This is a genomic window from Dysgonomonas sp. HGC4 (assembly GCF_001261715.1).
Classification (GTDB): domain Bacteria; phylum Bacteroidota; class Bacteroidia; order Bacteroidales; family Dysgonomonadaceae; genus Dysgonomonas_A.
On the sequence record NZ_CVRU01000020.1, the window covers coordinates 57,672 to 109,971 of the forward strand.

The following is a 52,300-nucleotide window of genomic DNA, read 5'->3' on the forward strand; positions in this document are numbered from 1 at the left end:
AATATAAGTAAACAAGTATTTTCAGGCACTATCCTCATTGTATTGTTCTGCCTATTTTTCTGGTTCTTTATTGCAAATCAATCCAAACTTATCCAAATATATAAATTCCCTCCTCATATAATTTATTTGCTCATATCTGCTGTAGGTTTATCTACCATCATTTTTTTAAGAAGAAAAGTAAAAATAAGTCCAAAGAACATATTTATCTACCCCGGTAGAAACTCATTATTCTTTTATTTTGCTCAAGGCATAGGAGGAAGCCTCACTCTTGGAGTAGTCATAATAGGCATGCAACATTCACTAAAATGGTATCTAATATTTTTGTTAGCTCTAATTCTGAACTTAACTGTTACCTGCATTTTAGCTCCATTCTTAAAATACTGTGATTCATTAATGTGGAAAACAATTCATATCGTTATGAATAAAACGAGAAAAAGCGTTCAATAACGTAAAAAATTCCAACACTAAAGAACACTTCTCATAAAGAATAAATACTCCAAACTTACAAGATGAATAATATTCACACTTTGCTATAAGCCGAACTTGACATTTAGTGATCTTATCTATTTTTCATCTACACTTATAAAAAAAATCACAGATCAATCCTTTCCTGAAAATTCACACTTCATTTTCACCTCTGATTCTTTAATGCAAAGAGCCTTCAAAACATTTTCACTATAAATAATTAGTATACAAATCTAGAATAGATAAACTAAAGGAAATATAATTAACCTATGCAACAATGCAAAAACAGACAAAAAAGTCTCATTTTACTTTCTTTACTAGGTTATTTACTCTATTTTTGCACTACGAATCATTGATAAAAAAGATGCACTATTACTTTTATTTATAAGAGTCTAATCAATAACCATTAAATAACTAAAAAACTATTAAATCTTATGAGTTGGTTACTTAATTCTTCTATTGGCCGCAAATTCATCATGGCTTTGTCCGGCTGTGCGTTGATTTTGTTCCTACTATTCCACATGAGCATGAACTTAGTTTTGATCTTTTCGGTCGAAGCTTATGACATGATTTGTGACTTTCTTGGAACAAACTGGTATGCGATTGTAGCTTCTATGGGTTTAGCTGCATTGTTTATCGTACATATTTTGTATGCTGTGGTATTAACATTGCAGAACAGAAAAGCACGTGGTAGCGACGTGTACGCATCATCTAACCTTTCTCCTGTAGAATGGTCATCTAAAAACATGCTGGTATTAGGACTAGTAATTGTTGCTTTCCTTGTATTGCACCTTTACGATTTCTGGTACAAAATGCAGTTCTCTGAACTTTTCCATTTAGAAGGTGCTGAACCACACGGATCGGTAATCGCAATTGATTTATTCAGTAATCCTGTGCATGTGCTTCTTTATCTTATAGGTATCACAGCACTTTGGTTTCACCTTGCACACGGTTTCTGGAGTATGTTCCAGTCAGTAGGTATCAATAACAGAATATGGTTACCTCGTTTCAAAGTTATCGGATATGCAGTAGCAACTATCATTTGTGTAGGCTTTGCTATAGTACCGATTTTCTTCCTAGCGAAGCATTTCCTTTGTTCTTCTTGTATTTAATTAACCGCTAAAAGAAAAAAACAGATATGGCTACTATATTAGATCCAAAAAAAGATTCTAAAATTCCTGATGGGCCTTTGGCTGACAAATGGAAAAACTATAAAGACCATCAAAAGCTTGTAAATCCTGCGAACAAACGTCGTCTTGATGTTATTGTTGTAGGTACAGGTTTAGCAGGAGGTTCGGCTGCTGCATCTCTTGGAGAAATGGGATTCAATGTCCTTAACTTCTGTATTCAGGATTCTCCACGTCGTGCACACTCTATTGCTGCTCAAGGTGGTATTAATGGGGCTAAAAATTATCAAAATGACGGTGACTCTGTTTACCGTTTATTCTACGATACAATCAAAGGTGGTGACTATCGTGCACGTGAAGCAAACGTATATCGTATGGCTGAAGTGTCGAATAACATCATCGACCAATGTGTAGCTCAAGGTGTACCTTTTGCTCGCGAATACGGAGGTCTGTTAGATAACCGCTCATTCGGAGGATCTCAGGTATCACGTACTTTTTACGCAAAAGGACAAACAGGACAACAACTTTTACTTGGTGCATACTCTTCATTGAGCCGTCAAGTACAAAAAGGTTCTGTTAAACTATATACACGTTACGAAATGCTTGATCTTGTTATCATTGATGGCAAAGCTCGTGGTATTATCGCACGTAACTTAGTTACTGGTAAGATCGAACGTTTCTCGGCTCACGCAGTAGTTGTAGGAACAGGTGGATACGGAAACGCATTCTTCCTTTCTACAAATGCAATGGGTTCTAATGGTTCGGCTGCTATCCAATGTTACAAAAAAGGAGCTTATTTTGCTAATCCTTGTTTCGCACAGATTCACCCAACTTGTATTCCTGTTCACGGAGAATTCCAATCAAAATTAACTTTGATGTCAGAATCTCTTCGTAATGACGGACGCATCTGGGTACCTAAGAAAAAGGAAGATGCTGAAGCTATCAGAGCAGGTAAACTTAAACCTACTCAATTGAAAGAAGAGGATCGTGACTACTACTTGGAAAGACGTTATCCTGCGTTTGGTAACCTTGTACCTCGTGACGTTGCATCTCGTGCTGCTAAAGAAAGATGTGATGCAGGTTTCGGTGTAGGTGGTACTGGTTTAGCCGTATATCTTGACTTCTCTGACGCTATCAAGCGTTTAGGTAAAGATACTGTAGAAGCTAAATATGGTAACCTTTTCCAAATGTATGACAAGATTGTGGATGACAATCCATACGAAACACCTATGATGATTTATCCTGCTATTCACTATACTATGGGTGGTGTTTGGGTTGATTATGAATTGATGACTTCAATTCCTGGATGTTTCTTCATCGGAGAAGCTAACTTCTCGGATCACGGAGCTAACCGCCTTGGAGCATCGGCTCTTATGCAAGGTCTTGCTGATGGATATTTCGTATTACCATATACTATTCAGAACTATTTGTCGGACCAAATTACTGTACCTCGTTTCAGCACTGAACTTCCTGAATTCCAACAAGCAGAAGACGATGTAAATAAAAAGATCGCTAAGCTTATGAGTATCAAAGGAAATCGTTCTGTAGATTCTATACATAAGGAGCTTGGGCTTATTATGTGGGATTTTGTAGGAATGGGACGTACTAAAGAATCTTTGGAAAAAGCTATTGAGGATATCAAGAAAGTGAAAAAAGAATTCTGGAGCAATGTACGCATACCGGGTGAAGCTAGTACGTTAAATGTTGAACTTGAAAAAGCACTTCGTGTAGCTGACTTCCTTGAAATTGGCTATTTAATGGCAATTGACGGATTGAACAGAAACGAATCGTGTGGTGGACACTTCCGTGAAGAGTATCAAACACCAGAAGGTGAAGCTCTTCGTCGTGATGATGAATACGCTTACGTTTCTTGTTGGAAGTTTACAGGTGAAGATCAAGAACCTGAATTAATTAAAGAACCTCTTGACTACGAATTTGTAGTTAGACAACAACGTAACTATAAAGCATAACCCAATTAGTAAAAGAGTAACAAAAATGGATAAGACAATAAATATAACATTAAAGGTTTGGCGTCAAAGAGGTCCTAAAGAAAGAGGAGCTTTTGAATCATACAAATTGGACGGAATATCGGTAGACACTTCTTTTCTTGAAATGTTAGACATTCAAAACGAAATACTTATCAATCAAGGACAAGAGCCAATCGTATTTGACCACGATTGTCGCGAAGGTATCTGCGGTATGTGTAGCTTGTATATTAACGGACACCCTCACGGACCAGACGAAGATATCACCACATGTCAATTACACATGCGTAAATTTAAAGATGGCGAAACTATTACAATCGAGCCTTGGCGTTCAGCAGGATTTCCTGTTATCCGTGACTTGATGGTAGACCGTACAGCTTTCGATAAAATTATTCAAGCAGGTGGATACACTTCAATAAATGCAGGTGGAGCACAAGATGCTAATGCAATTCCAATTTCGAAAGAAGCTGCAGACGAGGCTATGGACTCAGCATCATGTATCGGTTGTGGAGCTTGTGTGGCTGCTTGTAAAAACGGATCGGCAATGCTATTCCTTTCGGCAAAAGTAAGTCAACTTGCTTTATTACCTCAAGGACGTGTAGAGGCTGCGAAACGTGCAAAATCGATGGTTGCAAAAATGGATGAATTAGGCTTCGGTAACTGTACCAATACTGGTGCTTGTGAAGTTGAATGTCCTAAAAACATTTCAATCAGCAATATCGCTCGTTTGAATCGCGAATTTATCACTGCTAAATTCAAGGATTAAGATCATAAGACTTAAATACCTTAAGATATACTTCTACAAAAGCGACTACTTTATAAGTAGTCGCTTTTATTTTAATTACATTCGCTATAAATATATCTCAGCATAAAGAGAAACAAGTTCATACTTTGGAGAAAGCAATCAACATACAAGAACATATTAGTTCAATTATCTCGCTGGAAGACAATCAATGGGAACTAATATTAAATGCACTCGAAAGCAAAGTAATAGATAAGGATGACCACTTACTAAGAGAAGGAGAAGTCTCAGATTCTATTGCTTTCATAAGTAGTGGAACTCTTATTTATTATAAAGATCTTGAAAACGGAGATCAAATGACTACCGATTTTGGTTTTGAAGGAGATTGGGTAACCGATAACTACAGTCGATTAAACAATTGTCCCTCCCTCATAAATATAAAAGCAATAGAAAAATCTAAACTATATATTCTAAAGAATAATGAACTAATAGCACTTTACAATAAAATCCCCTCATTAGAAAGATTGGGACGTGTAGTTACCGAACGTTTCTTTCTAAAAATGGTAGAGCATAATATCGATTTACAAACACTCTCAGCAAAAGAGCGATACCTGAAGTTACTAAAAAATCATCCTGAAATATTTCAACGAATACCTCAATACCATATTGCCAATTATTTAGGCATAGCTCCTAAGTCATTGAGCAGAATTCGTAGTGAAATTTTCAACAAAGATTAATTTGGTAACAAATGTGGATCAATTGAGTACTATTCTATTCTGACCTTTACACCAAATAATAACTGTAAACGTCAAATAAAATGAAAACTAATTGGTTATTTCTACTCCTATTTTTCGCACTAACTACAACTCTCTTTTCTCAAGACCAACAATCAAGCACAAAGCCTCGAAGCTATGAAGTAAAACAAGCTTTTGAAGTAGAAAGCCTCGTTCCTATGTTCTTAACAGGTGGTTATCATTTTGCTATAAGCTATCGATACGATAAGTTCAGAGTGAGGGCTAGTGTTATAAACGGCGGAAGTTACAATGCAGAAACTGCTGGCATAAATAACACCTCTTCCGAGTTCAAACGTTTTTACAAAACATCACCGGGAATTTTCTTAGGATATAACGTCTGGAAGAATCTTGAACTTTATGGATTTGCCGAATTTCACACATTCAGCATACAACAGAAAAGCACAAAAATAGAAAAGGATATTCATAGTATTGATCTTGGAGGAGGCGTAGGCTATCAATTCTTTATCGGACGCTATTTTTATATACAACCTGCCGTGCATATCTATTGTCGAAAAGATCATAGTTTAGGCTTTGAGGGTACTAAATACAATATTTCTAATATTGATTTTTCTCCCGTGCTTCGTTTAGGTGTAAGACTTTGGAGTAAATAGAAATTCGTATTTTTAAAAGCTCTGAATAAAATATACGGGCAAAAGGCTTGTAAATAAAAAAACATTTATATCTTTGTGAAATACACAGTATCATTATTTATGTCAAATTGTATTTTACATGTCCTCATTCTTGATATTCTGCTCGTCGGACAGAGTAAATGAGGAAGGTATGTATAACGATAATCGTGTACTAAAATAGCTAAATGTAATCACTAGATATAAACCTTTCTCATCACTGAGAAAGGTTTTTTTTATCAAAAAACTATCAAGATGGCAATAGAATTAAGAAGTTCTACCAGCACACAAGGCAGAAGAATGGCAGGAGCCAGAGCTCTTTGGAGAGCAAACGGTATGAAAGAGGAACAGTTGGGCAAACCAATCATTGCGGTGGTGAACTCGTTTACTCAGTTCGTACCTGGGCATATGCATCTACATAATATAGGTCAGCAAGTAAAAGCAGAAATCGAAGCATTGGGTTGTTTTGCAGCCGAATTCAATACAATAGCCATTGACGATGGTATTGCAATGGGACATGACGGTATGCTTTACTCGCTACCCTCTCGTGATTTGATTGCAGACAGTATCGAATACATGGTAAATGCTCACAAAGCTGATGCAATGGTATGTATAAGTAACTGCGACAAAATCACTCCCGGAATGCTTATGGCAGCCATGCGATTGAATATCCCGACAATATTTGTATCGGGAGGTCCAATGGAAGCCGGAGAGTTAGACAACAAACATCTCGACTTGATAGATGCCATGATAAAAGCCGCAGACAGCAATGTTTCGGATAAAGAGGTATCAGCTATCGAACGTGCTGCTTGTCCAACTTGCGGATCATGCTCAGGAATGTTTACTGCCAACTCGATGAACTGTTTAAACGAAGCTATAGGTTTGGCATTACCCGGAAACGGAACTATCCTTGCTACTCATGCAAACAGATTGAAACTGTTTCAGGATGCAGCTAAAATGATTGTTGCAAGCACTTACAAATATTATCGAGATGGTGATGATACTGTACTTCCTCGTACAATAGCTACAAAACAAGCCTTCCTTAATTCAATGACATTGGATATAGCCATGGGAGGTTCTACCAATACGATACTTCACTTACTGGCAATAGCTCACGAAGCTGAAGTAGACTTCACAATGACCGATATAGACCAACTTTCGAGAAAGACGCCATGTCTTTGTAAAGTAGCCCCCAATACCGATAAATACCACATACAGGACGTAAACCGAGCAGGTGGTATATTAGGTATTATGGGAGAATTGGCAAAAGCAGGTTTAATAGATACTTCTCTACCTCGTGTAGATGGCCTTACTCTTCAACAAGCAATCGACAAATACGATATAACTTCTGCAAATCCTTCGGCTGAAGCTCTTGAGCTTTACAAATCGGCTCCGGGAAATAAACCCAATTTAGTAATGGGGTCACAAACCAACATGTATAAAGACGTTGATAGTGACAGAGCAAACGGATGTATCCGTGATTACGAGCATGCATATACTAAAGATGGTGGCTTAGCTATCCTGAAAGGAAATATTGCTATTGACGGCTGTGTTGTTAAGACTGCAGGTGTTGACGAAAGCATTTTCAAATTTTCGGGTACAGCAAAAGTATTCCATTCTCAGGATGATGCTTGTGATGGTATTTTAAGAGATAAAGTAAAGGCTGGGGATGTAGTTGTCATCAAATACGAAGGTCCGAAAGGAGGTCCCGGTATGCAGGAGATGCTCTACCCTACCTCGTATATAAAATCAAAACATTTAGGAAAAGAATGTGCCTTGATTACCGACGGTCGTTTTTCAGGAGGAACTTCAGGACTTTCGATAGGTCACGTATCACCCGAAGCTGCAGCAGGCGGAGCAATTGGTCTGATAAAAGACGGTGATATTATAGAAATAGATATCCCCAACCGATCTATCAATGTAAAAGTATCAGATGCCGAATTAGAAAAACGCCGTCAAGAAGAACTTGCCAAGGGTAATGAAGCATTCAAACCCAACCGTGTAAGAAACATATCTAAAGCCTTAAAAGCATACGCAAGTATGGTAAGTTCGGCTGATTTAGGTGCGGTTAGATTGATAGATTAAAACATCCGAAAGATGGAGATAAAAGCTAAATCTTGGTGTTGGCAAAAGAAAGGTGAACCAACTGATCTTATTCTCAAAGAAAAGGAAATAAGAGAAATTGGGGATAACGAAGTCCTTATTCAAAATAATGTAATAGGACTAAATCCTGTCGACTGGAAATTAATCGAACGGGGACATCCTGCATGGAAGTCCGATTCAGTTCCCGGTGTTGACGGAATGGGGGTTATTCTCAAAGTTGGACGAAATATGACTCATTTGCGTATAGGCAGCAGAGTATGTTATCATACCGATCTTTCGAAAGACGGCAGTTTCAGTACACACACAATTGTTTCAGGGCATGCACTTATGCATGTTCCCGACAAATTGAGTGATACGGCAGCAGCATCTTTTCCCTGTCCATCACTTACGGCTTGGCAAGCTCTCCAAAAGATACCCAATATAGCAGGTAAAAAAGTTTTAGTAAGCGGTGCAGGTGGATCAGTGGGATATTTCCTCACTCAATTATTACTCGAAGCCAATGCACGGGTCTATGTTACGGCTAGTAAAAAACACCAGACTGAATTCCTCAAAATGGGTGTTATACAAGCTATAGATTATAAAGACAATAACTGGAAAGAAACTATAAAGAATCATTTGAATGGAAATTCATTTGATGCCATAATCGATACTGTAAGTGGAGAGCATGCAACAGGAATGGCATCACTACTCGGATATTATGGATATCTGGTAGCTATTCAGGATCGAGTCGAGCAGTCTCCTTTACCTGCATTTACAACCTGTATTTCTGTACACGAAGTAGCTTTGGGAGCTTTTCATAAATATGGATCGCCACAACAAATAGTAGAGTTGATGCAGCAAGGAGAATTACTCCTCAATAAAATAGCGAGCGGAACCCTCAGAATAAGGGATAACAAAATCGAAACATTCGATAACCTCGCCAAGCATTTAGCTGAAATGAAAGCTAATAATATTCAAACAAAGTACTTAATTAAAGTTTCATAAGCATTTATTAATCATGAGTGAAAAAATAACAGGAAGTGAAGCTCTTATACGGTCATTGATAAATGAAGGCGTAGACACTATCTTCGGATATCCCGGAGGAGCTATTATGCCCGTATTTGATGCTATATACGATTATAAAGACAAAGTAAACCATATATTAGTTCGTCACGAGCAAGGAGCAACACATGCAGCACAAGGTTATGCACGTACATCGGGAAAAGTTGGAGTAGCATTTGTTACCTCAGGACCAGGTGCTACAAATGCCATAACAGGTATAACTGATGCAATGATGGATAGCACACCTATGGTGGTTATTGCCGGACAGGTAGCTTCTACCCTACTGGGTAGCGATGCTTTTCAGGAAGCCGATGTTGTAGGTATTTCTCAACCTGTGACCAAATGGGCTCATCAGGTAAGATGTGCAGAAGACATACCTTCTGCCGTAGCACGAGCTTTTTATATTGCATCATCAGGTCGTCCGGGTCCCGTATTGTTGGATATCACTAAAGACGCTCAATTCGGAAAAATAGAATATGAGTACAAAAAGGCTACTTTCATCAGAAGCTATATTCCTAAACCAGAAGTAAATCCTGAAGAGATAAAAGCCGCTACCGAACTTATCAGCAAAGCGAAAAAACCATTGGCTTTAGTTGGACAAGGTGTGTTACTTGGAACTGCTGAAGAAGAGCTTAAAGCTTTTCTAGAAAAATCGGGTATTCCTACAGCTTTTACGGTATTAGGCTTATCAGCTATTCCAACAGATCATCCTCTTAATGTGGGAATGTTGGGTATGCACGGAAATATTGGTCCTAATCTAAAGACAAACGAATGTGATGTACTTATAGCTATCGGTATGCGTTTTGACGACCGTGTAACGGGTGATCTGAAAACATATGCTAAGCAAGCAAAAGTAATTCATTTCGATATAGATCCTGCTGAGATAGACAAGAATGTAAAAACAACAGTTCGCGTATTGGGTGATGTAAAAGACACTCTTGCTGAAGTGACCAAATTGATGGACACCACAACTCATACTGAATGGTTAGCTGAATTTAAACCTTGCTCAGACAGAGAATATAATGTAGTTATCCAAGAAGAACTATTCCCTACTTCGGGTAGTTTGAAGATGGGTGAAGTAATCCATAAAGTATCAGAAGCTACTAACAACGATGCCGTATTGGTAACAGATGTAGGTCAACACCAAATGATGGCTGTTCGTTACTTTAAGTACAAACAATCACGCAGTGTTGTAACATCAGGAGGTCTTGGTACTATGGGGTTTGGTTTACCCGCAGCCATTGGAGCCAAGATGGGAGCTCCTAACCGTACAGTATGTTTATTTGCAGGTGATGGAGGTATCCAAATGACTATACAGGAACTGGGTACAATTATGCAATATGACGTGGATGTAAAGATTATCATCTTGAACAACCATTTCCTTGGCATGGTGCGACAATGGCAGGAATTATTCTTTAGCGAAAGATATTCCGAAACCACAATGAAGAATCCTAACTTCTGTATGATTGCTAATGCCTATAATATTAAATCAAAAATTGTAGACAAACGTGAGGAATTAGATGATGCTATTGCCGAAATGATAAATCATAAAGGTTCTTACCTTTTAGATGTACAGGTAGAAGCAAAAGGAATGGTTTACCCTATGATTCCTTCAGGAACTTGTGTGACAAACATATTATTAGGAAACGAATAATAGAATGACTGTAGAATCACAATTCAATTCCATTGCCCAGCTTTATGACAGACAGAGACCTTCTCTGATCCCATGCTTTTCCGATTTTTATGGAGTAGCCATTGATAATCTCAATTTATCGATACTTTCACCACACATTTTGGATTTAGGAGCCGGCACCGGATTGTTTTCTGAATTTGTTCTACAAAAGTTTCCTGATGCAAAGATCACTCTCGTCGATATATCTGAGAAGATGCTGGATATTGCTCGTAAAAGATTTTTGTCAAATAAAAATATAAGTATAATCCAATCAGATTTTACTACTTTTAAGGACGAAAAACAATACGATGCTGTAATCTCCTCATTGGCTATACATCATCTGGAGGATAAAGCAAAAGTTGAATTATACAATACTATTTTCACTCTTTTGAAACCAAACGGTATATTTATCAATGCGGAACAGATTGCAGGTGAAAGTGACTATTTCAGTCGTTTATATGATCAGAAGTGGCGACAAAAAGTAGAAGCCAGCGATTTAAGTAAGGATGAAATAGCGGCATCTTATGAGAGAATAAAGCTAGATAAAAGAACTCCTGTCTCAACGCAGATAAAATGGTTAAGAGATTCAGGGTTTAAAGAAGTCGATTGCTTATATAAATACTATGACTTTGCAGTTCTTTATTGCAAAAAATAAAGATTCTAAATTACTTATAAACTGGTATGTGGAAGTAAATTTTAATTAGTTTGAAATTATGGAAGATAAAACATTATATACCGTTACAATATTCTCGGAAAACACAGTAGGTCTGCTAAGTCAAGTGACTAGTGTATTTACCCGCCGTCAACTAAATATTGAGACACTTTCGGTATCTCCATCGGCAATAAAAGGGATTCATAAATTTACAATTACAGTATATTCAGATAGAGAATCTATCGTGAAAGTTGTAAAACAAATAGATAAACGTGTAGACGTTCTGAAATCATATTTCAATACAGACGAAGAACTTATACACCAAGAAATTGCTTTGTATAAACTTTCTACACCCGATTTTATAAAAATAGGATCAGCAGAGGCTCTAATACGCAGATTTCATGCTCAGATTTTGGAGATCAACGAGAATTGTGTTGTTATTCAAAAGACAGGACATTATGCTGAAACCCAAGCTTTATTTGAAGAATTGAGCGAAATGATAGGTGTTCTTCAATTTATCCGTTCGGGACGAGTTGCTATCACAAAATCTAAAATTGAACGATTGAGTGATATGCTGCAAGAACGCGAAAAGAAGAATTCATAAGTCATCAATTTAAATAAGCTTATGTCATCAAAAGAAGGGATATATCCATACACAATTGATGCCTACCTATCAGATTTTAGAGGGAAGGCAACATTACCAATGCTCGGCGGATTTATGCTTCAAGCAGCAACACGCCATGCAGAAGAGCGTAATTTCGGTTATTCATTTATGACTAGCCAACAACGCGCATGGGTATTAATGCGTATGACTATTAAAATATCTGAATATCCAAGTAATGACACATCTATAAAATTACACACATGGGTATCTGATATTAATAAACTATTCTCTGAAAGAAGTTTTGCTTTCGAAGATCAAAATGGCAATTATATAGGCTACGCCCGATCGATGTGGGCATCTATTGATCTTGAAACTCGACGTCCAACTAACATTCTCGATTTGGAAAGGATGGCTGATTTTAAGTTAGACAAAGTATGTCCTATACCCAATGCAACTAAAATACCTCTATTAAAAGATGCTGAATTGGCAACATCGTTTACAGTAAAATACAGCGATATTGACATCAACAAACATCTAAATAGTATGAAGTACATCGAACATTTCGTAGATGTATTTCCCATAGAGATGTTTCAGGAAAAAGAAATTCAGACTTTTGAGATTAATTATATTGCAGAAGGACAATATGGGACAGCTCTTGATATCCTAAAGAAAGAAACCGATCAAGATAAATCGGTTTTAGAGATGAAGCACAATGATAAAACCATTTGCTTGGCAAGGGTTACATGGAAATGAGGTTATAAACCTCTATTTATCAGATTATTTAATAATACTATTTACATATATAACAAAAAAAGAAAATGGCAGAAATGAATTTTGGAGGAGTAGTAGAGCAAGTTGCTACTCGTGAAGAATTTCCTTTGGAAAAAGCAAGAGAAGTATTAAAAAACGAAACAATTGCAGTTATTGGCTACGGAGTTCAAGGTCCAGGTCAAGCACTAAACCTTCGTGACAATGGTTTCAACGTAATCATCGGTCAACGCAAAGGTGGCAAAACTTGGGAAAAAGCTATCGCTGATGGTTGGGTACCAGGTGAAACTCTTTTCGATATCGAAGAAGCAGCTGAAAAAGGAACTATCATCCAATATCTTTTATCAGATGCAGCTCAAATAGAAGTATGGCCTCGTCTTAAACCATATTTGACAGCTGGCAAAGCTCTATATTTCTCTCACGGATTTGGTATTACATACAAAGAACGTACAAATATCATACCTCCAGCAGATGTTGATGTAATTCTTGTTGCTCCTAAAGGTTCGGGAACAAGTCTTCGTCGTATGTTCTTAGAAGGACGTGGATTGAATTCTAGCTACGCTATCTTCCAAGATGCTACAGGACGTGCTAAAGAACGAGTAATTGCTCTTGGTATTGGTGTAGGTTCTGGATACTTATTCGAAACAGATTTCAAACGTGAAGTATATTCTGACCTTACAGGAGAACGTGGCACGTTAATGGGTGCTATTCAAGGCATTCTTTTAGCTCAGTACGAAGTTCTACGTGAGAATGGACATAGTCCTTCGGAAGCGTTCAACGAGACTGTAGAAGAGCTTACACAATCTTTGATGCCTCTTTTCGCAGAGAAGGGTATGGATTGGATGTATGCTAACTGTTCTACTACTGCTCAACGTGGTGCTTTAGACTGGATGGGACCGTTTCACGATGCAACTAAACCTGTATTTGCAAAATTATATGCTGAAGTAGCATGTGGAAATGAAGCTCAACGCTCTATCGACACAAACTCGAAACCAGATTACCGTGAAGGTCTTGAAAAAGAACTTGAAGCTCTTCGTGAAAGCGAAATGTGGCGCACTGGTGCTGTTGTTAGAAAATTAAGACCAGAAAATAACTAATCACCGATTAGTCTTATTATACTGAAAACCTGCATATACCATGCAGGTTTTCTTTTTTACTTAATTTTTGGTGACGCTTTTTTCCATCAAGACTTGCATATATAAACAAAAAGCAGTAATATTGCATCCGATTTCGAGACTACGTCTCAATCAGGTCCTATAGCTCAGTTGGTTAGAGCATCTGACTCATAATCAGGGGGTCCCTGGTTCAAGCCCAGGTGGGACCACCTCCAAACAAAGAAAGACTTACAGTAAAATGTAAGTCTTTTTTGTTTATATATACTAGCATTCATTCTTCTGACAGCTGTCCATTTGACTTTAAGAAAATTTATTAAGAAAAAAAATACCGTTTTCAATAGAATAAACTCCTTCCTATTTTTTAGGCAAGGTATTTCTTTTAGTTTCTTTTAGTTTCACAAATATTGTCAAAAGTACCCAAACTACATTGGAAGATATTATAAAGAAAACCGTCCACCACAAACTTGCTCCTGCTCTTGATTCATAATCACCTTCTTGCTCTATTAGAATTATGAGATTACCATCATCATGCAAAAGATTAGTTTGTTGAATTGCCTTCATATAATCATCTCTTACATCCGAATTTGATAATCGCTTTAAAAATGAAGTTTTGTATTCATACTTACTGTAAAGCACCGCCGATGAGTCTAAAAATTGAGAAATTAGTTTCTCTTGTTTCTCCTTGTCATCCAATAATCTGTTACTAAATTTTTCCTCAAACATAGTTCCGATCCAAATATTATTGTTGTGAATATTATCACCTTCATTTGTTAAGGGACAAATATAATAACATCCAATTCCTACTTCGTTTCCTCTACCAGGGTAACCTCTTCCAACAAACAAGCGGCTTTTCTCTTTGTGCTGTGATGACATTTCGATTGAATAATACATTGTCGGTTTATTATTCAAAATTTCATCTACGTTTTTTAAACAAGTTAATTCTCCAGTTTCCTCGTCAAGGTAAAAAAGAAAGGTTAAAACCGGCAGCATCAATAAAACAAAAGATATAAAAAGAGTGATTTCTTTAAATTTGGCTGCCATATCAAGTAGACGAAGTTTTTTGCGGAAATAGAACCAAGTTAGAAATGCCGAAATTGCCATTGGAATAAACAACCCGAAAATTTCATCATGAAAATCAAAAAGTTTCAGTTGAATAAAAACAAGCCAATAAGATGAACAATATATCACCAAAAAACCGGTCGATACAAGAATAAATGGTAGTATTATTTGCTTCCGTTTTTCTTTCATTAGATTAGACCCTATAACATACTTACTAAAATCAAAGGTAACCAATACGTCTGGTTCACCAAAGAATCCCTATTCGCCTTTCCTTATACACTGATCTTTTGATCTAACTTTTAAGACAAAAAATTCAATTATCAGTAGAATAAACTCTAATTTAGCATATTTTTACGGATCAACTCGATCCAAAAGATAGTTTGAATTTTTAATCATGAAATTTAGAGAACACCTCAAATATAGTTTTTTTGATTTACTGATCAATAAGAATATTAGTTTTGTCCTATACCGCTTACCGGGCGAACATGATGTACGTTTAGTATTGCAGACTACGGATCAATCGGAAACTTTTTTAAGTCTTTCGGATTTGAATAATAAAAAAGGGTTTGTTATCGCTCCTTTTCAAATATCAAAGACAGCACCAATAGTATTAATTCAGCCAGATATTGTACTGACAGGAGAAGAGAGTATATTCAATTATTTATACAAATCGTCCTTTACAAATAATGTGAATAAACAGCCTGCAGTTTTCTTTGAAGAATCAAAAGCTACAAGGTTTGATCATTATCAAAAAGGATACGCCAAGTTTCATGATATCCTGATTGAAGAGTCTTTGAAGAAGTTGGTACTTTCACGTACATTCGAAATTGTGCGAGACGAGAATTTTTCAGCAGGATTGTCTTTCGAAAGAGCTTGTGAAAAATACCCTGATAATTTCATCTTTCTGTGTAATAACGCCCAATCGGGAGCTTGGCTTGGATGCTCTCCCGAAGTGCTTGTTTCGGGGCAGAATGGAAACTGGAAAACCGATGCATTAGCAGGTACAAAGAAAACATCTAAGGATGATGAGGTAATCTGGGATAATAAAAACCGTCTCGAGCAGCAAATTGTTATTGAATATATGCAGGAACAATTGCTAAAAGCCGGCATAGAATCGACTTATAGCGAGCCTAAGACCATTCGGTCGGGAAATTTAGCTCATCTCAAAAGCGAATTTACTTTTCAGATAGACGACTCTTCTAAAATAGGAAATTTGTTAAACTTGCTTCATCCAAGCCCTGCGGTTTGTGGCTTCCCTAAAAAAGAGGCATTTGATTTCATTATCGAAAACGAAGGGTATGACCGAAAATACTATTCAGGATTTTTAGGGTATCTGGATGTGGATAACAAAACAGATTTATTTGTAAATTTGAGATGTATGCAGATATTCAAACAAAACTTGAGATTATTTGCGGGAGGTGGAATACTCCCCTCATCGGAGCTGATATCGGAATGGAAAGAAACCGAGTATAAGCTGCAAACCATATTGTCAATAATAAACGAATAGCACAACATATGTTCTCAGTAAAGAAAAATGTATTACAAACAGTGGCTTTACTCAAAGCTTATGGAGTAAAACAAATTGTACTTTCGCCCGGATCACGCAATGCCCCTTTGATGCAGACTTTTTCGCAAGATGCGTTTTTTGAGTGTCATACGATTGTGGACGAACGAAATGCTGCCTTTTATGCTCTGGGAATAATTCAGGCTTTACAACAACCGGTTGCTATTTGTTGTACATCGGGATCCGCATTACTAAACTATGCTCCGGCAGTAAGTGAGGCGTATTATCAACAATTACCTTTGATAGTGGTTTCTGCCGACCGTTCTCCGGAATGGATCGGACAGATGGACGGACAGACTTTGCCTCAAGCAGGGGTATTCGGTTCGTTATCTAAAAAATCAGTCAATCTACCGGAGATTAATAGCGAAACAGACGAATGGTTTTGCAATCGTCTAATCAATGAAGCCTTGATAGCTTGCACAGCCGATGCTTCGGGTCCTGTGCATATAAATATACCATTGTACGAACCTCTTTTTGATTACTCGGAAGAGAGTCTCCCCGAAGTAAGGAAAATAGAGTATGTACGACCTCGAAAATCAGTTGATATAAATCCTTTTATCGAAAAGTGGAATAAACTATCTAAACGCTTAATCATTGTAGGTCAACAGTTTCAAACTCCTGAGTTAACTAAATTACTTGAAAGTTTAGCAGAGAAGACCGATTGTTCAGTCTTTGTCGAAAACCTATCAAATTGTGTTTCTCCTTCGTTTATTGATAATTTCGATGCCTTACTATATACGATATCCGAAGAAGAGAAAGGGAATTTCTCACCTGATCTGGTTATTACACTCGGCGGGCATATTGTTTCAAAACGATTGAAGCACTTTATCAGACAGCATAAACCGAAAAATCACTGGCATCTAACCGAGTCGGGAGAAGTGGTAGACTTGTTTCAATCATTGACTGATTTAGTGGAAACAGAGGCTATTGATTTCTTTTCTAAATTATCAGCGCAAGTAACAAACGAGAAAGAAAAGCCTTTTTTCAGTTTATGGAAAAAGGCTTCTAAACTTATACCCGAACCAAGAGAGGATATGCCTTTTTCGGATATATCGGCTACGGGAGATTTTCTAAAAGTATTACCTAAAAATTCGGTTCTTCACCTTGCTAATAGTTCTACGGTACGAAATGTGCAGTTGTTTCAATTAGATAAATCAATCAAAGTATATTGCAACCGAGGTATAAATGGTATAGAAAGTACCCTACCCTCTGTAGTGGGATTTGCGTCCGTTCACAAAGAGCCTGTTTATTTAATCATAGGTGATCTTAGTTTCTTTTACGGACTGAATGCTTTGTGGAATATACAGCATATCCAAAATCTGCGGATACTTTTGATTAATAATGGAGGAGGAGGTATTTTTCACCTGCTTCCGGGGTTGAATAAAGCTCCTTCTTTAAAAGAATATGTGTCGGCAGAGCATACTACACAAGCAAAAGACTGGGCTTTAGCCGCAGGATTAAAATATTTATCAGCAGAAAATCAAGATACTATAAAAGAGAATCTTAGGACATTCACAGCGCCAGATACCGATCAGTCAGTTTTACTTGAAATATCTACAAATATGGAAATTAGCAAGAAAACTTTTCAAGAATATTATCATAAATTGAAAACAAGGTCTTAAACCTTTCGGTACGTTGTAGGGGAGTGAACCTTTGGTTCATCCTCAATTAACGGGCAGAGCTGAACCCTGCCCTTACTAATAAAAAGCATCATAAAACTAAAAACAAAAATATATGTCAACAGCAAGACAATGGGAAACCATCAAAGAATACGAAGATATTCTATTTGATTATTTTGAAGGAATAGGTCGAATTACTATCAACCGCCCACGCTATCGCAATGCATTTACCCCCACTACCACAATGGAGATAAGTGACGCCTTACGTATTTGTCACGAAAATCAGGAAATTTATGTTGTAGTCCTTACCGGAGCAGGAGATAAAGCATTTTGTGCAGGTGGAGACCAAAACGTAAAGGGCAAAGGCGGCTACATCGGCAAAGACGGTGTTCCTCGCTTACAGGTGCTTGAAGTACAGAAACAAATCCGTTCGATGCCTAAACCAGTTATCGCTATGGTAAACGGTTTTGCTATCGGTGGCGGACATGTTTTACAGGTTATTTGTGACATATCAATTGCTTCCGAGAATGCTATTTTCGGACAAACAGGACCTAAAGTAGGCAGCTTCGATGCTGGATTCGGGTCTTCTTACCTGGCTCGCATTGTAGGACAAAAGAAAGCTCGTGAAATATGGTTCCTTTGCCGCCAATACTCTGCCAAAGAGGCTTTGGAAATGGGACTTGTAAATACTGTTGTTCCTTTCGATCAATTAGAGGACGAAACTGTAAAATGGGCACACGAAATGATGCAACACAGCCCGATGGCTCTGCGTATGATAAAAATGGGATTGAATGCCGAATTGGATGGTCAAGCAGGTATACAGGAGCTTGCAGGAAACGCAACACTTCTTTATTATCTGACTGACGAAGCTCAAGAGGGTAAACATGCTTTCTTAGAAAAACGTAAACCCGATTTCAAAAAGTTCCCTAAGTTTCCTTGAGGATACAAGTCGTTTATTGCTGCTATATGTAGGGGCGTATCACATAGCCCGAAAAACCATAATATGACAAATGGGCGTATACAATACGCCCCTACTAGTGAATGGAATTTAAAATAAAAATAATACCCTATACCTTACAGTTCAAAAGACCTGCGGGCACATCACGGGGAGTATATCACGACCATAAAATTTGGTATGTAGTGATATATTCACCCTCCGATCATCAACATTGGGGAATAGGTGAATGTGCTCCCTTGTTCGATCTAAGTTGTGATTACAATGAGGATTACGAACAAACGTTGAAACAGTTCTGTAAGGAATTGGAACAAAATAAGATATTGGATAAGGAGGCATTGCGTCCTTATCCCTCTATTCTATTCGGGTTAGAAACGGCTTTACGCCATTACGAAAGCAGAAACTTTAAGCTTTGGGATAATTCATTCACAGAAGGGAAGGAAGGTATTCCTATCAATGGGTTAATCTGGATGGGTGATTTTCAGTATATGCACGAACAGATAGAAGCCAAGATGGAACAAGGTTTTCACTGTATCAAACTGAAAATAGGAGCTATTAATTTCGAGGATGAAATAAAGCTTCTAAAACATATACGCAAACATTTTTCAGCAGATCAGATTACTTTGAGGGTAGATGCAAATGGTGCTTTTGCACCTCAGGAGGCTTTGGATAAACTGAAACGCCTTTCGGAATTGGACTTACATTCCATTGAACAACCTATACGTGCAGGTCAATGGGACGAAATGGCTCGATTAACCAAAGAAACTCCTTTACCTATTGCATTGGATGAAGAACTTATAGCTATTCATCAACCTGAAGAAAAAAGGCGGTTACTAGAGACTATCAGACCTCAGTACATTATTTTGAAACCAACTCTACATGGTGGTATCAGTGGCTCTGAAGAATGGATAAAGCTAGCCGAAGAATTAAAAATTGATTGGTGGATAACCTCTGCTTTGGAATCAAATATCGGATTGAATGCCATTGCTCAATGGTGTGCTACTTTTGATAACCCTCTACCGCAAGGCTTGGGAACAGGAGGTCTTTACACCAATAACATCGAAATGCCGCTAACCATCAAAGGTGATTGTTTATGGAGCAATCCGAACGGTCAGTTTCCGACACTAGACAATCCGATATAGTTATGTACCAATTAGATAGGGAGAAACAAATAATAACCATTGAGGGAAAAGCATATTTCCCGAATATATTCTTGGGAGAAAATTTACCCGAATTTATCTCTCAATTTCACAACGATTTGTTTTTGTTCTTGAAAGATTGGTTTTCCGATTCTCCGACCCTAAAAGTTCAGACATCGGGTTCAACGGGTATTCCAAAAGAAATACTTGTCGAAAAAAGCAGGATGATGCAAAGCGCACAATTGACCTGCTCTTTTCTTGGTTTAAAAAAGGGTGATTCTGCTTTGCTTTGTATGCCTCTCAATTATATTGCAGGTAAAATGGTTGTGGTTCGTGCTTTGATTGCAGGATTAGATTTATACCCTCTTCCTCCATCGGGCAATCCTTTGAAAGATATTGATAAAGCATTTTGTTTTGCGGCAATGATTCCTTTACAGGTATTCAATAGTTTGCAATCGGATACTGAAAGAAAACGATTAAGCAATATTAAAAACCTGATTATCGGAGGTGGATCTATCGACCCTCACATAGAAGACGCAATAAAGGACTTCCCCCATAAAGTATATTCCACCTATGGTATGACCGAAACTCTTTCGCATATCGCTTTGCGGCAATTGAATGGTATTGAAGCTTCGGATCATTATTATCCTTTCGATTCGGTTACCTTATCTGTATCAGAAGGCAATGCGTTAATTATAGATGCTCCATTGGTTTCTAATGAACGCCTCTACACAAATGATATAGTGGAAATATATGAGGACAAGAGTTTTCGCATTATCGGACGGAAAGACAATATTATCAATAGTGGTGGGGTGAAAATACAAATAGAAGAGGTAGAAGCTTTACTTAAACCTTTATTGAATAACGGTTTTGCAGTTACCTCCCTACCCGATCCTAAATTTGGAGAGATTGTGGTATTAGTCACCGAAAAAGAAATTGATGAGAGTCTAATTTCGAATTTATTGCCTGTCTATTCTATTCCTAAGAAAATAATCAAGGTCTCTAAAATACCTTTAACCGAGACGGGCAAAATAAACAGAGTCGCATTAAAGCAGCTCGTGTCGGATATTTTTCTTAGCAAATAATCAGAGTCATTACTTACTATTTTTAGCAGATATGATGAGAAACATCGGTCTGCGTAATTCGTTTTTCATTTCCTCATTCATTTCCAAAAACCTTGGATCAACCTCCGGCTCAATAAGTCCTGTTATTTGAAAACCGGCTTTAATCAAACCATTTACATAGGTAGTTACTGTTTTATGGTATTTGGTAACTTCTTCTCCCAAGAAATTAGTTTTTCGCAATCCTTCCATAAAATAGTTGTCTACAGGCCAATGTAAACGGTTTCCTGATTCATCGTAATACCAATCCTGAGTTCCGTACGATGTGAAAATCGGATGCTCAATCGAAAAAACAAAGTCTCCTCCATTCACAAGGCAAGCCTTTATTTTAGAACATATATCGTCGAAAGATTCTATATAATGAAATGCCAACGAGCTAATTACAATATCGAAGCTATCTGCAGAAAAATCTATATCCTCAACAGCCGAACATATATATTCTACTGTAGTATCGGGTGCATGTTTCCGTGCTTCGGCTAACATCTTTTCGGAGATATCAACACCAATGACCGATTTAGCTCCTTGCTCAATAGCATAACGACAATGCCATCCGAAACCGCAACCTAAATCGAGAACTCTTTTTCCTTTAAAATCAGGCAACATCGTACGTAAAACATGCCATTCGCCTGCCCCTTTAAGCCCTTCAACCGACCGTTGCATCTGGCTGTATTGCTTAAAGAAATTTGCATCATCATATTTATTTTGTTTCATAATACAAAGATAGTATAAGCGGTGTTTCTATACAACAAAAAACAAAAGCAAGCGACTAATCACTAGCCGCTTGCATTCTAAGTAGAGTATTATTTTTCAGAATCTATATGCAACTTAATCCCTATTCTAAACAATCTCTACTATATGATGTTTCTAAATAAGTGTATTAAGTTTTCACATAACTTATACCTTAATAGTCTGTATTTTGAGGATCAAAATTTGTCCATCCTTTAGTCCAGTTATCAGCATCAGCATCACTCTTGAATGCACCTACATAATCAACTTTATCAAAACCCGATTGCAATAAAGCATCAGTAAATGAAGCTGCACCCAATAAAGGACTACCTGTTGTAGGTCCCCAATTTGGACTAGCTGACAGACTATTAGGTTGTTTTAATTTCAAGTCCGAGATATTAGCCAACACTTTATTACCCGTTTGAGCTACAAAATAAGTGTGAGAGAACGATTGAGCATCGGTCATATCCACTCCATTTGTAGAATATTTATCTACCAAGCTATTGTTTACATCCGATCCCACAACTCCCATTTGAGCAAAGAATACATTATTAATCTTTAATGTACCATTTGTGGCCAAGCTTTGAGTATTTCCTTTTTGATTATCCAACAGAAGTCCTACGGGGAAGCCCATCGCCACAGAGTTAAAGCAACTCAACTGAGAATAACGTCTGATTTGCATAGCAGCTTGAAACAATCCTGTTTTTGAGTTATTATTAGGTCTGTAGTTTCCGGCATTAAGATACTCCAATGTATTCACGAAGTCTGCGGCCTGACCTATCGGACCAACCAAAGTTACATTACTAAATACTGTTGAAGTTTTAGGTGTACCAGCCGTACCTGAAGCATTGTTATCAGATTCAAAACCATTTGATAAAGATGTATCAGCAATCTTAGGGTGACGCACAGCCAAGAGATATTGCAACTTTCCGGAGAAACCATAGTCTGTATCAAAATCGTCATCCCATCCATGATACGCCACTAAATATTTAGCATTAACTGATCCTCCAAACCATTCGTAAGAATCGTCATTTGAATAAGAAACCTGTAAGTGATCTACTTTAGTACCACTACCTACAGCCCCAAAAGTAATACCATTTATTTCTTTGTTTTCTTCGAAAGGATATCCGGCAAACTCAACACGTACATAGCTTAATACTCCTGAATTATCAGCATCATTTTCGCCTCCATATTTTGTTCTTGGTCCACCTTCTATCTGAAGCAGGCCACCGTTATTGGTCTTTGCATTACCACAAATAATAAGTCCGCCCCAGTCTCCCGGTTTACGGCTTCCTTTTGCCTGAGCTGATGTAAATACAATAGGCTCACTTGCCGTGCCCTGTGCATAAATTTTAGCACCTGGTTCGATAATCAAACTTGCCGTCGTTGCCTTATCTCCTTTAATAATGGTTCCCGGCTTAAATGTTACTGAAGCACCCTTGACTACATATACCCAACCTTTTAGTGTATATGTTCCTTTTTCGAAAACCGTATCTTTTTTTATCTCATAGCCGGTTGTACTTCCATCTCCAATCACTCCAACAACAGGTACTGGATTAGGTTCGGTAGGTGAACTGTCATCACTACTACAATTCGTAAAGAGCATGATGCTACTTGCTATCAATGCTAAATTAGATAATTTGAAAAATTTCATTGTGTAAATATTTAAAAATTAAGTTACTAACGTTATTCATTTCGTGTTTTGAAAAATATAATTTAAAGTAGTTATTTTACTTACAGAGATATCAGAAGAACTGATCTCTTAAAAATTGAACTTAGCCGAAAGGCTTATATTCTGTCCCGGATTGAATCTTCTAGTCGTTTGTTCTCTCTCGTGTAATACTCCAGCATCATCTATAAACTTTGGAAACTGTTTATAAAGAACATCCTGAGAGAATATATCTTTAATAGCTGCTGCAATCTCCAATTGTTTCCCTATTCGTTTAGTTACAGTAAAATCAAGTACATTTCGAGGCATTTCGTACATATCGGGTATATCGTCGTTAACTGTACTATTTTCGCTTTTACTCTTTAGCCCAATACCTACAATACGCTTTCCAATTATATTATACATAAGACCGGCAGTTAGTTGTAATGGATCGCTTTGGTAAAAGAAACCCGCATTCACAAGAAAGGGTGATTGTCCTTGTAACGGACGTTCGTCCTCCGTGCTGTTTTCATCGAATTTGACTTTACTCTTTATCAATGATCCATTAATAACAGCCGAGAAATCTTTCAGCCCAATAAAATCAAGTCGTTTTTTCAGATCAACTTCAACTCCTAGATTTTGTCCCGACAAAGCATTTTCGAACGTAAATATTCGGCTTCCTCCACCCGTATTTATAAAAGTCCACTCAATCGGATTCTCGAAATGTTTATAGAAAAGCGCCACAGACACCAACTCCCCAGAGGATGGATATAACTCGTATCTCAAATCCATATTCTGAATATAAGCTGCTTTCAAATTGGGGTTACCTTGTATTCTGTTGAAGAGGTCGAAGTCATAAAATGATGCGGGAGAAACTTCTCTAAATTCAGGTCGATTGATTGACATCCCATAGGCAAATCGAAGAATATTTGATTTATCTAGATTATAACTCACATTTAATGATGGAAAAACATCTGTTGTTTTATATTCCGAATCTTTGGTTTCAAAACCCACCGGCGATATAAAGTTGGTCAACGTCATAATATCATGTTCGAAACGTGCACCTGCATAAATATTAAACTTCTTATAAGGTATATTGATCGCCAGATAAGCTGCCAGAAGTTTATTATTCCCATCATAACTATCGACATTATTAGTAGATTCGTTAATGTACAGTCTATTTGCTCCAAAATTTTCAGGAATAAGAATATCCTTCACAACATCTCCAAAGCGGAAACTATAAGGAAAATAATCTTCATTGTATAAAAAATCAAAGTCTCGGGTATTATAGTCCTTCACTTTATACTCTCCATAAAAACCACCTTTTAAGGTTGAAGTAATAGATGAGTTGATCTTCAAATCGTGCGAATAATTTGCAGCTGCATTATATGTATATTCACTTAAGTCTATAAAATTTCGTTCAATGTCAGCCTGAGAGATGTACATCTGACCATTAAATGGATCTTCCGCAGTAGAAGCATTTTCGGTACGATTAATCATTCTCCGATCCGGCTGATTCTTATTAGCATAAGAGAAGCCCAAAGTCCAATCTAATTTATCAGCAAAAGGCAGAGTATGTTTTCCGGTAAACTGCCCCGAATAAGTAGTTCTACTTGAATATAAATACTCTTCTCTCTCTTGTCTTTTCGAACGACCGCTTGTATAATCCGTTCCTTCACGAAATGTATAACGATCTTGACCTAACTGATTGAAGATATTCTGAAATTCATAGTGATTATCCTTATTCGAAATAAAAGACAAGTTAACCATTGCTCCCAATCGGGCATTTGTGTTATACTGATTATCACTATAATCGTTATCTAATTCTGTTTTATCTGATATATCATTATACACCTCATACTGAGCATTTCTCATATTCATCAGTGTACGACTGGTGTAACTGTAATTCACGGCACTCGTCAATCCCCATTGTTGTCCGCCCTCCGTATTAATACGTCTGCTCATGGCAAAGGAGAATCTCTGATCAGGCAAAGGACTCTTTGTCTTTATAGCCCAATTATTATTGAATCCATTCTTAGTTACAGCATCTATCATTTCGGTATTATCAGCATCAAGCCTGAATGGAACAATATTTCTTAAACTTCGGTGTCCGTTATCGAATCCAAGGAAATCCGTCGAACTTCCGGGATTGTATTTAAAATCTTCAAATTGCGTTTGAGCGTTAAATCCAGTTCCGTAACTAATCTCCATCGAATTTTCACTCGGAATTCCTTTAGTTGCTACCTTAACAAAACCTCCTGAGAAATCGGCTGGTAATTCGGGCTGTGGCGATTTAACTATCATAATATTTTCAATCTGAGAACTAGGAATCAAATCGAAAGAAAAAGACCGACTATCAGCTTCCGAACTCGGTGTAGCACTATTGTTGATCCATACATTATTGTATCGCTGAGATAATCCTCGGGCTACAATAAATTTGTTATCCATAATTGAGATTCCGGGAATTCTTCGTATAACTTCTGAAGCATCCCTATCCTGATTTCTAGATATTTGCTGTGATGACACTCCGCTAACAATTCCATTCGCATTTTTCATAGAGTTAAGTAACGACACCTCCGAATTAATTCTTGCCATGGCTACCACAACAACTTCGTTCAAGGCATTAAGTGATTCCTGCATAGGAATATTAAGTTTTGTTACCTCTCCTCTCTTTACTTCTACATCTGTTACTTCCAAGGCACTATATGAGAGATACGACGCTACAACAGTATGCTTGCCGGCTCCTACATTTAGTTCATAATTACCATCTGCATCGCTCATCACTCCTTGTGTTGTATTTTTTATCGAAACGGCTACTCCGGGTAAGGTTTCACCAGTTTTGGCATCTGTTACAATTCCCCTAATGGAGGTTTGCGAAAACAATACACTTGCAACAAGTAGAGCGAACACTGTTAAGGTCAATTTTAATACGTAATTCTTTTCTTCTGAAATAAGATAATCTTGATTGTGCATATAAATTCTAATTTTCTCTACACAAATCACTCGCTTTATTGTTACAGAGCAGCATCAAAAGAGATAAGGTTAGGTAACAAAATAATTACTTTTTTATGACAGAATTTACAAGAAAACCCAAAACAGGATAACAATGTGTCGATCTAAATACTTTTAACTGATAAATCTTACATTTTAGAACATTTTCAGGTCATTCGATCCAACTTATTCCTCTTCTTGTATGAAATAGAATTATAGAAAGGCTTATCTTTATGCCTTGAAAAGTTTAAGACCTCAGACCTTTTTATTGATTTGGTAGATAAAACAAACCTAAAAGGTTACAGCCTGAGATAGACTAGCAAATACTTACTATTACTTGGTATTTGATCAATCGAATGACGTTGAAATAAACATTTTACTGTACCTATTATGCCTCAACAACTAGAAAACGCCATAAAAACATTATCTCAAAAGGGATACTTGGATATGGAAATTCCGAAAGGAATAGATTTGATAGCAGAAATAAATAAACTGCGTAAAGAAAAAAATGCAATTATACTAGCCCATTATTACCAAACAGGCGATATTCAAGATATAGCCGACTATTTGGGCGACAGTTTACAATTAGCAAGAGCTGCCGAGAAAACAGATGCTGATATGATTGTATTCTGCGGCGTTCATTTTATGGCTGAGACTGCAAAAATCGTAAACCCTACGAAAAAAGTAGTTCTACCCGATACTTTGGCCGGATGCTCTTTAGCCGACTCTTGCTCGGGTGAAGGTCTTAGAGAAATGAGAAAGCAATATCCCAATGCAATAGTAATAAGCTACATCAATTGCGATTCGACAGTAAAAGCAGAGAGTGACATTATAGTAACCTCATCTAATGCCGAGCATATTATAAATGCACTGCCCCTAGATCAGGAAATAATATTTGCACCCGATAAAAACCTTGGAGCTTACCTTAACCAAGTAACAGGTCGGAAAATGATTCTGTGGAATGGAGCCTGTTATGTACACGAAGCTTTTTCGTTAGAAAGAATTGCTCAGCAAATGCTTGACAATCCTAAAGCTAAATTGATAGCTCACCCCGAAGCAAAAGCACCTCTTCTGAAAGTAGCCAGCTATGTCGGCTCTACCTCCAACCTGCTCAATTATGTAGTAGAAGATAGCGGTACCGAATATATTGTTGCCACCGAAGAAGGTATTCTACACGAAATGCAGAAGAAAGCGCCTAATAAAAAGCTGATTCCTGCATTAGTAAATGACAAGAGTTGTAATTGTGGAGAATGTGCATTTATGAAACTCAATACCATGCAAAAACTATACTTGTGCATGAAGTATGAGTTACCCGAAATAACATTGGATGAAGATTTACGCATAAAAGCCCTTCAACCAATCAATAGAATGCTTGAAATGTCAAAAGCCATTAAGTAAGGAGGTCATAGACCTCTTTTATTGCTTTACAATTATAATAACCGAAGGTAGTTATAACATTTAAAAAGATGATTTACACAGATATCTTAGTTATCGGATCGGGTATATCAGGATTGTCTTATGCTCTGAAAGTAGCACAAGAAAGACCTGACGCCACAATTACAATAATAACTAAATCGGACGACGAAGAGTCCAACACCAAATATGCACAGGGCGGAGTTGCAGTAGTAACTAACTTCGAAACAGATAGCTTCGAAAAACACATCGAAGACACCCTAAGAGCAGGTGGTGGATTATGTAATCGGGAAGTTGTAGAAATTGTAATAAAGGAAGGGCCTCAACGAATCAAAGAAATTATTGATTGGGGCGTTAACTTCGACAAAAATAGCAGCAACACTTACGATTTAGGCAGAGAGGGTGGCCATACCGAAAACAGAGTTATACATCATAAAGATATAACCGGAGCCGAGATTGAAAGAGCATTATTAGATGCTATCAATAAACTAGAGAATACCCAACTACTGAATCATCATTATGTAATTGACCTCATTACCGAGCATCATATTCCTAATGAACCATTCGATAAATACAGCCTCAATTGTTATGGAGCCTATGTTCTTGACCTAAAAACACAGCAGGTCAAAAAAATGTCGGCAAAAATAACATTAATGGCGACAGGAGGATGTGGGCATGTATATAAAAACACCACCAATCCTACCATTGCAACAGGAGACGGCATAGGTCTAGCCCATCGGGCAAAGGCTAAGATAAGCAATATGCAGTTTATCCAATTTCATCCCACAGCATTTTATAGTAATCGCCCCGGACAATTGTCTTTAATCTCGGAAGCAGTAAGAGGTTTCGGAGCAAAATTGCGTACTGCCTCGGGAGAACCTTTTATGCATAAATACGACGAAAGAGAAGAACTTGCATCGCGTGATATTGTGGCAAGAGCCATAGACAGTGAAATGAAACTACGAGGAGACGACTTTGTATGTCTCGATTGCAGATCTCTTAACAGAGAAGAATTTTTGAAACACTTCCCCAATATATATCAACAATGTATGGATGAAGGGTATGATATGTTTAAGGACTTAATACCCGTAGTACCAGCCAGTCATTACTTGTGTGGAGGCATCGATGTAGATACATTCGGACAAAGCACAATTAAGAATATGTTTGCTGTTGGCGAGTGTTCCAACACAGGACTACATGGTGCTAACCGTTTAGCCTCAAATTCTTTATTGGAAGCATTGGTATTCGGACACCGTGCAGCCATAAAAACAGTGGAACGCTTAAATGAAGATAAATTCAATTACATCAACCTGAATAAAGTTCCCGAATGGAATGAAAAAGGATTGAAAGTAAATGAAGAAATGGTTCTTTTAAACTACCTACGTAAACAATTGCAAGTATTGATGAGCGACCTTGTAGGAATTGTACGCTCAAATAGTCGACTTGAATTGGCAAAGCAAAAAGAAGAAGAGATATACAGAGCAGTAAAAGAGATATACAATTTCTCTTTTCTGTCACCTCAACTATCAGAATTAAGAAACTTAGTAAGTGTAGCCTATCTGATCATCACACAAAGCATAGAGCAGAAAGAGAACAGAGGTGCATTTTACAACAAAAGCCTAGACAAAAAATGAACAGACCAATATACGTAACCAACGAAAGATTACAGCATTTTATTACCCAAGCTATCAAAGAAGACCTCGGTGATGGAGACCACTCTACACTAGCCAGCGTACCCGAACATTTACAACAAAGAGCTAGACTTTTGGTGAAAGATGATTGTGTACTTGCAGGTGTTGAGCTAGCTAAAGAAATCTTTCATCACTACGATAAGAATCTCAAAATAGAGGTATTCAAAAATGATGGAGACCAAGTTGTAAAAGGAGACGTTGCTCTAACCGTTGAGGGATCTGCGCGCTCTATCTTGAGTATGGAACGCTTCGTACTGAATTGCATGCAACGCATGAGTGGCATTGCCAGTAGTGCACGCGAAATGGCTTTACTTGTAGCAAATACCGATACTAAAATATTAGATACCCGAAAAACCACTCCAAATTTTCGCATGTGTGAAAAATGGGCAGTTTATATAGGTGGGGCAACCAATCACCGTTACGGATTGTATGATATGATTATGCTCAAAGATAATCACAACGACTATGCAGGAGGCATAACCAAGGCAGTTGCTTCAACGGTAAAATACTTACAAGAAAATAACAAATCGCTAAAAATAGAGGTCGAAACTCGAAACTTAGAGGAAGTAAAAGAAGCGCTTGCAACCAATGCCGTAGACATTATCATGCTAGATAACATGAGCCTCGATCAGATGAGCGAAGCTGTAAAACTAATCGGCAATAAAGCTAAAACCGAAGCATCGGGAGGAATAACCAAAGAATCGGTACAAGCCATTGCTAAAACAGGTGTTAATTTTATATCATCCGGATCGATTATCTATTCTGCTCCCAATATTGATTTGAGTCTAAAAGCATTTTAATACTTAATACGTTCTTTGACTAAAAGAAAAGTGCCTGATATTTTCATACACTAAAGATGAATTTATTAGAAATTCTTTATATTTTTATCACGGAGTCTAAATATGTGTATCTTTGTACCCTTAGGTTTCGGATATTTTCACCGTACATTAAGTATAACTATAAGTGTTAGTTATAACTTTGCAGTAGGATATCAAACTCTAACTTTTATTTAAAGACCTCAAAACGTGATACTATTAGCAGAAAGCGGATCTACAAAAACAGAATGGTGCCTAGTAAATGATGATGGAATTATCGAACGTTATTTAACAGATGGTATAAATCCCTACTTTCAATCGAGAAGGGAGATTAGTCATATTGTACGATTACAACTCCCTCCCGTATTTTTCAAACTAAAAGCGAACACTATTTATTTTTATGGTGCAGGCTGCTCTTCAACAGCAAAAAAAGATACTGTAAAAGCGTCCTTAGAAGCACAATTCAGAACACCAGCCATAGTAGAAAGTGACCTTATTGGCTCGGCTCGATCTCTTTTTGGCAGTGAAAAGGGAATAGCATGTATCTTAGGAACAGGCTCTAATTCTTGCTTCTATGATGGAGATTCTATCATAAAGAATGTGAAACCTCTGGGATATATTTTAGGAGACGAAGGTAGTGGAGCTTCATTAGGGAAAGCTTTTTTAGCAGATTGCTTAAAAGGATTGGCTCCAGAGGAACTGTCTGTTCCTTTTTTCGATAAATATGGAATTGACCCTGATCAGATATTAGACTATATCTATACCAAGCCTTCTCCTAACAAATTACTTTCTTTACTTTCAATTTTTCTTTACGAAAATCTTGGTCATCCTTACGCTAAGGACTTAGTATATCAGAATCTGAAATCGTTTTTTGTGAGAAATATTCAACAATACGATTACAAAAACTATCCGGTACGTTTTGTTGGCTCTCTGGCTAATATGTATGCCTCTCTACTAAAACAAATTGCAAAAGAACTGAACGTCAAGATTGATCTTATTCTCGAGAATCCGATGAATGGACTTATAGCATATCATAAATCGAAAGGTAGATTATAAAAAATAGTTGAGGAGTAGATAAGTTTTACCAACTTGTTTACTGAATTAACTTATCTTTCAAGAAATATCCGATATAAGACTTTGCACATTTCATTCATATTGTGCTCAATAATCACTACGGTATGATCTCTCACAATCAAAGAGATGAAAGTCTTTAAATAAAATTTACATCGTGGAAGTGAAGTCCCAGTGTAAGTTATAGATGTATCAACCCTTTTTAGCTTTTATTTATAAATATCCTACTCAACCTCTCTGATAAAGTTGGCTTATACACCTGGAAATTATTTTCATATGCCATTTCAGCATATGGTCTGCTTCTATATACATTTCCATCTTTGTCTTCCAATATAGCTAAACAACCGAAAATTTTTCGAATTCTATTTTCCGGTGATATATAAATTTCAAAAACTGCTTTCATGATAAAGTCATCAGGAAACCCATTGTTTATCAACTCTTTTCCAATAGTTTGCTGTAAAAAATGTAATTGACTTGTGATCTGAGTTATTTGGAGTTCTTGTGGAAATACTTTTTGATTTATAATGTCAATTCGAATATCCTTTACACTTTTTTCGTTAGCAGCATTCCAAATCCAATCTGCCATATAACCCTTTTCATAGTAAAACATTGTACTGAAATACTGCTGTATTAGACTGTTAGGAAGTCCATTTAGATTTTTCTTTTTTCCCATTTTTTCAATGTCTTAAAATGTTCTCAAAGCACAAGGAGATTTGATTTTTGTAAAATCAATACACTTCTACTTATACATTCAATTTATCTTTGAGGAAATGTCCTGTGTGAGACTTAGCACACTTAGCAATCTGCTTAGGAGTACCTTCGCAAACCACTTTTCCGCCTTCTTTTCCGCCTTCGGGACCTATATCAATAATATGGTCGGCACATTTGATCACATCCATATTGTGCTCTATAATTATGACTGTATGCCCTCTGCCAATCAATGAATCAAAAGCTTTCAGTAAAGTTTTCACATCATGAAAATGGAGTCCGGTAGTAGGCTCATCAAAGATAAATAAAGTAGGCTCAGATTTTTCCTCTCCAAGATACGATGCCAGTTTTACCCGTTGATTTTCCCCACCCGAAAGAGTAGATGAAGCCTGCCCCATCTTTATATATCCCAACCCTACTTCCTGAAGCGTTTTAAGTCTCTTCACGATCTTTTTCTCAGTGCTGCCTTTACCTTCTTCAAAGAATTCGATAGCCTGATCTACGGTCATCTCTAACACATCATGGATGCTTGCCCCACGATATTCAACCTCGAGTACTTCGGGTTTGAAACGCTTTCCTTTACATGCTTCACATTCGAGTGTAATATCAGCCATAAATTGCATTTCGATGGTGGTTTTACCATCTCCCTTACATTCTTCACATCGACCTCCCTCTACGTTAAAAGAGAAGAAAGCAGGTGTAAAGCTCATTTGCTTTGCAAGTTGCTGATCAGCAAAAAGCTTTCTTATCTCATCGTACGCTTTTATGTATGTAACAGGATTGGAACGTGATGATCTTCCGATAGGATTCTGATCTACCATTTCGACGCTCTTAATCATCTTAAGATCGCCCACCAGTTCATTAAACTGAACGATACGATCGCTTGTTCCTTTATAATGTTTTTGAAGTGCATTGTAAAATACATCGCAAACTAATGATGATTTTCCCGATCCGCTGACTCCTGTAACCACAGTCATCACATTCAAAGGAAACTTCACATCTATATTTTGAAGGTTATTTTGCCTTGCACCTTTTATCTCTATATAATTATTCCACTTACGAGGTTTCGTAGGTACGGCAATCGTTTCTTCCCCATTCAAATAACGTACGGTGTGACTGTTACTATTCTTATCAAGATTAGCTAATGAACCTTGATAGACAAGCTCGCCACCCAATCGTCCAGCTTGAGGACCTATATCAATAATATAATCAGCTGCACGAATTATTTCTTCATCATGCTCAACTACTACCACTGTATTACCTAAGCCTTGTAAATCGCGCAATACCTTTATCAGCAAGTCTGTATCTCTGGAGTGCAAACCGATACTAGGCTCATCTAAGATATATAATGATCCCACTAAACTACTACCCAAAGAGGTTGCCAGATTGATACGCTGACTTTCCCCACCCGATAAAGAATTCGATAGACGATTAAGAGTAAGATAACCCAAACCCACATTTAATAAAAACTGTATTCGGCTGCGAATTTCGGTAAGTAATCGTTTCCCTACGGCAGCATCAGTTTCATCCAATTCAAGTTGACTGAAAAAATCTTTCAAATCAGCAACGGGCATCAATACTAAATCAGCAATCGACTTTCCTCCTATCTTTACATATATTGCCTGAGGTTTCAAACGTGAACCTTTACAAGTGGGACAGGTAGTTTTTCCACGATAGCGAGCCAACATAACACGATATTGTATCTTATATTGGTTCTCTTCGAGCATTTTAAAAAAGGCATCAATACCCATTACACCGGGTGCACCGTGCCAAAGCAGATCTTTTTCTTTTTCGGTCAATTTAAAGTAAGGACGATGGATTGGAAAATCACGGTTAGCAGTCGAATGTATAAATTCATTCTTCCACTCGCTCATTTTCTCTCCTTTCCAACAAAAAACAGCATCGTCGTATATCGACAGTCCTTTATTAGGAATAACCAGATCTTCATCAATTCCCAGAACCTGACCAAATCCTTCACATTGTGGACATGCTCCGACTGGGCTATTGAAACTGAACATCATATCGGTTGGCTCTTCAAATTGAACTCCATCTGCTTCGAAGCGTTTAGAATAATCAAAACTTTCGATACCCGATTCTACATAATATCTTATTGTACACTCACCTTCTCCCTCAAAGAATGCAGTTTCTACCGATTCTGAGAATCTATTTAAGGTAGCTTTATCAGCCGATGTAGACAAACGATCTATAACCAATAAAACCTGAGAGGGATTAAGAGCTTCTTTCGATTCCAACAAATCATCTATACGAATAAATTCGCCTTTCGATTCAACACGCGAGAACCCTTCTTTTTGAAGTATATCTAATTGTTCCTCCATCTTACGATTCTCACGTAAGATAATTTTAGAAAGAACAACCAATCGTGTACCTTCAGGATAAGTCAGCATCTTATCAGTAATATCTTTTACCTGATGCTTTTTAACGACTTCATTCGAAATAGGTGATATGGTTTTACCTATACGTGCAAATAACAAACGCAGGTATTCATATATTTCGGTAGATGTTCCAACAGTTGATCGGGGATTGCGTGAACTTACTTTTTGCTCGATAGCTATAGCAGGTGGAATACCTTTTATATAGTCGCATTCGGGCTTGTTCATCCGCCCCAGAAACTGACGGGCATAAGATGATAAACTTTCCACATAACGCCTTTGTCCTTCGGCATAAAGTGTATCGAAAGCTAAGGAGGATTTACCAGATCCCGAAAGTCCGGTGATAACAACGAACTTATTACGAGGAATTTCGACATCAATATTTTTCAGGTTATTGACTCTTGCTCCTTTTATGAGTATATTTTTTTCTTCTGACATGTGTTTATTTTTGGAGGCACAAAGGTACAAAAAATAGATAGCATTTATCCTGCAAACAATATCACTTTAGTATTTGTTTATATACAGTATGAAGTATTTAAGGTATCAAAAGCTTTTTATTGCTTGGACTAAAATGGCTAGTCACAAGTAGTTTTAATCTTAAAATATATCATTCATATTTTTATTCACTTAATAAGTTTATAGTATGGGATTTATCTGGTCAATTATAATTGGTATTCTTGCCGGTTTTTTAGCAGGGAAAATATTCAAAGGAAAAGGATTCGGTTTAATCGTCAACCTCATCGTGGGTGTTGTTGGTAGTGTATTAGGAGGATGGCTTTTTATTATTCTCGGACTTAGTGCGAATGGCATTATAGGGAATCTTATAATGTCTACAATAGGAGCTCTGCTACTCCTCTGGATAATATCCCTAATCAAAAAGAAATAAGCAATTACCTGAAAATAAAATAACCGTCACTCGTTTTTTACTGGTGGCGGTTATTCTTTATATTATTCGTAAATATTTTCTTTTCAGATCAGAGGCATTCCTAGTTTTTGCGCTTCCTTACGCATATCTTCCGGCCATATACCAGCTTGTATCTCACCGATATGCCCTTTTCGAAGGAAAAACATACAAAGACGCGATTGTCCGATACCTCCACCTATTGACAAAGGCAATGATCCTTCAATCAATCGTTTGTGAAAATATAAGTCTTTCTTAGACTCTTGTCCTTTGATTTTTAGTTGTTCCAATAAAACTTCTTTATTGACACGAATACCCATAGAGGATAATTCCATCGCACGTCCTAATACAGGATTCCAAACAATAAGATCTCCATTTAGACCTCTGTATCCACTTTCATCCAGAGTAGTCCAATCATCGTAATCAGGTGCACGTCCATCATGCTGCTCGCCGTTGCTCAACACACCGCCGATACCCATAATGAATACAGCTCCGTATTCTTTTGCTATTTCGTCTTCTCTTTCTTTAGCCGTCAGATTAGGATATAGTTTTAGTAATTCTTCGGAATGAATAAATTTAATCTCATTCGAAAGAATCGGCTTAATTTGAGGAAACATTTCATAAACCAAAAATTCGGTACGAACCAAAGCCGCATAAATGCGTCTTACAATTCCTTTCAAAAATTCAATATTACGGTTATGTGGACATATTGCCATTTCCCAATCCCACTGATCTACATATAGAGAATGTAAATTACCTAATTCTTCGTCTGCACGAATAGCATTCATATCGGTATATATTCCATATCCGTCATTAATACCATAGTCGGCTAGCGTCAGTCGTTTCCACTTTGCCAAAGAATGTACAATTTCGGCATATTGGTCTCCCATATCTTTGATAGGAAAAGTCACTGCACGCTCTACTCCATTAAGATCGTCATTGATACCCATTCCCTTTAGTACAAATAAAGGAGCGGTAACTCTTCTTAGTCTAAGTTCGGAGGCTAGATTTTGTTGAAAAAAATCTTTTATTTGTTTTATACCTAACTCTGTTTGTTGCAGATCGAGCAAGGCATGGTATTGACTTGGTTTTATTAAGTAACTCATATAAAGACAGCTTAGTGTTTGCTTTTTTATTAAACAATTGGCAAAGTTAACCTATTTGTGTTATCCTGAAAACATTTAAGCCTTTATTTTATACAAATTGACAAATTAAACAACATTTCACAAACAAAAATTCTATTTTAAGTCAAAATAATCTCTTTATTTATTTTGATTAAACCATTTTTTATTTATGAAAGGACAGTCCTTTTCACTCCGCTTTTTAGCTAAGGGATAGAAACTTGCCGCTTCGGAACAACGGTTTTCAGAAAAGTAGGGATAATCTTTCATATACCCCAAATTTGTGTTTTGAGGGACTACATAATCACTTATGTTAATTAAGATTTGGGTGTTGTTTATTTCATAATCACGAAAGATAGTACTTATACCCATCCCCTCTTGCCGGATGGTTTGCGTCTTTATTATATTACCTTCTATCCTATATGTTCCCCAAGAGGGATATTGGCAAAGATTAGATTGACCTCCATTCTCGAAGCAATCTTTCAGACCAGAAACATCACTTGTTGTTGCAATGGTAAATAGTCCGTCGGGATAAAACATAAAAACAGAGAAGAATGTAGAATCGCATTCTCTCTGAGCAACATAATACCCATCTATACTAATTAATGTATCTAAACCTGTATATTCTGCGATATACGGGTAAGTAAAATCTTTTGGCTTAATGGTTACACAGCCAGACAAGATAAAGACTAATACAAGTATCGTAAAACAAAATTTTCTCATATCATACAATAAAAGGCAAACCTCAATACAGAGTATAAGGTTGATAAGTACCAACTTGAAGGAACTGATTGCGATAATCTCCCGATTTGAAATCGCCGGTATCGAAGAATTTACGATGCCATAAGTTTTGTCCGAGATATCCACCCGTTTGATTATTTACGCCATAACGAAGTATCAGGTCTTTATTTGTATAACCGATATACATAGGACTTGATATTTGTTTTCCACCCATATATGTACCTTTTCTATTATAGGGGGAGGCATCCGTTATTCCGTTTATTTCGGTCGTATATACATTTGTTCCTACAATGAAGTGCTTGTATTGAAGTTCTAAAGCGGCTGTTCGGTATCTGTCATAAATAGTAAAGCCGGTAAAAGGTAATGCCAAAATATCATCTTCAAACTTAAGACTAAAGTCATCCAATCTTAATCCTAAAATTCCAGAGACTTGTTTTCCTCCCTGATAATATTTATTGACAAAATAGGATGCTCCGTATTTACCATCATCATATTCTACTCCTGCAAAAGTAGTACCTAATCCGAATCTCTCTTTGGCTTTATAAGCATCTAATCCGGTAGTGAGAGTCCAATCCCCTATATTTTTCGAAACAGTTAATGAACCTCCTAAACGAAAGCCATTGCGATCAACCGCCCCAGCAGTAAACATAGCAACTATGGAAGCTATAACCTCGAAGCCATTATTTCTGTTTGAATCTAAAATATAAAGCGAGTTATAGTCATTCTTATGAAACATGCTTTGACACTGCACTCTTGGCATAATGCTAAACAAAAGAATAAATAAATTGATAAAGTAGTAGTGCATAGTTAGATCAGATCAAAAGACTTATTCTACTTCAATCACATTACCCAATGTTATATAACAAACAAACCCTTTTACATTATTATAACCCATCTTTTTAATCTGAGTCATGTAATTCTTAACTTGTTTGAGGTATTTTTTTTCTTCTTTTTCCCCAAACTTATAATCGATTACTACCACCTCACCCGATTTCATCATTACCCTATCGGGGCGGATAAATGTACCGTTGGGCTGTAGTATTTCCACTTCATTCAATACTTTATATTCTACCGAATACCAAGGTGCAATCTGAGTATTAGATAAATAATCATTCAAAAGTGAAGAAATCTTATCTCTTTCCTCTTCTGTTATTTCGCCCGATAGCTGATAGGTTTCTACTACTTTATCCAGATCATCTAAGGACGTTACCTTACTTACTATTTCGTGCATAAGGGTTCCATACTCACGTTGTCCGTTTTCGGAAAAGAAGTACTTATTGTTTAATCTTAGTTTAAGCCTGTCATCAAAAGAAATACTTGCTAATACACCGATACTGACTTCGTTTTCCGAAAGTGTATCAGCACCTCTTTTCGAAAGTGCATCTCCTTTGCTTTCACCTAATTCGAAACAATCGGATTCTTGATTCATAGACTCTTCTAATGATACAAAAGTTTTCCCCTCCTGAGGTTTTGCTTCGGCATGAACACAAGCCCAAAGAAGTGACGATATAGAGTTAATTCCCTTTTGCTTGTCTTTAGGCTTAGGTGAAAATATAATTAAATCATTCTTAGCACGAGTAAGAGCCACATACAACACATTGAAATTGTCGATAAAAGCATGTAGTTTCTCATCAAAATACTCATAGGCAAAGATGGTGTTCTTAAGCTTCTGAGAGTATTTCACGGGAACTAGCTGCAAGCCGTTAAAGGGCTCGAATCGAGGTTGACACCAGAGTATAGTAGGCATCTTATGATCTATATCCCAATGACCGAAAGGTAGAAGTACGACTTCGAAACCCAGACCTTTCGACTTATGGATAGTCATAATACGTATAGCATCCTGCCCATCAGGGGTAAATATAGTTTTGGTTTGTCCGCTTTCGTCCCACCATTGCAGAAAGGAATCAAGATCAGAAGAGTGTTTCACCGAAAAATCGAGAACCATATCCATAAATGCTTGAATATAGATATTCTCGTTGCTTTCCATAGCCTCTTTGAAAAGATCGAATATTTCTTCGGTCATTTCATAGAGAGGAAGTTCTTTTATACGATTCAGTTCAATAGAAACCTCTTCGGGAAAATCATCGGAGTTAGAAAGGTGTGTACAGATTGTTTCTTCTGCTGTTAGCTGATCTTTGAACTTGAAGTATTCATAGATAGCCAATGTCCTCAATGTAAAGTCAGAAGGGTTGCGCAAATATTTCAATAACGAAACAACAAGCTTTATACTTTTTGAATTCTTTATAAACAAAGCTTCATCCGAAATAATATCATATCTGTATTTCGAATCTTTCTGTAAATTTTTATATTCTAAAAGTCGGTTTGCCACTTCTGCTCCTTCTTTCTTGGTGCGTACGAGTATTGCAATGTCTTTTAGCGAATATCCTTTATCTTGAAGTTCTTCGATAGTATGAGGCAACTGATCCAATACATAAGCTTGCCAATTGCTATTTTCTTCGGTATCTATAAAATGAACTTTCACATGCCCCGAAAGGCTACCTTTCTTCTTTTCGGGAAGGTATTGATAAGAATCTTTATAAGCCCCCTCAATTCGAGTATATAATGGAGCTAAAGCTTCATCATAAGTTATATCATTCAGTCCTTCATTGTATAAGCTTTGCAATAATTTAGAACCTATTTCGAAAATAGCATTATTGAAGTTTATTACATTCTCGCCACTTCGCCAATTGGTATCAAGCGATTTATGAATAATACCATTGGTTTTAAAATCTATATCGAGTTGTTCATCCAAAAGCTTCCAATCCGAATTTCGCCAACGGTAGATACTTTGCTTTACATCGCCTACGATAAGATTCTTGTTTCCGGCAGACAGACTATCTCTGACCAAGGGCAGAAAGTTTTTCCACTGCATATTAGATGTATCCTGAAACTCATCTATCATATAATGATCTACACGAGTGCCGACCTTTTCATACACAAACGGGGTATCAGTTCCCTCAATAATTTTGTTTAGCAATTCGGTAGTATCCGAAATTAGCATTACATTATTTTCGGCGGCATATTGTCTTACTTTTTTATCGACATCACCCAATATACCGAGTGTAAAAAAGTAACGGTTGATCTCGTAAGCAGTCTGATAGGTTGCCGAATTGTCGTAGTGTGCAATAATATCTGTCACACAATCGTTCAATCCATTACTAAATGCATCTTCTATTTTAGATTTTGCATCGGCAGGAGTAGTTTTGGTGTACCAACCCGATACATCATCGGGTAGTTTACGGAATGTATCGGTAGGTTCTTTTATTTCGCCTGTTGCCCACTTCAAGAAACTAAAGAAGGTCGAACGTGCTCCTCCTTTGAAATCTTCGGGACGAAGATCGAACCTAACCATTATATTGAGAGCCTTTTCGGCAATTTCTCTCGATCTTTTTTCGTATTGCTGAATATAGATTATCAGCGTTTTTTTATAATCGTCCAACAAAGCTTTATCGGCAATATCAGCTTGTATTTGATCACTGAAAGCTTTGTAGGTTTCTTTAAAAATCTCGGTGGATAACGATTGTATATCATTTCGGATATTCCAAGTCTCTCCACTCTCTATTTTCTCTTCCGAGAAACGTATCAACCAGTCAAGTAACTGCTCATTCTCGCTTTTTTCTAAGTCGTAAAGCATCGAGTCGATTGCTTCACCCAGAACTTTACCTGTATCCAGTTCTACATTATAGCCTCCCCCTAAACCAATTTCACGCGTAAAAGCACGCATGGTTTGTTGAAAGAAACGGTCAATAGTGCTGATAGAAAAAGAAGAATAATCATGAAGGATACTAATCAATATCTTTCGGGCTTGTGCCCTCACCCACTCTTCGGGTTTATTATATTTTTCTCTCAGACTCTTTACATAGTCTGATGGTTTATCAGAAGCCAACTTTGCAAGTTCCTCTATAATACGGCTTTTCATTTCCTCGGTAGCCTTATTGGTAAAAGTTACAGCAAGGATATGTTTGTATGAAAAAGGGGAAGAAAAAAGCAATAAAAGATACTCCTCTGTCAATCGGTGTGTTTTACCCGATCCGGCAGAAGCTTTATAAACAGTAAGGTTTGCACTATCAGATGATTCGTGCCTTAGCATATCCGTCTTTTTGTAAAAGCTCTAAAACTTTGGTTCTGAAATCGCCTTGAAGAAGGATTTCCCCGTCACGGGTAGAACCTCCCACTCCACAACGAGTTTTAAGTGATTTTGCTAAGTCCTGCAAATCATCGTCAGAGCCCACAAAATTAGTAATCAGAGTTACCGATTTACCTTTGCGGTTTCTCTTATCAAGCTCTATTCTCAGCAATTGTTTTTCTTTGGGTATAGCAACTACCTCTTCTTCGTCTTCCGAATCATATTTATAATCGGGGTTGGTCGAATAAACTACATTCAACCTGTCTTTCCAGTCATTATTAGTTTTCATAACAGCTAAATATATAAGTAATCAAGGTGTCAGACCTTTTATGATCCTTCGAAGTATAACAATATCTGTCAGTTATAACTTCGAAAGGTAACCTTAAATTATTGAATCAAATATACTTAAAAATTGTCAGACTGAAAGAAAAATTTGACTGTTCAAATTTTCGGCGTGCTTTTTGCTGTATGTTGAACAGAACAAGAATAAGAATTGTTTCATAGGCTAAGGTTACAAATCTTTTTACTATTTTGATCGGCTATATTACTCAACAATACTTTGACAAAAGTATGGCAATAAACATTTAACGTTACTTTAATTAAGTAGTTATGATTCATTTTAAACAAATAGAACTATCCGATAAGCCTCAGATAGATGCTTGTCTGGATGGCAATACTTTTCGTGCATGCGATTTTAGTTTTACAAATATGTTTGCATGGAATGCTAAATTCAAAACACTGTACGACATTCAACACAAAACACTATTTCTTAAGTTTTTGGAAACCGATGGTAAGATCTATTACATGATGCCCATTGGTCCAATGCCCATAAACGAAGCAATTCAGATGTTGCAAGCTGATGCCAAAGCATCTAATATCCCTTTTCAGATGAAAGGGATAACTGTTGAAATGTGGGAGATGATCAACAAAAAAATGCCCAATCAATTCCAACATGTACATGAACGTAACAACGATGAGTACATCTATCTTTCTTCGAAATTAATTTCTCTCTCGGGCAAAAAACTACAAAGTAAACGTAATCACATCAATCGATTCAAATTAGACAACCCCGATTGGCAATACTTCCCCATTACAAGCAAAAAAGAGTTAAACGAATGTGCTGCTATGCTTGATGAGTGGGAAAATATTAAAGAGGACAAAAACAGATCGTTACAATATGATTATATTGCAACTCGATTGATGTTAGAGCATTTTGATTATCTTCAACTCACTGGTGGAGCTATCCGTGTAAATGGTAAAATTATAGCATTTACCATCGGAGAGAAATTAACAGAGGATACTTTTGTGGTGCATGTTGAAAAAGCTTTTGGCGAAATTCATGGAGCTTACACTATAATCAATCAACAATTTATAGAGCACGAAGCATCTAAGTTCAAATACATCAATAGAGAAGAAGATATGGGATTGGAGTCATTGCGAAAAGCAAAACTTTCGTATCAGCCCGATATTTTATTAGAAGAAGGATTATTGATTCCTGTTAATTAGAAACCCTATTTATTATTCAACTCAGCCTTAAAAATATGATTCAATTTGCAAATAAAAACACAGCCCCTGAAGTTCGTTCGATGTGGAAAATCTGCTTCGAAGATACCGACGAATATATGGACTTGTATTTCTCCCGACAATACAGAGACGAGAATACACTCATATATTGGGTAGACAATAAGGCTGTGGCTTCTTTGCAAATGATTCCTTATTCTATCAGGTTTTATGGTGAGGTAATTCCTTTTTATTATCTGGCTGGGTTATGTACCTTATCCGAATACAGGAATAAGGGCTATATGGGGAAACTAATCCGTGAGTCTTTTTCGATTATGAGAGCGCGAAATATTCCACTTTCTATTCTAGTACCTGCTGAAGAATGGCTTTTTGGCTATTACGAGAGATATGGATTCACCACAACATTCGACAAAGGGACAAAGGATATAGAGTTTAGCAAGTTCTTAAAGAAACACGAAAGTAACTGCTCTAATGCATACCAGGAATTTGACAAAACATATCAACAAAACGATTTCTGCGTTTTAAAATCGGAGTATGATTTTGAGACTATCATAAAAGAATACTTGCAAGATGAATGTCCTCCTAAACATAATCTAGCAGCCATGTCTTGTATTATATACCCGTCAGTTATGCTGAGATTATATGCCCAAAAGAATCTCGATAAAAATTTTAAAATAAAGGTAGAGGATGATATTTATCAAATAAGCCAAGGGAAAGTAGAACAAAACAATTCATCCGATTTTGATATTGCAGTAAATATAAATATGCTCGCACGGTTACTCTTTGGGTTCCATACAAATGAACTAGCAACAGAGTATTCTTCTCTTTTCGAAGAACACCAACCTATTCTAAATTTGATGCTAGAGTAAATAGGCTACAACATACATAAATAAACAAAAAAGAGAGTCAAAACCAACCAGTCGGTTTTGACTCTCTTTTTCTTAATATCATATTTAAAATTCTATCAGCCCTGAGGGTTTCCCTCGACTAAGAGTTTTAAGTGTTACATCTTTTCCCACTTTTATTCCTTGCAGATTCAATGCACATTCTACTGTTTTATAAGCAAGATCGGGGTGATTATTGTCCTGACTTAGATGGCAAAGCCATATTTCATCCAACTTATCGTGGTAAATACTGGTAAGTAATTCTCCTGTAAGCCGATTACTTAAGTGTCCCATCCCCGAAGTGATGCGTTGCTTAAGGTATGCTGGATAACGTCCACAACTAAGCATCTCTTCATCATAGTTAGCTTCTATAATAAGATGGTTAGCCGAGCGAGCATACTTCGATATAGTATCGGTTATACAACCAACATCGGTAACTAAAACGATTGTCTTATCTCCTACTTTTATTTGATAACCTACGTTTTCAATTGTATCATGAGGAACTTCGAAAGCCGTTATCTGAAATTCTTTTATTTCAAAAGTCTTTTCTTTTTCAACAACTCGTCTGGCTCCCGTAAATTTTTCTTCAACAAAGCGGCTTCTTTCTATACCTGCATGCACTATCTCTGTTGCATAAACAGGAATATTAAGCTTTCCGCCAAAGCCTCCGATTGATTTGATATGATCAGCATGATCGTGCGTAACTAACACTGCAACGATGGTTTCCATAGCCACACCGTACTCACGTAGATATTTTTTAATGGTACGCATACCAATACCGGCATCAATAAGGATACCGTATTGAGAAGTGCCCAAGTAGTAACAATTGCCACTACTGCCACTAGAAAGACTTATTAATTTATATTTTGGAACAGGTGCAAAAAGATCGTACTGCATATTTGTAAAGGTCTCTGACCTACTTTTTTACTTAGAAAGAAATTCCAGACAGAGCTTTTGCACTTGCATTGAATTCTGTAATAATTGATTTTACAACATCTTCTGCCAATGGCAGGTCTTTAATTAGAGAAGCTATTTGTCCTATTTCAAGTTCACCTTCTACTAGATCTCCTTCAAATATTCCTTTTTTAGAACGCCCTCTTCCCAGAAGAGCTTTTATTTCTTCGGCTGAAGCACCTCTGTCTTCAGCTTCTTGTACTTGTTTGTAGAATTCGTTCTTTATCATTCGGGTTGGTCCTACTTTTTTAAGAGATAAGAGAGTATCTCCTTCGTTTAGACTAATACATAGATTTTTGAATTCGGTAGCAGCAGAACTTTCTTGAGTTAGTGCAAAACGAGTTCCTATTTGTACCCCTTCCGCTCCCAGTGCCAAAACAGCTAACATACCGTTACCTGTTGCAATACCTCCGGCTGCGATTAAAGGTATATCTATGCTTTTACGAACCTGAGGAATCAAAGTCAGAGTTGTAGTTTCTTCTCTTCCGTTGTGTCCTCCAGCTTCAAAACCTTCGGCAACAACTACATCTATGCCTGCTTCCTGACATTTAACTGCAAACTTGGAGCTAGATACTACGTGAGCAACCTTAATGCCATTATCTTGTAATTTCTTAGTCCATGTTTTTGGATTTCCGGCAGAAGTAAATACTACTTTTACGCCTTCCTCAATTATAATATTGATTATTTCTTCGATATTAGGATACAATAGAGGCACATTCACCCCAAATGTATTATTAGTTGCGGCTTTGCATTTTTGAATATGCTCTCTCAACACCTCAGGATACATAGATCCTGCACCGATAAGACCAAGTCCTCCGGCATTACTCACTGCAGAAGCCAATCGCCATCCGCTACACCAAACCATACCTCCCGATATAATCGGATATTTTATATTAAAAATTTCTGTTATTCTATTCTTCATTACTCTAATTTTAGGTCGTACCCATTATTATTCTACAAATATACTAAAACAAAAAGTCAATACCCATTAGTAGCTATTAATACGAAACTGATTTTTTCCTAAAAAATATTATCGCAATTTATAAAACGATTAAAGGCGAGTTTTTCAACTTGCCTTTAATCGTTTAGTCAAATAAGGTCGTAACCTCAATTGATATATTTACTTACAAATTGATTTGTTTTAGCAACATACTCATCTGTACAATCCCAATAAGCATTAGCATGCTCAACATTAGGCACAACCCACAATTCTTTATCTCCTTGCTTGGCTTCGTAAAGCACATTTACCATCCAAGTAGGTACATAGGTATCTTTGTCTCCATGAATAAAGAACATTGGTAGTTTACTTTTTTTCAACTGCTCTAAAGCCGATGCTTCTTTGAAATTCCAACCCACTTTCATCTGAGAATACGAAGAGGCTGCATTCAGTATAGGAAATGCAGGTAGCCCATAATCATCTTTGAGTTTATGCGTAAATTCATCCCAAACACTTGTATATCCACAATCTTCAACAAAGCATTTAATGTTTTCGGGTAAATCTTCGCCGGAAGTCATCATAGTTGTTGCTGCTCCCATAGATATACCATGAATTACCATACGTGTAGTATCTCCATATATACCTTTGGTTACATCTATCCATTTCATAATATCCAAACGATCTTTCCAACCCATCTGAATATATTCGCCATCACTCTTTCCATGTGCTCTTAAGTCAGGAAGCAGGATATTATATCCCATTTCTTTATTGTACAAATGACCAATCATCAACATTCGAATCGAGTTATCGGTATATCCATGAATGATAAGTGCTGTATTAGGAGATGCTATTGCAGACCTTATATATAGGGCATGAAGTTTACTGCCATCTGCGGCTACAATAAATGTATCTCGCAATGCCGAATTTTCACGTAAACTATCTACCCAAATTTTTAAGCTCGGATCGTGTTCATAAAGAAAAGCATAGGCATCTTCTTCATCTGTTGGTGTTACTTTTCTATCTAAAGAAACTCCAAACATATAGACTGCTCCGCCACCGATGATAGCTAATAATACTACCACAGTAACAACTAAACCTATTATTACTTTTTTCATTTGTTAGTCTCCATTGTATCTCTAATATTCTTTTGAACAGACACAGCAGCAAATAAACTTAAGGTATAAGACATTCCATAAAATCCTTTTTCACTCAAGGCCAATTCAGCATTCCAAAGACCAACGATCAATAATATGATAGAAACAATAGTACCAAACCAACTTATTGCAAAGAAAATATTAGTAACCGGAATACCTTCGAGTTTATCTCTCACACTTTTTTGAAGTGTTACTGCCGAAAATAGCCCAAACAATAGAATTGTAAAATAATACCCTTTTTCGTTTAGCTGCATATCAGCATTATATAATCCAATCAGGTAGGCAATCACCCCAACAAATAATACCAGCCATGTTGCACCAACAAAGGCAAACGAAGGGGCTTCGTTGTCTTTCTTCTTCTTTATAACCGCCTCAGGCTTCACTGATTCTTCTTCCATTTTCAATTTAGTGTTGTTAAATTTAACATTTCAGAGGTCAAAAATAATTATATTTATCTAATAACAACTACTATAGGTTCAGAAAAGAGCACTTCATCCCTGTCAGGCTATAAAACAATACAAAAAAGAATCAATGCTTGTCGCTTAACAAAGTCTCTTTTTTCTGCTTACCAAAAATTATAACTAAGCTAACCGAAACGAGTATTAAGAAAATACCGAACGCACTATTCACATTAAAATATTCTGAAAAGTATAACCCCCCAATAAGCACAGCAACAAGAGGTTCCATAGAACCCAATATAGATGTGATAGTAGAACCTGCATATTTTATCGCCAGAATCAAAGTTAAGTCCGAAACCACAGTAGCCAAGAAAGCAAGCAATGCTAATCGCCCAAAAGCAGTAAAGTCTGGAATTGATTCAATACCCGATGGCGATACTCCTGCAAATATCAAAAACAGAATTGCACCCGAAAGCAATATATAGAATGTAAGAATCTCAGCATTCATTTTACTTACAGAAGACTGATTGATACCAACAATATAGACCGAATAGGTTATCACCGTAAGGGATGCAATACCCACTCCTATCAATTTTATAGATCCTCCACCATTCCAACAAAGTAATGCGACCCCGATCAATGACAAAATTGCAGCTAAAAACAAAACTATAGATTTCCGTTCCTTAAAAAATACAACCATCAAAAAGCTTACTGCAATAGGGTACAGAAAATGTATAGTAGTAGCCAATCCACTGGGAATATATTTATAGGAATAAATAAGACACATTGCTGTTGCTGCATAAAGTAAACCTAACCAGCTAAGTGTAAAAATATCTTTTTTAGAGATTCGGAAGTTTTCTTTTTTTAACAAACAAATTGCTCCCATTAATATAGTAGAAAACAGAAAGCGATAAAACAGAATCGAAGGTAACCCCATATTAGAATCGGTCATTAGAGGAATCGAAAACAAGGGAATCAAACCAAATGTGCCCGATGAAATAAGTGCAAAAAAAACACCTCTGAGACTTTTCATTACAATACTATTTTTACAATTTGTTACTTTTATTGTGTATAACTGCCTGATATATCCATACCAGCAGAGATAACCAGTGCTTTACAGCCAAAATTCTGACAAAGGTACAATGTTTCATACAAGAAAACAAGATAATACTTCTTAAGATTATGCAGACTGTGAACTGCATAATCTTAATACTCTATCAATTGAGCTCTATTGTTTGGTTCACATGAATCTCCTCTATAAAAGTCTGATCGTGCGAAATTACTATAACCGAACCTCCAAAATCTTTAATGGAAGCTATCAACGTCTTTTGACTGTGTATATCCAAATTATTAGTTGGCTCATCCAATATAATCACATCAGGCACATTATTACTTACGGCTAAGCAACAAAGTATAAGTTTCATTTTTTCACCTCCACTTAGTTGCACACATTTTCTGTTCCACACATTATTCGGAAATTGATAACGATGCAAAAGTATTTTTAATTCATGATCAAGAAGATGCCGTTCGTTAAACCTTTCAACCTGATCAAAGACTGTCAATTCATTATCTAAGATAGAGTATTCTTGGTCTATATACAAAGATTGAAAGTCAGCAATAAAAACACTTCCAGTTGTAGGCTCTAACTTTGCCGTCATTATTTTAATGAGAGTTGTTTTCCCTGCGCCATTATTACCGGTAATTCTAATTCTATCATCGCTACGGATTTGGAAGTTTAAAGGCTCAGACCATAGAGGCTTCCCTACATAGGAGAAATTCAGATTCCTTGCCTCAATAAGGATTTTCCCGGAATGCAGATTCGAGGTGTTAAACTCGACTTTTAAGACTTCCTCTTTTTGAATATGTTGTCTGATTTCTTTATTACTATCCGAAATTTCATTCAATTTCTCATTTTGAATATTTCTCAACTTAGCACCACTCTGATCTGCCTTATCTTTGAGCATACCCATCGCTATACGCGGAATACCCGCTTTTTGTTTCTGCTTTTTACCTCTTACCTCATTCTTTTGCTTTTGCTCTGTAATATCCCTTGCTTTTTGTCGGGCTAACCTCAAAGTCTTTTCATTCTCTTCGAGCTGAGCTTGCAGGGCATTTAATTTTTCCTCTTTTTGAATTTCGTAAAAATCATAGTTACCACCATAAATATCAACTGCATTTTGTCTCAACTCCATGGTTCTTTCCAATAGATTCAGTAAAGTTCTATCGTGACTCACAACAAGAATGGTTGCCTTACTCTTTCTGATAAACTGATAAAGCAAGTTCCGACTCTCTAAATCAAGATGATTAGATGGTTCGTCTAAAAGAATAATTGCGGGTGAATGAATTGAGATTGCAGATAAAAAGACTTTTGTTTTTTCGCCTCCACTTAAGTTTCTCATTGGTTGAGATAACTCTAAGTCTTGCAGACCCCAGAAAAATAAAGCTGCACCAATTCTGCCCTCAACACTCCAGTCGTCATCCAAACATTCAAGATTATCCGTTGAAGTATCTCCATCGAGAATAGCATGCAACGCCTTTAGCTTATCGTCTACTCCAAGAACCTGAGAAATGGTAAGATCATTATATTGTCCAAAATGTTGAGGAATATAATAGGGTTTATCAGAATAAATAATTTCCCCTTCGGAAGGCTCGATCTGCTCACCTAAGATTCGCAGCAATGTCGATTTCCCTGAACCATTGTTACCTATCAAGGCTATTTTTTCTCCTGATGAAATATTGAAATTGATATTTTGAAATAAAATCTCCTTATCGGGGTGTATATATGAAAGGTTATTAACCGTAATACTCATAAAGCACTAATGTATAATATTATAAACTAGAGTCTAAAAACCCATTTAGTAGATGTAGGTATAAAATAGATATGGATAAACAATCACGAATGTGTTGCTTAAATACATCAAACCTCTTTATTGCTTTAGTAGGCATAACAACTACAGTCTGTTATGAGCCAAAACAAATTATTAAAGACTTGTATAATTTATTAATTACATGAATTCTAAGTTTATGCCAGTGCATTTGCAGATATTGCAGCTGACAAAATTGATAATTGTATTAACCAAAATGTCCCGAAGTGTTCGGAGTTTCATGATGGTATATAACCATCCCTTTTACTTAGATATTTTCACTGGAGTACTTTTTCGTTTATAATTCGACAAAGATATACAATATTTTATTGAGTAAAAGAATCTTAAATGAAAAATCTAAGATTCTAGACAATCAATCTATTAGATAATTATCTAAAAAACAGAGATTCGCCTATTACTAGATATCACAAACACACAGCAATACTATAATTAAGCAAACGAGAAGACCTATCACCTTTGTTTAGAACTTGTATCTCTAATTTGCAAAAGGTCTTCATCCTCATTTTGGAATTCTTATCATCAAAACCGTTATCTTTGCAATACAATCTATAAGATAATATTAAAAAAAGTTGAAATTTAAAGTGATACTTTAAAGTCACAACTTACAATAATAGCTATATTTAGATTGGATAATAAAAGAGGTCTGAGACCTTAATGGATAACCAGAAAACAATAATAGGTATGTATCTTATTCAGAATGCTACAATCATAAATGAAGGCAAATCGACTAAAGGATCTGTCCTGATAGAAGGAGAGATTATTAAAGCTGTTTATACAAACAACGAGACTCCTTCTGAAATTCTAAACAGAGCAACAATTATTAACGCCGAAGGTTTATGGTTAACACCGGGCGTAATAGATGATCAGGTTCACTTTAGAGATCCCGGACTAACACACAAAGGAGATTTAGCTTCCGAAAGTAAAGCGGCTATTGCGGGAGGAGTAACCTCTTTTATGGAGATGCCCAATACTAAACCACAAACAACCTCAATAGAAGCCTTAGACGCTAAGTTTGAAGTAGCTTCACAAAAATCATATGCCAACTATTCTTTTTATCTAGGAGCTACTAATGATAATCTAGCTGAACTTCGCAAAATTGACAAGAAGAATACGTGCGGAGTGAAAATATTCATGGGATCATCTACCGGAAATATGCTTGTAGATAAACGCAAAGCATTGGAAGGAATCTTTGCCGAAATAGATATGATTATCACAACTCACTGCGAAGAAGAAGAAATTATACAAAAAAACATTGCTTACTATAAAAACTTATTAGGTGATGATATTCCTGTGAAATACCATCCTCTGATAAGAAGCGCAGAAGCTTGTTACCAATCATCAGCCAAGGCAGTAGAACTTGCTGACAAATATGGAGCAAGACTTCACATACTTCACCTTTCAACAGAAAGAGAAATTAGTCTCTTTGATATTAAACCTCTTGCTGAGAAAAAAATTACAGGCGAAGTTTGTGTACATCACCTTTGGTTTTCAGACGAAGATTATGAGAAATACGGAAATCGTATCAAATGGAATCCTGCTGTAAAGACAAAACAAGACAGAGATGCTCTTCTTCAAGGGTTACTTAAAGGTAAACTAGATGTGGTAGCAACAGATCACGCCCCTCACCTATTGGAAGAAAAAGTCGGAGGATGCTTACAAGCAGCTTCAGGAGGTCCATTAGTGCAACATTCTTTACAGATGATGCTTGAGTTATCTAAACAAGGTAAAATATCGAAAGAGGAAGTCGTTGACAAAATGTGCCATGCACCTGCCACTCTTTTCAGAGTAAATAAGCGAGGATATATTCGTGAAGGGTATTTTGCCGATCTTGTTTTAGTGAATCCAAACAAAGATTACACAATTACTCAAGATAATATTTTATACAAATGTAAATGGTCTCCACTTGAAAATGAAACCGTATCAACCTCTATTGAAAAGACATTCCTAAACGGACAAATAGCTTTTGAAAACGGACAAGTTAATGAAGTAAGAGGTCAGGCTCTAACTTTCAACAACTAAGACATCAATAATATCTATGACCTTAAACTTTCATGAAGTTTAAGGTCATAGATAT

General features: G+C 36.7%; 43 protein-coding genes and 1 tRNA gene (1 of these 44 running past the window's edge). 27 read left to right on the top strand and 17 right to left on the bottom strand.

The genetic code is table 11. The features are described 5' to 3' along the window. From HGC4_RS02150 to HGC4_RS02215, 14 genes are all read left to right on the top strand, one after another. Window positions 1-447: the final stretch of an acyltransferase family protein gene (locus HGC4_RS02150; RefSeq protein ID WP_050708471.1), read on the top strand. It extends 564 nt beyond the left edge of the window; only the last 447 of its 1,011 coding nucleotides appear in the window; the start codon falls outside the window, past its left edge; the stop codon is at window positions 445-447. A 452-nt stretch (window positions 448-899) separates the two neighbouring features. Beyond that, window positions 900-1,577: a fumarate reductase gene (locus HGC4_RS02155; RefSeq protein ID WP_050708472.1), complete on the top strand. Its 678-nt coding sequence runs from the start codon at window positions 900-902 to the stop codon at window positions 1,575-1,577. 26 nt (window positions 1,578-1,603) lie between these two features. After that, window positions 1,604-3,562 carry a fumarate reductase/succinate dehydrogenase flavoprotein subunit gene (locus HGC4_RS02160; RefSeq protein WP_050708473.1) on the top strand — a complete coding sequence of 653 codons (1,959 nt, stop codon included), beginning with the start codon at window positions 1,604-1,606 and terminating at the stop codon, window positions 3,560-3,562. A 25-nt stretch (window positions 3,563-3,587) separates the two neighbouring features. Further along, window positions 3,588-4,343 carry a succinate dehydrogenase/fumarate reductase iron-sulfur subunit gene (locus HGC4_RS02165; RefSeq protein ID WP_050708474.1) on the top strand — a complete coding sequence of 252 codons (756 nt, stop codon included), beginning with the start codon at window positions 3,588-3,590 and terminating at the stop codon, window positions 4,341-4,343. Between the two features lie 125 nt (window positions 4,344-4,468). Next, a complete protein-coding gene (locus HGC4_RS02170; protein WP_050708475.1) occupies window positions 4,469-5,056 on the top strand; it encodes a Crp/Fnr family transcriptional regulator in 588 nt (195 codons plus the stop codon). Between the two features lie 80 nt (window positions 5,057-5,136). Continuing rightward, window positions 5,137-5,724: a porin family protein gene (locus HGC4_RS02175; RefSeq protein ID WP_050708476.1), complete on the top strand. Its 588-nt coding sequence runs from the start codon at window positions 5,137-5,139 to the stop codon at window positions 5,722-5,724. Window positions 5,725-5,994: 270 nt separating this feature from the next. Further along, window positions 5,995-7,824, top strand: coding sequence for a dihydroxy-acid dehydratase (ilvD, locus tag HGC4_RS02180; protein ID WP_050708477.1), 1,830 nt, complete (start codon window positions 5,995-5,997; stop codon window positions 7,822-7,824). Window positions 7,825-7,836: 12 nt separating this feature from the next. After that, a complete protein-coding gene (locus HGC4_RS02185) occupies window positions 7,837-8,826 on the top strand; it encodes a zinc-binding dehydrogenase (protein ID WP_050708478.1) in 990 nt (329 codons plus the stop codon). A 10-nt stretch (window positions 8,827-8,836) separates the two neighbouring features. Then, a complete protein-coding gene (gene ilvB / locus HGC4_RS02190; protein WP_185099940.1) occupies window positions 8,837-10,537 on the top strand; it encodes a biosynthetic-type acetolactate synthase large subunit in 1,701 nt (566 codons plus the stop codon). A 4-nt stretch (window positions 10,538-10,541) separates the two neighbouring features. Beyond that, entirely contained in the window at window positions 10,542-11,210 is a 669-nt protein-coding gene (locus HGC4_RS02195) for a class I SAM-dependent methyltransferase (protein ID WP_050708480.1), read from the top strand. Between the two features lie 58 nt (window positions 11,211-11,268). Further along, entirely contained in the window at window positions 11,269-11,811 is a 543-nt protein-coding gene (gene ilvN, locus HGC4_RS02200; RefSeq protein ID WP_050708481.1) for an acetolactate synthase small subunit, read from the top strand. A 21-nt stretch (window positions 11,812-11,832) separates the two neighbouring features. Then, window positions 11,833-12,564 (top strand): acyl-[acyl-carrier-protein] thioesterase, encoded by a 732-nt coding sequence (locus HGC4_RS02205; protein ID WP_050708482.1) that lies wholly within the window; start codon window positions 11,833-11,835, stop codon window positions 12,562-12,564. 65 nt (window positions 12,565-12,629) lie between these two features. Next, the gene (gene ilvC / locus HGC4_RS02210; protein ID WP_050708483.1) at window positions 12,630-13,676 is read left to right on the top strand and encodes a ketol-acid reductoisomerase; all 1,047 of its coding nucleotides are present in this window, start codon (window positions 12,630-12,632) and stop codon (window positions 13,674-13,676) included. Between the two features lie 153 nt (window positions 13,677-13,829). Next, a tRNA-Ile gene (locus HGC4_RS02215) sits at window positions 13,830-13,903 on the top strand. A gap of 145 nt (window positions 13,904-14,048) precedes the next feature. Here the strand turns inward: HGC4_RS02215 and HGC4_RS02220 are convergent. After that, the gene (locus HGC4_RS02220; RefSeq protein WP_050708484.1) at window positions 14,049-14,942 is read right to left on the bottom strand and encodes a hypothetical protein; all 894 of its coding nucleotides are present in this window, start codon (window positions 14,940-14,942) and stop codon (window positions 14,049-14,051) included. A 205-nt stretch (window positions 14,943-15,147) separates the two neighbouring features. Between HGC4_RS02220 and HGC4_RS02225 the strand changes: the two genes are divergently transcribed. From HGC4_RS02225 to HGC4_RS02245, 5 genes are all read left to right on the top strand, one after another. Next, entirely contained in the window at window positions 15,148-16,260 is a 1,113-nt protein-coding gene (locus HGC4_RS02225; RefSeq protein ID WP_050708485.1) for an isochorismate synthase, read from the top strand. A gap of 8 nt (window positions 16,261-16,268) precedes the next feature. Continuing rightward, window positions 16,269-17,939: a 2-succinyl-5-enolpyruvyl-6-hydroxy-3-cyclohexene-1-carboxylic-acid synthase gene (gene menD, locus HGC4_RS02230; protein ID WP_050708486.1), complete on the top strand. Its 1,671-nt coding sequence runs from the start codon at window positions 16,269-16,271 to the stop codon at window positions 17,937-17,939. A gap of 112 nt (window positions 17,940-18,051) precedes the next feature. Further along, the gene (gene menB / locus HGC4_RS02235; RefSeq protein ID WP_050708487.1) at window positions 18,052-18,876 is read left to right on the top strand and encodes a 1,4-dihydroxy-2-naphthoyl-CoA synthase; all 825 of its coding nucleotides are present in this window, start codon (window positions 18,052-18,054) and stop codon (window positions 18,874-18,876) included. 101 nt (window positions 18,877-18,977) lie between these two features. Beyond that, the gene (locus tag HGC4_RS02240; RefSeq protein ID WP_050708488.1) at window positions 18,978-20,033 is read left to right on the top strand and encodes an o-succinylbenzoate synthase; all 1,056 of its coding nucleotides are present in this window, start codon (window positions 18,978-18,980) and stop codon (window positions 20,031-20,033) included. Between the two features lie 2 nt (window positions 20,034-20,035). Continuing rightward, window positions 20,036-21,115, top strand: a complete 1,080-nt coding sequence (locus HGC4_RS02245; protein ID WP_050708489.1) for an AMP-binding protein — start codon at window positions 20,036-20,038, stop codon at window positions 21,113-21,115. Between the two features lie 9 nt (window positions 21,116-21,124). Here the strand turns inward: HGC4_RS02245 and HGC4_RS02250 are convergent, their stop codons facing one another. The 3 genes from HGC4_RS02250 to HGC4_RS02260 form a co-directional block, all read right to left on the bottom strand. Then, window positions 21,125-21,862 (bottom strand): class I SAM-dependent methyltransferase, encoded by a 738-nt coding sequence (locus HGC4_RS02250; protein WP_050708490.1) that lies wholly within the window; start codon window positions 21,860-21,862, stop codon window positions 21,125-21,127. Between the two features lie 190 nt (window positions 21,863-22,052). After that, window positions 22,053-23,531 carry a hypothetical protein gene (locus HGC4_RS02255; protein WP_050708491.1) on the bottom strand — a complete coding sequence of 493 codons (1,479 nt, stop codon included), beginning with the start codon at window positions 23,529-23,531 and terminating at the stop codon, window positions 22,053-22,055. A gap of 108 nt (window positions 23,532-23,639) precedes the next feature. After that, a complete protein-coding gene (locus HGC4_RS02260; RefSeq protein WP_050708492.1) occupies window positions 23,640-26,498 on the bottom strand; it encodes a TonB-dependent receptor in 2,859 nt (952 codons plus the stop codon). Between the two features lie 408 nt (window positions 26,499-26,906). On the opposite strand from HGC4_RS02260, the gene nadA reads away from it, so the two are divergent. The 4 genes from nadA to HGC4_RS02280 all read left to right on the top strand — a co-directional run bounded on the left by nadA (window position 26,907) and on the right by HGC4_RS02280 (window position 31,491). Continuing rightward, entirely contained in the window at window positions 26,907-27,914 is a 1,008-nt protein-coding gene (nadA, locus tag HGC4_RS02265; RefSeq protein WP_050708493.1) for a quinolinate synthase NadA, read from the top strand. Window positions 27,915-27,982: 68 nt separating this feature from the next. Then, window positions 27,983-29,563, top strand: a complete 1,581-nt coding sequence (gene nadB / locus HGC4_RS02270; RefSeq protein WP_050708494.1) for an L-aspartate oxidase — start codon at window positions 27,983-27,985, stop codon at window positions 29,561-29,563. Then, window positions 29,560-30,420, top strand: a complete 861-nt coding sequence (nadC, locus tag HGC4_RS02275; protein ID WP_050708495.1) for a carboxylating nicotinate-nucleotide diphosphorylase — start codon at window positions 29,560-29,562, stop codon at window positions 30,418-30,420. Before nadB ends, nadC begins: the two co-directional genes overlap by 4 nt. Before the next feature lie 225 nt (window positions 30,421-30,645). After that, complete coding sequence (locus tag HGC4_RS02280) at window positions 30,646-31,491, top strand: hypothetical protein (protein WP_050708496.1); 846 nt, start codon at window positions 30,646-30,648, stop codon at window positions 31,489-31,491. Between the two features lie 217 nt (window positions 31,492-31,708). Here the strand turns inward: HGC4_RS02280 and HGC4_RS02285 are convergent, their stop codons facing one another. Then, on the bottom strand, window positions 31,709-32,179 hold the full coding sequence (locus tag HGC4_RS02285; RefSeq protein WP_050708497.1) for a hypothetical protein: 471 nt from the start codon (window positions 32,177-32,179) through the stop codon (window positions 31,709-31,711). 70 nt (window positions 32,180-32,249) lie between these two features. Further along, on the bottom strand, window positions 32,250-35,042 hold the full coding sequence (gene uvrA / locus HGC4_RS02290; protein ID WP_050708498.1) for an excinuclease ABC subunit UvrA: 2,793 nt from the start codon (window positions 35,040-35,042) through the stop codon (window positions 32,250-32,252). A 205-nt stretch (window positions 35,043-35,247) separates the two neighbouring features. On the opposite strand from uvrA, the gene HGC4_RS02295 reads away from it, so the two are divergent. Next, entirely contained in the window at window positions 35,248-35,490 is a 243-nt protein-coding gene (locus HGC4_RS02295) for a GlsB/YeaQ/YmgE family stress response membrane protein (RefSeq protein ID WP_050708499.1), read from the top strand. A gap of 83 nt (window positions 35,491-35,573) precedes the next feature. Here the strand turns inward: HGC4_RS02295 and asnA are convergent, their stop codons facing one another. The 5 genes from asnA to HGC4_RS02320 form a co-directional block, all read right to left on the bottom strand. Next, window positions 35,574-36,611, bottom strand: coding sequence for an aspartate--ammonia ligase (gene asnA / locus HGC4_RS02300; RefSeq protein ID WP_050708500.1), 1,038 nt, complete (start codon window positions 36,609-36,611; stop codon window positions 35,574-35,576). Window positions 36,612-36,767: 156 nt separating this feature from the next. Continuing rightward, a complete protein-coding gene (locus HGC4_RS02305; protein ID WP_157258072.1) occupies window positions 36,768-37,349 on the bottom strand; it encodes a hypothetical protein in 582 nt (193 codons plus the stop codon). Window positions 37,350-37,371: 22 nt separating this feature from the next. Next, window positions 37,372-38,103 carry a polymorphic toxin type 23 domain-containing protein gene (locus HGC4_RS02310; RefSeq protein WP_050708502.1) on the bottom strand — a complete coding sequence of 244 codons (732 nt, stop codon included), beginning with the start codon at window positions 38,101-38,103 and terminating at the stop codon, window positions 37,372-37,374. Between the two features lie 90 nt (window positions 38,104-38,193). Beyond that, entirely contained in the window at window positions 38,194-41,457 is a 3,264-nt protein-coding gene (locus HGC4_RS02315) for a UvrD-helicase domain-containing protein (RefSeq protein ID WP_050708503.1), read from the bottom strand. Beyond that, window positions 41,435-41,782 (bottom strand): translation initiation factor, encoded by a 348-nt coding sequence (locus HGC4_RS02320; protein WP_050708504.1) that lies wholly within the window; start codon window positions 41,780-41,782, stop codon window positions 41,435-41,437. Before HGC4_RS02320 ends, HGC4_RS02315 begins: the two co-directional genes overlap by 23 nt. Window positions 41,783-42,102: 320 nt before the next feature. On the opposite strand from HGC4_RS02320, the gene HGC4_RS02325 reads away from it, so the two are divergent. Together HGC4_RS02325 and HGC4_RS02330 are read left to right on the top strand one after the other, a co-directional pair. Further along, on the top strand, window positions 42,103-42,999 hold the full coding sequence (locus tag HGC4_RS02325; RefSeq protein WP_050708505.1) for a DUF2156 domain-containing protein: 897 nt from the start codon (window positions 42,103-42,105) through the stop codon (window positions 42,997-42,999). Window positions 43,000-43,034: 35 nt separating this feature from the next. Next, window positions 43,035-43,883, top strand: coding sequence for a GNAT family N-acetyltransferase (locus tag HGC4_RS02330; protein WP_050708506.1), 849 nt, complete (start codon window positions 43,035-43,037; stop codon window positions 43,881-43,883). 84 nt (window positions 43,884-43,967) lie between these two features. On the opposite strand, the gene HGC4_RS02335 is transcribed toward HGC4_RS02330, so the two are convergent. From HGC4_RS02335 to HGC4_RS02360, 6 genes are all read right to left on the bottom strand, one after another. Further along, window positions 43,968-44,795, bottom strand: coding sequence for an MBL fold metallo-hydrolase (locus tag HGC4_RS02335; RefSeq protein ID WP_050708507.1), 828 nt, complete (start codon window positions 44,793-44,795; stop codon window positions 43,968-43,970). 31 nt (window positions 44,796-44,826) lie between these two features. After that, complete coding sequence (locus tag HGC4_RS02340; protein WP_050708508.1) at window positions 44,827-45,774, bottom strand: NAD(P)H-dependent flavin oxidoreductase; 948 nt, start codon at window positions 45,772-45,774, stop codon at window positions 44,827-44,829. Between the two features lie 185 nt (window positions 45,775-45,959). Beyond that, entirely contained in the window at window positions 45,960-46,904 is a 945-nt protein-coding gene (locus HGC4_RS02345; protein ID WP_050708509.1) for an alpha/beta hydrolase, read from the bottom strand. Continuing rightward, the gene (gene yiaA, locus HGC4_RS02350) at window positions 46,901-47,341 is read right to left on the bottom strand and encodes an inner membrane protein YiaA (RefSeq protein WP_050708510.1); all 441 of its coding nucleotides are present in this window, start codon (window positions 47,339-47,341) and stop codon (window positions 46,901-46,903) included. Before yiaA ends, HGC4_RS02345 begins: the two co-directional genes overlap by 4 nt. A 130-nt stretch (window positions 47,342-47,471) precedes the next feature. After that, window positions 47,472-48,374, bottom strand: a complete 903-nt coding sequence (locus HGC4_RS02355) for a DMT family transporter (RefSeq protein ID WP_050708511.1) — start codon at window positions 48,372-48,374, stop codon at window positions 47,472-47,474. A 184-nt stretch (window positions 48,375-48,558) separates the two neighbouring features. Next, window positions 48,559-50,151, bottom strand: coding sequence for an ABC-F family ATP-binding cassette domain-containing protein (locus tag HGC4_RS02360; protein ID WP_050708512.1), 1,593 nt, complete (start codon window positions 50,149-50,151; stop codon window positions 48,559-48,561). Window positions 50,152-50,907: 756 nt separating this feature from the next. Between HGC4_RS02360 and HGC4_RS02365 the strand changes: the two genes are divergently transcribed. Next, the gene (locus tag HGC4_RS02365; protein WP_050708514.1) at window positions 50,908-52,245 is read left to right on the top strand and encodes a dihydroorotase; all 1,338 of its coding nucleotides are present in this window, start codon (window positions 50,908-50,910) and stop codon (window positions 52,243-52,245) included. Window positions 52,246-52,300 lie beyond the last annotated feature (55 nt).

Excerpts from the sequence above, each read along its gene's own strand:
- HGC4_RS02155 (WP_050708472.1), top strand. The coding sequence starts at position 900 with ATGAGTTGGTTACTTAATTCTTCTATTGGCCGCAAATTCATCATGGCT.
- HGC4_RS02160 (WP_050708473.1), top strand. The coding sequence starts at position 1,604 with ATGGCTACTATATTAGATCCAAAAAAAGATTCTAAAATTCCTGATGGG.
- HGC4_RS02165 (WP_050708474.1), top strand. The coding sequence starts at position 3,588 with ATGGATAAGACAATAAATATAACATTAAAGGTTTGGCGTCAAAGAGGT.
- HGC4_RS02175 (WP_050708476.1), top strand. The coding sequence starts at position 5,137 with ATGAAAACTAATTGGTTATTTCTACTCCTATTTTTCGCACTAACTACA.
- ilvD (WP_050708477.1), top strand. The coding sequence starts at position 5,995 with ATGGCAATAGAATTAAGAAGTTCTACCAGCACACAAGGCAGAAGAATG.
- HGC4_RS02185 (WP_050708478.1), top strand. The coding sequence starts at position 7,837 with ATGGAGATAAAAGCTAAATCTTGGTGTTGGCAAAAGAAAGGTGAACCA.
- HGC4_RS02195 (WP_050708480.1), top strand. The coding sequence starts at position 10,542 with ATGACTGTAGAATCACAATTCAATTCCATTGCCCAGCTTTATGACAGA.
- ilvN (WP_050708481.1), top strand. The coding sequence starts at position 11,269 with ATGGAAGATAAAACATTATATACCGTTACAATATTCTCGGAAAACACA.
- HGC4_RS02205 (WP_050708482.1), top strand. The coding sequence starts at position 11,833 with ATGTCATCAAAAGAAGGGATATATCCATACACAATTGATGCCTACCTA.
- ilvC (WP_050708483.1), top strand. The coding sequence starts at position 12,630 with ATGGCAGAAATGAATTTTGGAGGAGTAGTAGAGCAAGTTGCTACTCGT.
- HGC4_RS02220 (WP_050708484.1), bottom strand. The coding sequence starts at position 14,942 with ATGAAAGAAAAACGGAAGCAAATAATACTACCATTTATTCTTGTATCG.
- HGC4_RS02225 (WP_050708485.1), top strand. The coding sequence starts at position 15,148 with ATGAAATTTAGAGAACACCTCAAATATAGTTTTTTTGATTTACTGATC.
- menD (WP_050708486.1), top strand. The coding sequence starts at position 16,269 with ATGTTCTCAGTAAAGAAAAATGTATTACAAACAGTGGCTTTACTCAAA.
- menB (WP_050708487.1), top strand. The coding sequence starts at position 18,052 with ATGTCAACAGCAAGACAATGGGAAACCATCAAAGAATACGAAGATATT.
- HGC4_RS02240 (WP_050708488.1), top strand. The coding sequence starts at position 18,978 with ATGGAATTTAAAATAAAAATAATACCCTATACCTTACAGTTCAAAAGA.
- HGC4_RS02245 (WP_050708489.1), top strand. The coding sequence starts at position 20,036 with ATGTACCAATTAGATAGGGAGAAACAAATAATAACCATTGAGGGAAAA.
- HGC4_RS02250 (WP_050708490.1), bottom strand. The coding sequence starts at position 21,862 with ATGAAACAAAATAAATATGATGATGCAAATTTCTTTAAGCAATACAGC.
- HGC4_RS02255 (WP_050708491.1), bottom strand. The coding sequence starts at position 23,531 with ATGAAATTTTTCAAATTATCTAATTTAGCATTGATAGCAAGTAGCATC.
- HGC4_RS02260 (WP_050708492.1), bottom strand. The coding sequence starts at position 26,498 with ATGCACAATCAAGATTATCTTATTTCAGAAGAAAAGAATTACGTATTA.
- nadA (WP_050708493.1), top strand. The coding sequence starts at position 26,907 with ATGCCTCAACAACTAGAAAACGCCATAAAAACATTATCTCAAAAGGGA.
- nadB (WP_050708494.1), top strand. The coding sequence starts at position 27,983 with ATGATTTACACAGATATCTTAGTTATCGGATCGGGTATATCAGGATTG.
- nadC (WP_050708495.1), top strand. The coding sequence starts at position 29,560 with ATGAACAGACCAATATACGTAACCAACGAAAGATTACAGCATTTTATT.
- HGC4_RS02285 (WP_050708497.1), bottom strand. The coding sequence starts at position 32,179 with ATGGGAAAAAAGAAAAATCTAAATGGACTTCCTAACAGTCTAATACAG.
- uvrA (WP_050708498.1), bottom strand. The coding sequence starts at position 35,042 with ATGTCAGAAGAAAAAAATATACTCATAAAAGGAGCAAGAGTCAATAAC.
- HGC4_RS02295 (WP_050708499.1), top strand. The coding sequence starts at position 35,248 with ATGGGATTTATCTGGTCAATTATAATTGGTATTCTTGCCGGTTTTTTA.
- asnA (WP_050708500.1), bottom strand. The coding sequence starts at position 36,611 with ATGAGTTACTTAATAAAACCAAGTCAATACCATGCCTTGCTCGATCTG.
- HGC4_RS02305 (WP_157258072.1), bottom strand. The coding sequence starts at position 37,349 with ATGAGAAAATTTTGTTTTACGATACTTGTATTAGTCTTTATCTTGTCT.
- HGC4_RS02310 (WP_050708502.1), bottom strand. The coding sequence starts at position 38,103 with ATGTTTCATAAGAATGACTATAACTCGCTTTATATTTTAGATTCAAAC.
- HGC4_RS02315 (WP_050708503.1), bottom strand. The coding sequence starts at position 41,457 with ATGCTAAGGCACGAATCATCTGATAGTGCAAACCTTACTGTTTATAAA.
- HGC4_RS02320 (WP_050708504.1), bottom strand. The coding sequence starts at position 41,782 with ATGAAAACTAATAATGACTGGAAAGACAGGTTGAATGTAGTTTATTCG.
- HGC4_RS02325 (WP_050708505.1), top strand. The coding sequence starts at position 42,103 with ATGATTCATTTTAAACAAATAGAACTATCCGATAAGCCTCAGATAGAT.
- HGC4_RS02330 (WP_050708506.1), top strand. The coding sequence starts at position 43,035 with ATGATTCAATTTGCAAATAAAAACACAGCCCCTGAAGTTCGTTCGATG.
- HGC4_RS02335 (WP_050708507.1), bottom strand. The coding sequence starts at position 44,795 with ATGCAGTACGATCTTTTTGCACCTGTTCCAAAATATAAATTAATAAGT.
- HGC4_RS02340 (WP_050708508.1), bottom strand. The coding sequence starts at position 45,774 with ATGAAGAATAGAATAACAGAAATTTTTAATATAAAATATCCGATTATA.
- HGC4_RS02345 (WP_050708509.1), bottom strand. The coding sequence starts at position 46,904 with ATGAAAAAAGTAATAATAGGTTTAGTTGTTACTGTGGTAGTATTATTA.
- yiaA (WP_050708510.1), bottom strand. The coding sequence starts at position 47,341 with ATGGAAGAAGAATCAGTGAAGCCTGAGGCGGTTATAAAGAAGAAGAAA.
- HGC4_RS02355 (WP_050708511.1), bottom strand. The coding sequence starts at position 48,374 with ATGAAAAGTCTCAGAGGTGTTTTTTTTGCACTTATTTCATCGGGCACA.
- HGC4_RS02360 (WP_050708512.1), bottom strand. The coding sequence starts at position 50,151 with ATGAGTATTACGGTTAATAACCTTTCATATATACACCCCGATAAGGAG.
- HGC4_RS02365 (WP_050708514.1), top strand. The coding sequence starts at position 50,908 with ATGTATCTTATTCAGAATGCTACAATCATAAATGAAGGCAAATCGACT.